This window comes from Cupriavidus sp. WS, from assembly GCF_000395345.1.
In the GTDB taxonomy this organism is placed as follows: Bacteria; Pseudomonadota; Gammaproteobacteria; order Burkholderiales; family Burkholderiaceae; genus Cupriavidus; species Cupriavidus basilensis_B.
This window is the reverse complement of record NZ_AQPL01000011.1, coordinates 1-50,501: the sequence shown is the minus strand read 5'-3', so window position 1 is coordinate 50,501 and position 50,501 is coordinate 1. Positions and strand designations below refer to the sequence as shown.

Below are 50,501 nucleotides of genomic sequence, written 5' to 3'. Positions count from 1 at the left end.
GGGCGCCCGCCGCCGCCGCGCCCGCCTGAATTCCCTTGTCCCCAGTAGGCCTTTACCGCGGAGTAGGTTTTGCGGCGCGCAGGCGTCGCAAATTCGGTACAGTTTTCGCGCGGTTTTCTGGCGTACTCCCCATTTTCTTAGTGGTTAACCCGCTCTTTAGGGGCCTCGCTCTATGAAAGCGTTGCACGTTTGAAACAGGCGGCACACCCCAGACGGGATAATGCACCCCTCAACTCGAGGAAGAGAGAAACGACAAGGAGCAGGCATGACCCATAAAAAGATCCTGGTGGCCAGCGTTGCCATGCTGATCGCAGGCGCCGCGCAGGCGCAGAGCGCCGGCAGCAACGTCGTCAGCCTGGGCTGGTTCCGGCTGATGCCGAACAGCTCGGCGGACCCGCTCACCGTGGACAGCATCAACGGCTTCCCGGTCGGCGTGCCCAAGGCCGGCACGGGTGCCGAGGTCAAGACGGCGGACACGGTGGGCATCTCGCTGGAGCACTATTTCACCGACAACATCGGCGTCGAGTTCGTGGTCGGCCTCCCGCCCAAGCATGACGTCGCGGGCGAGGGCGCCTTCGCCAAGTACGGCATGCTGGGCAACGTGAAGCAGTGGAGCCCGGCGATGCTGGTGAAGTACCACTTCCTGGAAGCCAAGTCCCGGTTCCGCCCCTATGTCGGCATCGGCGTGAACTACACGTGGTTTACCGACGAAACCATCAGCAACCAGACCTTCGTGAAATCCGAGTTCGGCCCGGGCGCGACCATGACGGCCAGCGCCAAGAGCTCGTGGAACCCGGTGTTCAACGTCGGCGCCAACTACGCCGTGACCGACAACTGGTTCGTCGGCCTCTCGGTGTCCTACCTGCCGCTGTCGACCACCGCCAGCTTCACGGCGCGCAACGCCGGCGCGGGCGCCAACCAGACCGTGCAGTCGCATACCAAGATCAAGATCGACCCGGTGGTGACGTTCCTGAGCGTGGGCTACCGCTTCTGAGCGCACGCCGAGCCACGCAAAAGGGCTTCCGTTTCCGGAAGCCCTTTTTTCTTCGCGGGGCGGGCGCAGGCGCGCGGTGCGCGCTTCAGCCCTTGACCGGATAACCGGCTTCCTCGATGGCCGCGCGCAGCGCCTCGGCGCTGGCCGTGGCTTCCACGGTCACGGCCTGCGCGGGGATGTCGGCCGAGACCTTGGCGGCCGGGTCGACGGCCTGCACGGCGCGGGTGATGGCGCCCACGCAGTGGCCGCACGACATGCCTTCAACCTGGAACTGGATCATCTGGGTTCTCCTGTTGGAACGGAAACGGGCGTAAACAAAAGCGCAATCGCCGGAGCGTACCAACCGCTGCGCGCGGCGGCCGGCCCTGCGATACGGTGTGAAGTGTGCACCTTCCCACTATGGGAAGCGCAAGCGCTTTTCCGGCGAAACGCCGGGTGCGGCAAAGTGACCTGGGCATGGCTTGATTCCGGCCTTGACCTTCCCAACATGGTAAGGTCCATGATGCGCTTGTCGTCACCGTGGAATCCTCTCCCTTCAAGCCATGTCCGCTTCATCCCAGACTCTTCCCCTGTCCGGCGCGCCGGATGCCGAATGGCGCCTGCCCATCGGCGGCATGACCTGCGCCTCGTGCGTGCGGCGCGTCGAGAACGCGCTGGCCAAGGTGCCCGGCGTGCGCCAGGTCGCCGTGAATCTCGCCACCGAGGAAGCCACGCTGCAGGCCGACAGCGCCGCCGTGCTGCCGGCCGCGGCGGCGGCGGTGAAGGCCGCCGGCTACGAAGTGCCGTACCAGGCCGTCGAGCTGTCGATCAGCGACATGACCTGCGCGTCCTGCGTGGCGCGCGTGGAGCGCGCGCTCAAGGCCGTGCCGGGCGTGGTCGACGCCCAGGTCAACCTGGCGACCGAGCGCGCGGCCGTGACCGTGCCGCGCGGCGCGGTGGACGCCGCCGCGCTGGTCGCCGCGGTGGCGCGCGCCGGTTATGGCGCGGTGCCGGTGAGCGAGGAGCAGCCGGCGGGCGCCGCGCCGCGCGAGAGCTTCTGGTCCGGGCCGTGGCCGGTGGCGCTCGCGGCCGCGCTGTCGCTGCCGCTGGTGGCGCCGATGGTGGCCGGGTGGTTCGGCGTGCACTGGATGCTGCCGGCGTGGGTGCAGTGGCTGCTGGCCACGCCGGTGCAGTTCGTGTTCGGCTGGCGCTTCTACAAGGCGGGCTGGAAGGCCGCGCGCGCCGGCGCCGGCAACATGGACCTGCTGGTCGCGCTCGGCACCTCGGCGGCCTACGGCCTGTCGCTGTGGCTGATGTGGCGCGGCGCGGACGGCATGCCGCACCTGTATTTCGAGAGCGCGGCGGTGGTCATCACGCTGGTGCGCCTGGGCAAGTGGATGGAGACGCGCGCCAAGCGCCAGACCGCGGAGGCGATCCGCGCGCTGGCGGCGCTGCGCCCGGACAGCGCCATCGTGCGCCGCGCCGGCGTGGAGGCCACGGTGCCGCTGGCGTCGGTGCGGGTGGGCGACGAGATCGTGGTGCTGCCGGGCGCGCGCGTGCCGGTGGACGCCGAAGTGACCGAGGGCACCAGCCATGCCGACGAATCGATGCTCACCGGCGAGAGCCTGCCGGTGCCCAAGGCGCCCGGCGACCGCCTCACCGGCGGCGCCATCAACTACGAAGGCCGGCTGGTGGCGCGCACCGTGGCGGTGGGCGCGGAAACGGTGCTGGCGCGCATCATCCGCATGGTGGAGCACGCGCAGGCGGCCAAGGCGCCGATCCAGCGCATGGTCGACAGCGTCAGCGCGGTGTTCGTGCCGGTGGTGCTGGGCATCGCGCTGCTCACGCTGCTGGGCTGGGGCGTGCTCGGCGGCAACTGGGAAGCGGCGCTGCTCAACGCGGTGGCGGTGCTGGTGATCGCCTGTCCGTGCGCACTGGGGCTGGCCACGCCGACCGCCATCATGGCCGGCACCGGCGCCGGCGCGCGCGCCGGCATCCTGATCAAGGACGCCGAGGCGCTCGAAGTGGCGCACCGCGTCAAGGTGGTGGCCTTCGACAAGACCGGCACGCTCACGGTCGGCAAGCCGGAAGTGGTGGCGCTGGCGGTGCCGGAGGGCGCGGGCGACGGCGAGGCACTGCGCGTGCTGGCGCTGCTGGCCGCGCTGCAGGCCGGCAGCGAGCATCCGCTCGCGCACGCGGTGCTGGCCGCGGCACGCGCGCGCGGCGTGACGGCGCCGGCCGCCGCCGAGGTGCGCGCGCTGCCGGGCGTGGGCCTGGCCGGCACGGTCGGGGGCATGGCGCTGCAGCTCGGCAGCGAGCGGCTGCGCGCCTCGCTGGGCGCGGCGGCGGGTACGCTGCAGGCGCGCGCGCAGGCGCTGCAGGACGAAGGGCGCACGGTGTCGTGGCTGATCGATGCCGGCGTGGCCGGCGCGCCGCGCGTGCTGGGGCTGGTGGCCTTCGGCGACGCCATCAAGCCCGGCGCGCGCCGCGCCATCGAGCGGCTGCGCGCGGCCGGCGTGCGCACCGTGATGCTGTCGGGCGACAACCGCGGCGCCGCCGCGCGCGTGGCCGAGGCGCTCGGCATCGACGAAGTGCAGGCCGAGGTGCTGCCCGCCGACAAGGCCGAGCGCGTGCTGGCGCTCAAGGCCGGCGGCGCGGTGGTGGCGATGGTCGGCGACGGCATCAACGACGCGCCGGCGCTGGCCGCGGCCGACGTGGGCATCGCCATGTCGACCGGCACCGACGTGGCCATGCATGCCGCCGGCATCACGCTGATGCGCGGCGACCCGGCGCTGGTGGCCGACGCGCTGGGCATCTCGCACCGCACCGTGCGCAAGATCCGCGAGAACCTGTTCTGGGCCTTCTTCTACAATGTGATCGGCATCCCGCTGGCGGCGGCCGGCCTGCTCAACCCGGTGGTGGCGGGCGCGGCGATGGCGTTCTCCAGCGTGAGCGTGGTCGGCAACGCGCTGCTGCTGCGGCGCTGGAAACCGGCGGGAGAACAAGCATGAATATCGGCGATGCGGCACAGGCCTCGGGCGTGTCCGCCAAGATGATCCGGCACTACGAAGCGATCGGCCTGGTGGCGCCGCCGCCGCGCAGCGAGGGCGGCTACCGCCGCTACGACGAGCGCGCGGTGCACACCTTGCGCTTCGTGCGGCGGGCCCGTAATCTCGGGTTCTCGCTGGACGAGATCCGCGGCCTGCTGTCGCTGTGGCACGACCGCGCGCGCGCCAGCGCCGACGTCAAGGCGCTGACCCTGCGCCACGTGGCGGACCTGGAGCAGCGCATCGCCGAGCTGGCCGCCATGCGCGACACGCTGCGCCAACTGGCCGAGGCGTGCAGCGGCGACCACCGGCCGGATTGCCCGATCCTGGCCGACATGGCGCGGCTCGGCGACGGCGAAGTCGACGGAAAAGCGGGCAGAGAAGCGGACAGAGACGCGGATGGCGATGGCGGCGGCGATGGCGACATGGCGCTGCCATCCTGCCACCGCCACGGCGCGGCGGCCTAGCCGCGCCCCGGCACAGGCGCGCCGGCGGGCGCAACGCGAGCGGAACGGACATGGAGACCAAACGGATGGACCAACCGAGTACCGCTGTCCCTGCTGTTCCCGCCGAGCCCGGCGGCGCGCCGCGGCCCGCGCCGGGCGCGGGTGGGTACGCCGGCCCGGATGAGGACCAGGGCGCGCCCGCGCGGCCGCTGGTGCCCGCCGAGAGCCGCCAGCGCATGCGCGACGGCACCGAGCTGCTGCTGCGCACCTGGCAGCCCGATCCCGCCCTGTTCCCCGAAGCCACCGGCTCGCTGCTGCTGGTGCACGGCCTGGCCGAGCACTGCGGGCGCTACCAGCATGTGGCCGAATTGCTGTGCGGCCTGGGCCTGCGCGTGCGCGCCTACGACCAGCGCGGCCACGGCGCCAGCGGCGGCGCGCGCATGGTGGCGCCGCATCCCGACATCTACGTCGAAGACCTTGCCGAGATCCATGACGCCGCCGTGGGCCAATGGCAGGAACTGCCGTTCCTGCTGGGCCACAGCATGGGCGGGCTGGTGGCGGCGCGCTTCGCCACCGCGCGCGTGCGGCCGGTGCGCGCGCTGGTGCTGTCGTCGCCGGCGCTGGCGCTGCGCCTGTCCGGCGCGATGCTGATGCTGCACCGCGCGCTGCTGACGCTGGCGCCGAACCTGCGCGTGCCCAATCCGATCGAGGCGCGCTACCTGTCGCACGACGCGGCGGTGGTGGCGCAGTACCGCGCCGACCCGCTGGTGCAGGGCACCATCAGCGCCGGCGTGCTGGAGACCTTCGTGCGCGGCATGGCGCAGGCGCAGGCCGACGCGCCGCTGCTCGAAGCCCCCGCGCTGCTGCTGGTGGCCGGCGCCGACCGCATCGTCGACGCGGCCGGCAGCCGCCGCTTCTTCGACGCCGCGCCGCCGGACCTGCGCGAGATGCGCTGGTTCGACGGCGGCTACCATGAGATCTTCAACGAAGCGCAGCCGCTGCGCGGCGAGGTGTTCGCCGCGCTGGCCGGCTGGCTGCGCCAGCACCTGCAACCGCAGGCATGACCGCGGGCGCGTGAACCATCGCGCGCCACGACGGCCCAAGACCGGCAGGCCGCGCCCCGGCGCAGGCCCATCTTCAACCATTGCAACCGCGGCGCAAGGCCAGACAAAGACAAAAGCATGGAGACTTACGACTACATCATCGTCGGCGCGGGATCGGCCGGCTGCGTGCTGGCCAACCGCCTGACCCAGGACCCCGACGTGAGCGTGCTGCTGCTCGAGGCGGGCGGGCGCGACGACTATCACTGGATTCACATCCCGGTGGGCTACCTGTACTGCATCGGCAACCCGCGCACCGACTGGATGTACCGCACCACCGCGCAGGCCGGGCTCAACGGCCGCGCGCTCGGTTATCCGCGCGGGCGCGTGCTGGGCGGCTCGTCGTCGATCAACGGCATGATCTACATGCGCGGCCAGCGCGAGGACTACGACGACTGGGCGCGCCTGACCGGCGACGACGGCTGGCGCTGGGACAATGTGCTGCCGCTGTTCAAGCGCAGCGAGGACCATCACCGCGGCGCCAGCGCGTTCCACGGCGCCGGCGGCGAGTGGCGCGTGGAGGGCCAGCGGCTGCGCTGGGACATCCTGGAGCGCTTCATCGACGCGGCCGGGCAGGCCGGCATCCCGCGCACCGACGACTTCAACCGCGGCGACAACTTCGGCGTGGGCTACTTCGAGGTCAACCAGCGCCGCGGCATCCGCTGGAACACCGCCAAGGCCTTCCTGCGGCGCGCGGCCGAGCGGCCCAACCTGACCATCATCACCGGCGCGCAGGTCAGCGCGCTGAACTTCGATGCCCGCCGCTGCAGCGGCGTGGCCTATCTGGGCGGCGGCGCCGCGCATGCGGCCGCGGCGCGCGAGGAAGTCATCCTCGCGGCCGGCGCGGTCAATTCGCCGCAGCTGCTGGAGCTGTCCGGCATCGGCCAGCCCGAGCGCCTGGGCGCGCTCGGCATCGCGGTGCGCCATGCGCTGCCGGGCGTGGGCGAGAACCTGCAGGACCACCTGCAGCTGCGCACCGTGGTCAAGGTGGAGGGCGTGCGCACGCTCAACACGCGCGCGGCAAGCTGGTGGGGCAAGCTCGGCATCGGCCTGCAGTACGCGATCAACCAGAGCGGGCCGATGAGCATGGCGCCGTCGCAGCTGGGCGCGTTCGCGCGCTCGGACGCCACGCAGGCGCGCGCCAACCTGGAGTACCACGTGCAGCCGCTGTCGCTCGACAAGTTCGGCGATCCGCTGCACCGCTTCAACGCGTTCACCGCGAGCGTGTGCAACCTGCGCCCGACCTCGCGCGGCAGCGTGCACATCGGCGACGCCGATTTCCGCAAGGCGCCGCTGATCGAGCCCAACTACCTCGCCACCGAAGAAGACCGCAAGGTGGCCGCGGACTCGCTGCGGCTGACGCGGCGCATCGTGGCCGCGCCGGCGCTGGCGCCGTACAAGCCGCAGGAATGGCTGCCGGGCCCGGCCTTCGAGACCGACGCGCAGCTGGCGCAGGCCGCCGGCGAGATCGGCACCACCATCTTCCACCCGGTCGGCACCTGCCGCATGGGGCGCGCGGACGATCCGGACGCGGTGGTGGATCAGCGCCTGCGCGTGATCGGCGTCGACGGGCTGCGCGTGGTGGATGCGTCGGTGATGCCGCTGATCACGTCGGGCAACACCAACTCGCCGACCATCATGATCGCCGAGCGCGCCAGCGACATGATCCGCGAGGACCGCCGCCGGCGCATCGGCGGCACGGCGGCGACGGCTGCTGCTGCCGGCACCGCCGCCGCGGCCAGCGTGCCCGACGCGCTCCATGCGAAGGGCGGCGCGGCGGCACGGACCTGAGCCCCGGACCTGACTGCCGGACCTGACATCTGGTTCATGTTTCATGATCAGTGCAAACCCGGATGTTTTGCGACGCAGCAGACGCACACAATAGACGCCCAGATGCCGTGCAGCAGCGCTCACATTGGCGCGCCCTACCCAGGGCGCGTCGCGCGTTGAAGGCCCGGCGCACGGCGCGGGTGCATGACCGCATCGGCGGCAACAAAAAAAGACAAGCGGCGCATAAGCGGCAGACAAGCCGCAGCAAGCCGCGACAGCCACGGGGAGCGCGACTGGATTGGCGTGACTCGTGCGGTGGTGGCGCAAACAGCGCCACGGTTCTGACCATTTGGCGGTGCCGACCAGAAGCCGGCGCCGCGACAAGAGGGCGGGCAGGAGACCATGAGCGAGCAAGACACGATCCTCGAGACGCGGAACCTCACGAAGGAATTCAAGGGGTTCACCGCGGTAAGCGACGTCAACCTGAAGGTGCGGCGCGGCTCCATCCATGCCTTGATCGGCCCCAACGGCGCCGGCAAGACGACATGCTTCAACCTGCTGACGAAGTTCCTCGAGCCGACCACGGGGACCATTCTCTTCAACGGCATCGACATCACGCGCGAAGCGCCCGCGCAGATCGCGCGGCGCGGCGTGATCCGCTCGTTCCAGATCTCGGCGGTGTTCCCGCACCTGACGGTGCTGGAGAACGTGCGCATCGGCCTGCAGCGCCAGCTCGGCACGTCCTACCATTTCTGGCGCAGCGAGCGCACGCTCGACGTGCTCAACGAGCGCAGCATGGACCTGCTCGAGCAGGTCGGCCTGGCCGACGCCGCGCAGATCGTCACCGTCAACCTGCCGTACGGCCGCAAGCGCGCGCTCGAGATCGCCACTACGCTGGCGATGGAGCCGGAGCTGATGCTGCTGGACGAGCCCACGCAGGGCATGGGCCACGAGGACGTGGCGCGCGTCACCGAGCTGATCCGCCAGGTGGCGGCCGGGCGCACCATCCTGATGGTCGAGCACAACATGAACGTGGTGTCGTCGATCGCCGACAAGATCACCGTATTGCAGCGCGGCGCGATTCTCGCCGAGGGGCCCTACGCGGAGGTGTCGAAGGACCCGCGCGTGATGGAAGCCTACATGGGCACCGTCGAGGCCGAGCTGCAGGGCGCGCACTGAGGAATCCGCATGAGCACAACATCGGCGACGCCCGCACTCGAAATCAAGGACCTGCACGCCTGGTACGGCGAATCGCACATTCTGCACGGCGTGGACCTGACCGTGAACCGCGGCGAGGTGGTCACGCTGCTGGGCCGCAACGGCGCCGGGCGCACCACCACGCTGCGCGCCATCATGGGCCTGACCGGCCAGCGCAAGGGCTCGATCCGCGTCAACGGCACCGAGACCATCGGCATGCCCACGCACAAGATCGCGCATTGCGGCATCGGCTACTGCCCGGAGGAGCGCGGCATCTTCGCCAGCCTGTCGTGCGAGGAGAACCTGATGCTGCCGCCGCTGCTCAAGGGCAAGGGCGGCGGCAATGGCGGCGCCGGCATGAGCGAGGCCGAGATCTACGAGATGTTCCCCAACCTCAAGGAGCGCCGCCAGAGCCAGGGCACGCGCCTGTCGGGCGGCGAGCAGCAGATGCTGGCGGTGGGGCGCATCCTGCGCACCGGCGCCAACCTGCTGCTGCTCGACGAGATCTCCGAGGGCCTCGCGCCGGTGATCGTGCAGGCGCTGGCGCGCATGATCCTGATGCTCAAGAAGAAGGGCTACACGGTGGTGATGGTGGAGCAGAACTTCCGCTTCGCCGCGCCGCTGGCCGACCGCTTTTACGTGATGGAGCACGGCACCATCGTCGAGCGTTTCGCAGCGGCGGAACTGCAGGCCAAGATGCCGGTGCTCAACGAGCTGCTCGGGGTCTGATGCGGCGCGCGCCGCGCGCGGGCATCGCGGGCATTTGTTTCAGGGCAGGAACGGGTGGCGACAAGTGCCGCCGAAACTAAGGAGACAGGTAATGAAAATGACTCGGCTGGCGGCTGCTCTGGCGGCCATCGTAACGGGCGTGGCAACGGGCTCGGCCTCGGCACAGGTTTCGGGCGATACGGTCAAGATCGGCTACATCACCGACATGTCGGGCCTGTATGCCGACATCGACGGCCCGGCCGGCCTCGAAGCCATCAAGATGGCGATCGAGGACGCGGGCGGCAAGGCGCTGGGCAAGCCGATCGAGCTGGTCTCGGCCGATCACCAGAACAAGGCCGACATCGCCGCCTCGAAGGCGCGCGAATGGATGGACCAGCAGGGCCTGGACATGCTGCTCGGCGGCACCAACTCCGCCACCGGCCTGGCGATGGCCAAGGTGGCGGCGGAGAAGAAGAAGGTCTACTTCAACATCGGCGCCGGCTCGGCGCGCCTGACCAACGAGGAGTGCTCGCCGTACACGGTGCACTACGCATACGACACGGTGGCGCTGGCCAAGGGCACCGGCAGCGCGGTGGTCAAGCAGGGCGGCAAGTCGTGGTTCTTCCTGACCGCCGACTACGCGTTCGGCCACTCGCTCGAGCAGGACACCGCGGCGGTGGTGAAGGCCAACGGCGGCACCGTGGTGGGCCAGGTGCGCCATCCGCTCAACGCATCCGACTTCTCCTCGTTCCTGCTGCAGGCGCAGTCGTCCAAGGCGCAGATCCTGGGCCTGGCCAATGCCGGCGGCGACACCATCAACGCGATCAAGGCGGCCAAGGAATTCGGCATCACCAAGTCGATGAAGATCGCCGGGCTGCTGATGTTCATCAACGACGTGCACAGCCTGGGGCTGAAGAACACCGAAGGCCTGCTGATGACCGACAGCTGGTACTGGGACATGAACGACGAGACGCGCAAGTTCGCCACGCGTTTCTTCGGCAAGACCAAGAAGATGCCGAGCAGCCTGCAGGCCGCCGACTACTCCGCCATCCGCACCTACCTGAGGGCGGTGGAGACGGCCAAGACGGACGATCCGGACAAGGTCATGGCCGAGCTGAAGAAGGCCAAGATCGACGACTTCTACACCAAGGGCTACATCCGCCAGGACGGCCGCGCCATCCACGACATGTACCTGATGCAGGTGAAGTCGCCGGCGGAGTCGAAGAAGCCGTGGGACTACCTGAAGGTGGCCGCCACCATCCCGGGCGACCAGGCCTTCACCACGGTGGCGGAATCGAAGTGCGCGCTGCTGAAGAAGTGAGCGCCTGAGCTGCGAGTGCTGTCCCCGCCGCGGCGGCCCGGGTTGCGGGCGCCGCGGCTTCGCTTCATCTGACTGCGCCCGCGCGGGAGGCCATCGCGCCTCCCGGCCGGCGCGCGAACGGTAACGCCCGCGATGGACATCTTCGGTATTCCCTTGCCCGCCATGCTGTCCCAGTTGCTGCTGGGGCTGGTCAACGGTGCTTTCTACGCGATGCTGAGCCTTGGCCTGGCGGTGATCTTCGGCCTGCTCAACGTCATCAATTTCGCCCACGGGGCGCTGTTCATGCTGGGCGCGGTGCTGGCCTGGATGGGCATGAACTACTTCGAGCTCAACTACTGGGTGATGCTGGTGCTGTCGCCGCTGGTGGTGGCGCTGCTCGGGGTGGTGATCGAGCGCACCATGCTGCGCTGGATCTACAAGCTCGACCATATCTACGGCCTGCTGCTCACGCTGGGCATCACGCTGGTGATCGAAGGCATCTTCCGCTCGATCTACGGCGTGTCCGGCCTGCCGTACTCGACGCCGGAGCTGCTCTCCGGCGCGACCGACCTCGGCTTCATGATCCTGCCCAACTACCGCGCCTGGGTGGTGGTGGCGTCGCTGGCGGTGTGCTTCGCCACGTGGTTCCTGATCGAGAAGACCAAGCTCGGCGCCTACCTGCGCGCCGGCACCGAGAACCCCAAGCTGGTGGAGGCGTTCGGCGTCAACGTGCCGCTGATGGTGACGCTGACCTACGGCTTCGGCGTGGCGCTGGCGGCGTTCGCCGGCGTGCTGGCCGCGCCGGTGATCCAGATCTCGCCGCTGATGGGGCAGAACCTGATCATCATCGTGTTCGCCGTGGTGGTGATCGGCGGCATGGGCTCGATCATGGGCTCGATCCTCACCGGCCTGGGGCTGGGCGTGATCGAGGGGCTGACCAAGGTGTTCTACCCCGAAGCGTCGTCCACGGTGGTGTTCTTCATCATGGTGATCGTGCTGATGCTGCGCCCGGCCGGGCTGTTCGGGAGGGAGAAGTGATGAGCCAGACATCGGGCGCGGCCACGGCCGCCGGGCAGACAAGACAGGGGCGGGGCGTGCAGAAGAAACTGTGGCTGGGGTATGGATTGCTGCTGGTGGCGCTGCTGGTGGCGCCGATGGCCGGGGCGTATCCGGTGTTCGTGCTCAAGGTGCTGTGCTTCGCGCTGTTCGCGTGCGCGTTCAACCTGCTGATCGGCTACACCGGGCTGCTGTCGTTCGGGCACGCGGCCTTCTTCGGCGGCGCCGCCTACATGGCCGGCCATGCCATGAAGGTGTGGGGCGTGACGCCGGAGGTGGGGCTGGTGCTGGGCACGCTGACCGGCGCGGTGATCGGCTACGTGGTGGGCTGGATCGCGATCCGCCGCCAGGGCATCTATTTCTCCATGATCACGCTGGCGCTGGCGCAGATGCTGTTCTTCTTCTGCCTGCAGGTGCCCTACACCGGCGGCGAGGACGGCCTGCAGGGCATTCCGCGCGGCAAGCTGTTCGGCGTGCTGCCGCTGGACAGCGACCTGACGCTGTACTACGTGGCGCTGCTGATCATCGTGCTGGCCTTCGCGCTGATCGTGCGCACCGTGCATTCGCCGTTCGGGCAGATCCTCAAGGCGATCAAGGAAAACGAGCCGCGCACCATCTCGCTGGGCTACGGCACCGACCGCTTCAAGCTGATGGTGTTCGTGCTGTCGGCGGCGCTGTCCGGGCTGGCCGGCTCGATCAAGGCGCTGGTGCTGGGCTTCGCCACGCTGACCGACGTGCACTGGTCGATGTCGGGCTCGGTGATCCTGATGACGCTGGTGGGCGGCCTGGGCACGCTGTCGGGCCCGCTGGTGGGCGCCTTCGTGGTGGTGGCGCTGGAGAACAAGCTCGGCGACATCGGCAATTTCCTGGCCTCGGCCACCGGCATCGAGTGGTTCGGCTCGCTGGGCGAGTCGGTGACGATGGTCACCGGCGTGATCTTCGTGATCTGCGTGCTGACCTTCCGGCGCGGCATCATGGGCGAGTTGCTGGCCCGCTTGGGCAGGGCCCGCGAGTGATCACGGGGAGACATGCCCGATTTTGGGGCTAGGGTTTCTTCTAGCTTGTCCAAAACGCACCGCTTCGTTACATTGCATATACGGTTTTCGCAGGTTAGATGGAGGCGGAAGCGAGGAGACGACAGGCGCGCGGTCACTAGGCTGCAGTGTCAATATAAGACGAGGGCGTTGCCGGGTGATCCCTGGCAACGCCTTTTTTCATGTCCGCGCGCACCGCTTTCGTGCCCGACTTTGGTGCGCCGGAGCGCGCCATGCGGAATCTGCATAAGGACGGCCAGGGCCACATGAGACAATCCGTCTCCACCTTCCGTGCCCGCCATGTCTTCCGATTCTTCCCCTTTGCTGCCTCATGCGTCTCATGCATCTCATGAGCGGCAGGATGCGCCTGTTCCGTCGATGCCCGCCGTATCGCCCCGCGTGCGCCTCGCGGTTACGGCCGATGCCGGGCGGCTGGACGCCTGGCTCCAGGCCGCGCAGCCGCTGCCGGTGGCCGCCGCGCGCGCGCGGCAGGCGCTGGTGGAGAGCCTGCTGGCGCGGCCCGAGCGCGGCGCCTGCGTGGTGGCCGAGGCTGCGGCCGAAGGTGCTGCCGACACGGTGGCTTCCGATGTGGCCGCGGCGGGCGAGGGCGGGGCGGCGCTGCTGGGCTGCCTGCCGGCCACGCTGGTGCCGCATCTCGGCCTTGGCGGCCTGGCGGCGTTCGCCGCGGAATGGTGGATGCCGCCAGTCGCCGGAGACGATGCACAATCCGCCGCGCGGGATGCGGCGCTGCTGCTGGCCTGCTGCGGCCTGCTGGCCGACTGGTGCCGGGCGCACGGCGTGCGCCACCTGCTGCTCGCGCCCGCGCTGCTGACGGCGCCGCAGGCGGCGGCCGCGGGTTTCGGGCCACATGCCGGCGGCTTGTGGCATCGCGGCCTGGCGCCCGCGCACAAGCATCTTGGCTGAGGCGGCGCCATCGGCGCGCCGTTTTCCGCGGCCGTCGCCATTGTCGCCATCGTCGCCATCACCGCTTCCGCTTTCGCCTTCCTCCTTCATCCCTTCTCCGTTTCCCGAGCGTTCATGGAATTCGCGTTTCTCGCTGTCGCCGCCTTTCTTGCCGGCCTGATCGATGCTGTCGCCGGCGGCGGCGGGCTGGTGCAGATCCCGGCCCTGTTCTCGGCCTATCCCGGCATGCCGCCGGCCACGCTGATCGGCACCAACAAGATCGCCTCGCTCTCGGGCACCGCCAACGCGGCGGTGCGCTACGGGCGCAGCGTGCGCATCTACTGGGGCGCGACCCTGCCGGCGATGCTGTCGGCGTTCGCCTTCTCGATGGCGGGCGCCTATGCGCTGACGCTGATTCCGGCCGGGCCGCTGCGCAAGTCGCTGCCGTTCGTGCTGGTGATCCTGCTGGTCTACACGGTGGCCAAGAAAAACCTGGGCACCGAGCACGCGCCCACGCTCTCGGGCGGCCGGGAGCGCGCGGCGGCGCTGCTGGCCGGCGCGGCGATCGGCTTCTACGACGGCGTGTTCGGTCCCGGCACCGGCAGCTTCCTGATGATCGTGTTCGTGCGCGTGTTCGGCTACGACTTCCTGCACGCCTCGGCCTCGACCAAGGTGGTCAACCTCGCCACCAACCTCGCGGCCCTGCTGCTGCTGGCGGCCAAGGGGCACGTGTGGTGGCAGCTCGGCCTGGTGATGGCGGTGGCCAACGTGGCGGGCAGCCAGGTGGGCAGCCGGCTGGCGCTCAAGCACGGCAGCGGCTTCGTGCGGCGCGTGTTCATCGTGGTGGTGGCGGCGCTGATCGTGAAGACCGCGTGGGATGCGTTCGGGCATTGAGCGCGACATCTGCGCGGCGGCGCGCGGTGTGTCGCGCGGGCGGCGCTCCGGGTTAATCCTGCTTTGCGCGTCATATCGCTGTTGCTAGACTCGCTACGCATTCCCGACCGTGCGGTCGGCGAATCAGCGACATCAGCCGCATCAGCCGCATCGGCGACATCAGTGGCAACGTGCCGCCGGGGTGGACGCGCAGGACGGGAGATAGGCGGTGCGCGGCGGACGGGTTCGGCGCGCGCCGGGCAGCAGGCAGGCGCCGGCGTTGCGCCTGGACACGGGTCCGCGAGGACACCGGAACAAGACCAAGACAGGCAGGCACAAGGGCAGGCACGAGATCGGGCCCAAGAAGACCAGACCGGGGCATCCGACCGGCCGCAAGCCGGCGCGGATGCCCTTTTCGTTTGCCGCAACGGAGGAGACACGATGACATTCAAGCGCGCCAGCCTGCTGGCTTTCGCCGCCGCCGCCCTGTGCGCGGGCACCGCCAGCGCACAGGTCAAGGTAGGGGTGACGGTTTCGGCCACGGGCCCCGCGGCTTCGCTGGGCATCCCCGAGAAGAACACCATCTCGCTGCTGCCGAAGGAGATCGCCGGCAAGAAGATCGAGTACATCGTGCTCGACGACGCCTCCGACACCACCACCGCGGTCAAGAACACGCGCAAGCTGATCAGCGAGGACAAGGTCGACGTGGTGATCGGCTCCACCGTCACGCCGAACTCGCTGGCGATGGTCGACGTGGCGGCCGAGAACGAGACGCCGATGATCACGCTGGCTGCCTCGGCGCGCATCATCGAACCGATGGACGCCAAGCGCGCATGGGTCTTCAAGACGCCGCAGAACGACTCGCACATGGCGACCGCCATCGCCGAGCACATGACCGACCACAACGTGAAGACGGTGGCGTTCATCGGCTTCGCGGACGCCTACGGCGACAGTTGGGCGCAGGAGTTCGCCAAGGTCGGCGAGATGCGCAAGATCAAGGTGGTGGCCAACGAGCGCTTCGCGCGCACCGACACCTCGGTCACGGGCCAGGTGCTGAAGATGATGGCCGCCAACCCGGACGCGGTGCTGATCGCCGGCTCGGGCACGCCCGCCGCGCTGCCGGCCAAGGCGCTCAAGGAGCGCGGCTGGAAGGGCAGGATCTACCAGACGCACGGCGTGGCCAACGCGGACTTCCTGCGCGTCTGCGCCAAGGATTGCGAAGGCACCTTCCTGCCGGCCGGCCCGCTGCTGGTGGCCGAGCAACTGCCCGACGGCAACCCGGTGAAGAAGCCCGCGCTGGCCTACAAGACGGCCTACGAGAAAGCCTTCGGCGGACAGGTCTCCACGTTCGGCGGCCATGCCTGGGACGCGGGCCTGCTGCTGCAGCGCGCGATCCCGGAAGCGCTGAAGAAGGGCCAGCCCGGCACCAGGGAATTCCGCAAGGGACTGCGCGACGCGATGGAGCAGACCAGGGAGCTGCCGATCTCGCACGGCATCATGAACATGACGGCGAACGACCATCTCGGCCTCGACCAGCGCGCGCGCGTGATGGTGCTGATCGCCGACGGCAAGTGGAAGCTGCAGACCAAGTAGGCCGGCTTCGGGGCTGAAGCCAGGGCAGGGCGCATGGTCAGCCATGCGCCCTTTTTGTTTGTCTCGCCGTGCTGTCGCGGCGGCTCGTGCCGCGCAAGCTAGGGTTGGTCGGGATTTTCGCTATGCGTAACTTGTTTACTATTTCGTAATCCGTGATGCCAGCCCGCCGGCGCCCCCCGCCGGCCGGGCATATCAAACAAATACGGGGAGACAATGGACCTCTCGATTGCCGCCATCCTGGCGCAGGACGGGATCACCTCGGGTGCCATCTACGCGCTGCTGGCGCTGGCCCTGGTGCTGGTGTTCTCGGTGACGCGCGTCATCTTCATTCCGCAAGGGGAGTTCGTCGCCTACGGCGCGCTCACGCTGGCGGCGATCCAGGCCGGCCACGCGCCGCAGAGCAGCTGGCTGCTGCTGGGCATGGGCGCGCTGACCTTCGTCTACGACACCGCGACGGTGCTGCGCAACGCCGAACTGCGCCGCACCGCGGGCACGCGGCTGGCGGTGCTGGCGGGCAAGTACCTCGCGTTTCCGCTCGCGGTGCACCTGCTGGCGCAGCAATACGGCGCGCAGCCGATGCCGATGGCCGCGCAGATCGCGCTCACGCTGCTGATCGTGATTCCGCTGGGTCCGATGCTGTACCGCCTGGCCTACCAGCCGCTGGCCGAGGCCAGCACGCTGGTGCTGCTGATCGTCTCGGTCGGCGTGCACTTCGCGCTGGTGGGGCTGGGGCTGGTGATGTTCGGCGCGGAGGGCTCGCGCACCACGGCGTTCTCCGAGGCGCGCTTCGAGGTGGGCAGCCTGACGGTGTCGGGGCAGAGCCTGTGGGTGGTGGGCGTGTCGGGCCTGCTGATCGCCGCGCTGTACTTCTACTTCGAGCGCACGCTCACCGGCAAGGCGCTGCGCGCCACCGCCGTCAACCGGCTCGGCGCGCGCCTGGTGGGCATCGGCACCACGCAGGCCGGGCGCCTGTCGTTCACGCTGGCCGCGGCAATGGGCGCGCTGTGCGGCATCCTGATCGCGCCACTGACCACGGTCTATTACGAGTCCGGTTTCCTGATTGGCCTCAAGGGCTTCGTCGGCGCCATCGTTGGCGGGCTGGTGAGCTATCCGGTGGCGGCCGCGGGCGCCGTCCTCGTCGGGCTGCTCGAATCGTATTCGTCCTTCTGGGCCAGCGCGTTCAAGGAGGTCATCGTGTTCACCCTGATCCTGCCCGTGCTGCTGTGGCGCTCGCTCAACGGCAAGCACGTGGAAGACGAGGAATAAGGAGCAGGCCATGAGCAATGCAAACGTCAAGAACGCGGACGGCAAGGGCGCCGTGGCCGGCGGCGCGGACAAGGTGGACAGGGCGCACAAGGCGCACAAGGCGCACAAGCCGGGCAGCGCGGCGGGCCGCAACCGCCTCTGCCTGCTGGCCTTCGCCGTGGTGCTGGCGCTGCTGCCGGTGCTGCCCACGCCGGAGTTCTGGATCACGCTGGGCAACTACATCGGCCTGTACGGCATCGTCGCCATCGGGCTGGTGCTGCTCACCGGCGTGGGCGGCATGACCTCGTTCGGCCAGGCCGCGTTCGTCGGGCTGGGCGCCTACAGCACGGCGTACCTCACCACGCGGTTCGGGCTGTCGCCGTGGTTCGGCCTGCTGGTGGGGCTGGTCATCACGATGGCCTCGGCCTACGTGATCGGGCTCATCACCATGCGCATGTCCGGGCACTACCTGCCGCTGGCCACCATCGCGTGGGGCCTGTCGCTGTTCTTCCTGTTCGGCAACCTGGAGTTCCTCGGCAAGTACGACGGCCTCAACGGCATTCCGGTGCTGCGCGTGCTCGGCATCGAGCTGGCTTCCGGGCGCGCGATGTTCTACCTGATCTGGGCCGTGGTGCTGCTGGCGGCCATCGCCATGGACAACCTGCTCGACTCGCGCCCGGGCCGCGCCATCCGCGCGCTCAAGGGCGGCGGCACGATGGCCGAGGCGATGGGCGTGAACACGGCGTGGATGAAGGTGGTGGTGTTCGTGGTGGCGGCGGTGCTGGCCTGCATCTCGGGCTTTCTCTACGCGCACCTGCAGCGCGCGGTGAACCCGACGCCGTTCGGCCTGAACTACGGCATCGAGTACCTGTTCATGGCGGTGGTGGGCGGCGTCGGGCATGTGTGGGGCGCGGTGCTCGGCGCCGGCATCCTCACCATCCTCAAGGACGTGCTGCAGGGCGTGCTGCCGAAGCTGCTCGGCGCCAACGGCAACTTCGAGACCATCGTGTTCGGCGTGCTGATGGTGCTGCTGCTGCAGCATGCGCGCGACGGCATCTGGCCGTTCGTCCGCAAGCTGTTCCCGGGCGGCCCGCCGGCGCTCGCGCCACGGCACGCCGAGCCGCTGCCGCAGCGCGAGAAGCCGCGGGCCGGCGAGCTGATCCTCGACGTGCGCGCCGCGCGCAAGGAGTTCGGCGGGCTGGTGGCGGTCAACGATGTCAGCTTCCAGGTGCATGCCGGCGAGATCGTCGGGCTGATCGGCCCCAACGGCGCGGGCAAGTCCACTACCTTCAATCTCGTCACCGGCGTGCTGCCGGTCACGCGCGGCGAGGTGCGCTACCGCGGCGAGCCGGTCTCGGGGCTGCCGTCGCGCGAGATCGTCAAGCGCGGCATCGGCCGCACCTTCCAGCACGTGCATCTGCTGCCGGCCATGACGGTGCTCGAGAACGTGGCGATCGGCGCGCACCTGCGCGGCGACTTCGCGGCGCAGGGCGGCGTGGCCGCGGCGATCCTGCGCATGAACCGGGCCGAGGAAGGCAAGCTGCTGTTCGAGGCCGCGCGCCAGCTCGAGCGCGTGGGCCTGGCCGACTGCATGTACATGGAAGCGGGCAGCCTCGCGCTGGGCCAGCAGCGCATCCTGGAGATCGCGCGCGCGTTGTGCTGCGACCCCGCGCTGCTGCTGCTCGACGAACCCGCGGCGGGCCTGCGCTACAAGGAAAAGCAGGCGCTGGCCGAACTGCTCGGGAAGCTCAAGGGCGAAGGCATGAGCGTGCTGCTGGTCGAGCACGACATGGACTTCGTCATGAACCTCACCGACCGCCTGGTGGTGATGGAGTTCGGCACGCGCATCGCGGAAGGCGTGCCGGAGGACGTGCAGAAGAACCCGGCGGTGCTGGAAGCCTATCTTGGCGGCGTGGAGTAAGGAGACAGCCATGAGCCTCGTCCTCGAAGTGAAGGACCTCCACGTGCGCTACGGCAAGGTCGAAGCCGTGCATGGCGCCAGCCTCAAGGTGGAGGCCGGCCGGATCGTCACCGTGATCGGTCCCAACGGCGCCGGCAAGTCCACCATGCTCAACGCCATCATGGGCGCGCTGCCGGCCGGCGGCTCGGCGTCGGGCACGGTCAGCTACCTCGGCCACGACATGGCCGGCCTGCCGGTGGAGGGGAGAGTCGCGCGCGGCATGTGCCTGGTGCCCGAGAAGCGCGAACTGTTCGCCTCGATGAGCGTGGCCGACAACCTCGTGCTCGGCGCCTACCGCCGCAAGCGCGCCGGCGAGAAGCACTTCCTCGACCAGATGGAGGTGGTCTACGGCCTGTTCCCTCGCCTCAAGGAGCGCGCCCGCCAGGACGCCGGCACGCTCTCCGGCGGCGAGCGCCAGATGCTGGCGGTCGGCCGCGCGCTGATGGCCAAGCCGCAACTGCTGATGCTGGACGAACCCAGCCTCGGCCTCGCGCCGCTGATCGTGAAGGAGATCTTCCACATCATCAGCGACCTGCGCCGGACTGGCGTGGCCACGCTGCTGATCGAGCAGAACGCGCGCGCCGCACTGCAGGTGGCCGACTACGGCTACGTGATCGAGACCGGCGACATGGCGATGGAAGGGCCGGCGGCGGAACTGGCGGCGAATCCCAAGGTGATCGAGACGTATTTGGGGTTGGTGAGGAAGGCGGCTTGAGGGTGGAGAGCACTTCGATATGCCGGACGAATAAGTGCGGTCGCCATCGTTCTCGCCGCATACATCCGCTGAATGATGGCCTCATCGCCGTTCAGCAGACCGCCCCGCCCATGCTCTTGCCCGAGGTCAGATCGAAGCCGAAGTGGCAGAAGTACTGGCCCTCGCGGTTTCGCAGGCAGGCGAACCTGCCATCGTCCAGATAGCGGCTTCTCGTGGCGGCGTCGGTGATGCAGGCGTCGCGCCGGTCGGGACCGATGGCATCGAAGATGTCCCGCGCGGCCTTGCCCGATACCTCGAAGGCGATTTTCCTGTCGCCACGGGCAGGGGCGATGGTGTCGCCGAGATGACCGCCATAGATGGAGTACAGGACCCTGGCCGCGCGATATTCATTGAGCCATTCCGCGCCTGCCGCCGCGCCGCAGATGAGGAGGCCAGCTAGCAACAAGGCTCTCTTTTTCGCATCTCTTTTCCGTGCTGCCTCATTCCCGGAGTCCGGATTCAACATTGCCTGCCTCGGATCGCTGTGGTGAAAACCACGATGATGTGATCGCGGGCGGATCATGCGCAAACATGGCGCTGGCCGCTGTTTATGCATGAGTTGGATGTGGAGGTGATTGCCGGGCCGGCGTCTTGGCGGGTTGGTGGCTGGTTTTATTTTTACGATGAATATAACTCTGTTTGGTGTGACGATAATATCTATCTCTGGAATGATTGGCGTCATGGTGATTTGCATGTATCCACAGCATGGATAAATTGGATAATTCTTAGGATGGTTCTATTTATCCAGCCGATTTTTCCACGCCAACCACATCCAGATCCTGCGCCGCCGTTTCCAGCAGCTATGCCCGACGCAGGACGCAGCGCAAATGCCGGATGGGTGCGCCGCTCACGCGGTATGTACGGGAGATCGCCGCGCGGGGTGGATCGGCAGGTCGAGCGGCACCACCAAGCGGTCGGCGGTGATCTCGTTGCGTACCCGGCAGCGCCGTGGCACGGCTACGTCCATGTCGGACTCGAAGCGCCTGCATCAAGATCGAGATCTGGCCGAAGCCGGTGGTGATTGCGGGCGCAGCACTGGGTACGCCTGCCGTCCACAGCCAGTGCTGCCCGTTGGTGGACGCGGAGGTGTAGAACCGCAGTGGTTCGGCCGTTGGTTCTCGCGGTGCGGTTCGTGGCGGCGTTCGGCGGGTGCAAGGCGTGGCAGCCGATCGTGATGAATAACAAGGGAGACGCGGGCGGCTCGGCGGGCATGGAGTCCGTTGCGCGAGCAGTGCCGGACAGTCACACCATCGGCATGGATCGACCTGCTGCGTGGGTCGTACAAGAGTGCCGGGTTGGCACTCAATCAACGATGCGGCGGCAGGGCAGGGGACAACCTTTCGTCTGCGCTGCCTTGCGTGAAATCCGTTCGCCTGCTCGCGCTGGCGGTGCTGGGTACGAGTTGCCCGAGTTGCTTGAGGCATAGGCAACGATTTCGAGACATCCCGGCATCGCCGGCGTTCCCCCTTTCCGGGCTGTGGTAGCGGCGTTGCCGCTGGTATGCGAATCGCCGCATGGCGGCACGCGATATCCGGTCGACCTCCGCGCTGCGCTGTCCGGGCCGAGGCTGCGCGGCGGCGAGGATAACCAGGCGAGATGCTGTGGGATGCTGTGCCTCCGGCCGGCGGCACGCTGGGCGCCGGGTCTATATCGACTCGGACCGCTTGCCCGACGACCTCGATGCGGCCACGCCGCTCCATGATCGCAAGCCCTCGCTGCAAGAGGTACGCAACCGGATCGACAGCGACTACCGCCCGGTCGGCCACGGTGAAGGTAACGCATGCCCACGCCTGGGGGCGATTTGGCGCGGGAGCCCCTACATTCGATGCCGAACGATGCCTACGAGCGCCTCCAGATTCGAGCGGCAGGCCACTGGCTGACGTCCTGCTCGGCAACAGTGAAGACATCACCTGCGAGTCGACCGTCGTGGCGCTAGTGGCGGGCGAACTGCGGGCGATGGGCTACACGGTGGCCCGCAATGATCCATGCAAGGGCGTGCGACTGATCGCGCGAATCGGGCAGCCGGTCGTGCATCGCCACAGTCTGCGGATCGAGATCCGACGTCCGCTGTACATGGAAGCGGCGACGTGCGAACGCAATGCCGGGTTCGGCCGGCGGCAAGCCAACTTTGGCAAGCGGGTCGAGCGGGATTGCCGCGTATCTGCGGGAGCAGGGGGGCGGTGACATTAACCGGCAAAGCTGGAAAACGGAAAGCCGCGTCATGCACCCAACGCCGCACCCAACGCTTTTGTTTCACGTGGAACACAGCCAAGTTGTCGAAACAGCATGTTTCACGTGAAACATGCCGCTGCGCAAAAAAGCAGCAGCGATTGCCGCTATAATTCGGCATCCCGAATGATTCCCGCCAGCCTCCCGGAGGAGGTTCGTCCATGCTTTACCCAAAAGAATTCGATGTCATTGTCGTCGGTGGTGGCCACGCCGGCACTGAAGCTGCACTCGCCGCTGCGCGCATGGGCTGTCAGACGCTGCTGCTGAGCCACAACATCGAGACGCTTGGCCAGATGAGCTGCAATCCGTCCATCGGCGGCATCGGCAAGGGCCATCTCGTCAAAGAGGTGGATGCGATGGGTGGTGCGATGGCGGCGGCCACGGACGAATCTGGTATCCAGTTCCGCATCCTCAATTCGAGCAAGGGGCCGGCCGTGCGCGCCACGCGCGCGCAGGCGGACCGCGTGCTGTACCGCAAGGCCATCCGTACGCGGCTCGAGAACCAGCCGAACCTGATGCTGTTCCAGCAGGCGGTGGACGACCTGATGGTGGAGGGCGACCGCGTGGTCGGTGCCGTTACCCAGGTCGGCATCGCGTTCCGCGCGCGCGCGGTGGTGCTGACCGCCGGTACGTTCCTGGATGGCAAGATCCACGTAGGGCTGGACAACTACACCGGTGGCCGCGCCGGCGATCCGGCTTCGGTCTCGCTGTCGGCGCGCCTGAAGGAACTGAAGCTGCCGCAGGGCCGCCTCAAGACCGGTACGCCGCCGCGCATCGACGGCCGCACCATCGACTTCTCGGTGATGGAGGAACAGCCGGGCGACCTGGACCCGGTGCCGGTGTTCTCGTTCCTCGGCCGCGCCGAGCAGCACCCGCAGCAACTGCCGTGCTGGATCACCCATACCAATACGCGCACGCATGACATCATCCGCGGCGGGCTCGACCGCTCGCCGATGTACACCGGCGTGATCGAGGGAGTGGGGCCGCGCTACTGCCCGAGCATCGAGGACAAGATCCATCGCTTTGCCAGCAAGGACAGCCACCAGATCTTCCTCGAACCCGAAGGGCTGACCACCAACGAGTTCTATCCCAACGGCATCTCGACCAGCCTGCCGTTCGACGTGCAGCTCGCGCTCGTGCATTCGATCCGCGGCATGGAGAACGCGCACATCCTGCGCCCCGGCTACGCCATCGAGTACGACTACTTCGATCCGCGCGCGCTGAAGGCCTCGCTGGAGTCCAAGGCGATCCAGGGTCTGTTCTTCGCGGGCCAGATCAACGGCACCACGGGCTACGAGGAGGCGGCGGCCCAGGGCCTGCTGGCCGGCATCAACGCCGGCTGCTTCGTGCGCGAGCGCGATGCCTGGACACCGCGCCGGGACCAGGCCTATCTTGGGGTTCTGGTCGATGACCTGATCACCCGCGGGGTGTCGGAACCGTACCGGATGTTCACCAGCCGCGCGGAATTCCGTTTGAGCCTGCGCGAAGATAATGCCGATATGCGCTTGACCGAGGTCGGCCGCGAGCTTGGCGTGGTGGACGATGTGCGCTGGGATGCATTCAATCGCAAGCGCGACGCGGTTTCACGTGAAACAGAGCGTCTGAAGAGCACCTGGGTCAATCCGGCGCTGCTGCCGGAGGCCGACGCCGTGCCGCTGCTGGGCAAGGCCATCGAGCGCGAGTACAACCTCGCCGACCTGCTGCGCCGCCCGGCGGTCGCCTACGACGCGCTGATGGCGCTCCAGGGCGGCAAGTACGCGCCCGCGCAGCCGCTCGACGCGGATCCGCTGCTGGCCGCGCAGATCCGCGAGCAGATCGAGATCGGCATCAAGTACCACGGTTATATCGCGCGCCAGGCCGCCGAGGTCGACAAGCTGGAAGCGAACGAGACCACGCGCCTGCCCGAGGGTTTCGACTACACCGAAGTGCGCGGCCTCGGTTTCGAGGTCAGCCAGAAGCTGAACCAGCATCGCCCGGAAACGCTCGGACAGGCCTCGCGCATTTCGGGCGTGACGCCGGCCGCGATCTCGCTGCTGCTGGTGCACCTGAAGAAGAAGGGCATGGGCCGCGCCAAGCCCGGCACCACGCAAGAGGCGGCCTGAGTGCGGGGCCAACGCTACCCCGCGGTGGACGACGCCGACCAGCGCCGCCGGCTGGAAGCCGGTCTGTCCGCCATCGGCCTCGCGCTGACGGCGGCGCAGATCGACCAGCTTTTCGCCTACCTGGCGCTGCTGCGCAAGTGGAACGCCATCTACAACCTGACCGCCATCCGTCATCCCGACGAGATGCTGACGCACCATCTGCTCGATTCGCTGGCCGCCGTCCCGGCGCTGGCCGAGGCGGCGCGCAGCGCGGCGGTGGAAGAGGGCGCGCGCGGCCGGGTGCTCGACGTGGGCTCGGGCGGCGGCATGCCCGGCCTGCCGCTGGCGATCGCGTGCCCGGACCTGTCGGTGCTGATGGTCGACATCGTGCAGAAGAAGACCGCGTTCCTGACGCAGTGCCGCGCGCAACTCGGCTTGTCCAATGCCGCCGCCCACTGGGGTCCGGTGGAGAAGCTCGAAGACGACAAGGGCTACGCGGTCATCACCTCGCGCGCGTTCGCCGAGCTGAGCGATTTCGTCTCGCTCGCCGGCCACCTGCTCGCGCCGCGCGGCAAGCTGATCGCGATGAAGGGCGTGTATCCGCAGCCCGAGCTCGACCGCATGGAAGCGGCCGGCCTGATGGCCGCATGGCAGGTCGAGGCGGTGCCGCGCCTGACCGTGCCCGAACTGGACGCAGAACGTCACCTGGTGGTGCTGTCGCGCCGCTGACCCGGCCGGTGGTTGTCGCCGGTGTCCACCCCGGCAGGTTGAAATCAAGCAGGAGCAGCTAAGAGCTTATGGCCAAGGTATTCGTGATCGCCAACCAGAAGGGCGGCGTCGGCAAGACCACCACCACGGTGAACCTCGCCGCCGGACTGGCGGCGCAGGCGCAGCGCGTGCTGCTGATCGACCTCGATCCGCAGGGCAATGCCTCGATGGGCTCCGGCATCGACAAGCAGTCGCTCGAGCACAGCGTCTACCAGGTGCTGGTCGGCCTGTCGACGATCGCGCAGGCGCGCCAGCATTCCGAGTCGGGCAAGTACGATGTGCTGCCCGCTAACCGCGAACTGGCCGGCGCCGAGGTGGAGCTGGTCGAGCTCGACCAGCGCGAGCGCCGCCTGAAGAACGCCATCGCCGAGGTCGACGGCGAATACGATTTCGTGCTGATCGACTGCCCGCCGTCGCTGTCGCTGCTGACGCTCAACGGCCTGTGCGCCGCCAACGGCGTGATCGTGCCGATGCAGTGCGAGTACTTCGCGCTGGAAGGGTTGTCCGACCTCGTCAACACGATCAAGCAGGTGCACGCCAACCTCAACCGCGACCTGAAGGTGATCGGCCTGCTGCGTGTGATGTTTGATCCACGTGTGACCTTGCAGCAGCAGGTCTCGGCGCAGCTCGAATCGCACTTCGGCGAGAAGGTCTTCAAGACCGTGATCCCGCGCAATGTGCGGCTGGCGGAAGCGCCTTCCTATGGCGTGCCGGGCGTGGCCTTCGATCCGTCCTCCAAGGGGGCGCGCGCCTACCTGGACTTCGGCGCGGAAATGATCGCGCGGGTCAAGCTGCTCGACTGAGCGCCGCCCGCCACGCTACGCCGCGCCGCGTGCGTGGGAAGGATGCCGGGAGCCGGCAGGCAGCAACCGGCGGCGACGAGCCGCCACCAAGTCAGGATAACGAGATGAGCACCGCAAAGAAGAAAGGCCTGGGCCGCGGACTGGAAGCCTTGCTGGGCAGTCCGGCGGAGATCGTCGATGCCGTGAAGCAGGAGGGCGCGCCGTCGGTGCTGCGCCTGGACCAGTTGCAGCCCGGCAAGTACCAGCCGCGCACGCGCATGGACGAGGGCGCGCTGCAGGAGCTGGCCGCGAGCATCCGCGCGCAGGGCCTGATGCAGCCGATCCTGGTGCGCCGCGTGGCGGAACCGGGCCGCTACGAGATCATCGCCGGCGAGCGGCGCTTCCGCGCCTCGCGCATCGCCGGGCTCGAAGAAGTGCCGGTGCTGGTCAAGGACGTGGCGGACGACGCCGCGGCCGCGATGGCGCTGATCGAGAACATCCAGCGCGAGGACCTCAATCCGCTCGAGGAGGCGCAGGGCATCATGCGCCTGGTGCGCGAGTTCGATTTCACGCACGAGCAGGCGGCCGAGTCGGTGGGGCGCTCGCGCAGCGCGGTGTCCAACCTGCTGCGCCTGCTCAACCTGGCCCAGCCGGTGCAGACCATGCTGATGGCCGGCGATCTCGACATGGGGCACGCGCGCGCGCTGCTCGCCGTGGACGGCGCCAACCAGATCACGCTGGCCAACCAGATCGTCAACAAGCGCCTGTCGGTGCGCGAAACCGAGAAACTGGTCGCATCCACGCTCAAGCCCCACGATCTGCGCTCGGTGCGCCAGAACGGCGCCGCGCCGGCGCGCGACGTGGCCCGGCTCGAAGAGGAACTGTCGGACGCGCTCGGCCTGCCGGTGCAGATCAAGCTCGGCGTGCGCGGCAAGGGCCAGCTCACCATCCACTTCACCAGCAACGACGCGCTCGACGGCGTGCTCACGCGGCTGCGCGAGCAGGGCGAGAGCCAGCCGACGACCTGAGCCGGCCTGAGTTGGCCTGAGCGGCCATCGCCGCGTTTTCCCGAAAATAGTGCGCGATTAGCGCACGCGACCACGGCCGCGGCGCGGCGCGCGCGGCCGCGCGGCGATGCTGCGTAAGGTTTGCGCAAGCGCGATAAACGATGATGATGCGCCGCCCGCGCCGATCGCCTCAATTACCTGCCGCGTCATTGGCTGGCGCTGGCCGCGCGGCCAGTATCGGCATGTGGGCGCGAGGTTGCGCACCGTTGCAAGGAGTCTGTAAGCAGATTGACTCGGATGGTGCATTCCTCGTAAAATCGTGCGGTTTGAAATCTGGCCGGTTCGGAAAAGTTCCGGATGGAGTCAACAACCAGCAGAGGCAATAAGCAGGTGGTTTCAGATCGTCGAGATGCCCGTCAGGAAAAGGACGGGCAGCCGCGCAATGCCTGGGATGACGAGGCGCAGCGCGAAGAAGAGGCGGTCGAACCGCTGTCACGCGCGGACGCGGAAACGCTGTTCGGCGCGCGCGCGCTGCGCCCTTCGCGCATGACGCCGGGCAGGGTCGTGCTGGCGCAGGTGGCGGTGACGATTTTGTCGGCCCTTGCCTGGCGACTGTTTGCCGGCGGCAATGCCGCGGCGGCAGGCTGGTCCGCGCTGTTTGGCGGCGTCGTGTGTTTCGTGCCGAGCGGCTTCTTCGCGCTGCGCCTGTGGATGTCGCGCGAGCGCACCTCGGTCGGCGGGCTGGTCGTCGGCGAGGCCATCAAGGTGTTTGCCACCGTCGCCCTGTTCGTGCTGGTGGTGGTGCTGTATCGCGAGTTGCGCTGGGTGCCGATGCTGGTCACGTTTCTGCTGACGCTCAAGGCCTACTGGGTGGCGCTGGCGATTCGCTGAGGCGCGCAGGCGCCGCGGGCCAGTCCGCGGGAGCGGCGAGGCGGCGTGGCGCGGAGGTTCGCAGGTAGTGCATTCCATCGAGGTGGGGCACGAAAACGGAATATCAAGAGTGTTTTGGCGTGGCGCGTCACAGCGGTGAAGCGCGGCGCAGATAAGGTTAAGGCGTCCTTGCCCGCGGTGACCAGCGACTCACGCTGAAGGCGGTGCAAGAAGCGTACCGGCAGCATGCCGGCAACTGGTTTCGCAATATTACGGTTCGTTTCGACATGTCAGCTGCTCAAGGCGCCGAACAGGCGCTCACTCCCTCCGGCTATATCGCCGAACACTTGCAGAACTTGAATTCCGTCGGCGGCAAGCAAGCCTCGGTGGTCGACTTCAGCGTGCTCAACTACGACACCGTGTTCTGGGCGGTGCTGTGCGGCCTGATCGCCGTGGTGTTCCTGTACGCCGCCGCGCGCCGCGTCACCGCCGGCGTGCCGGGCCGCTTCCAGGCCTTCGTCGAGATGATCGTCGAGATGGTCGACGACCAGGCCAAGGGCATCATCCACGGCGACCGCTCCTTCATCGCGCCGCTGGCGCTGATGGTGTTCTGCTGGATCACCGTGATGAACGCGGTCGACCTGATCCCGGTCGACTGGGTCACCGGCCTGAACCAGTTCCTGGGCATCTTCCACATCCACCTGCCGCACCACCGCGCCGTCGCCACGGCCGACCTGAACGGCACGCTGGGCATGTCGTGCTCGGTGCTGGTGCTGATGATCTACTACAGCTTCAAGATCAAGGGCGTCGGCGGCTTCGCGCACGAACTGCTCTCGGCCCCGTTCGGCGCCAAGTGGTACTTGGCCCCGTTCAACCTGATCCTGAACGTCATCGAATTCCTGGCCAAGGCCGTTTCGCTCGGCATGCGGCTGTTCGGCAACATGTACGCCGGCGAGCTCGTGTTCCTGCTGATCGCGCTGCTGGGCTCCATCTGGACGTTCGGCGCGGACCTGTCCGCGCTGGGCTTCGTCGGTCACGTGCTGGCCGGTGCCGTCTGGGCGATCTTCCACATCCTGATCGTCCTGCTGCAGGCCTTCATTTTCATGATGCTGACGCTGGTGTACATCGGCCAGGCACACGACCACCACTGATTTTCCGGTTTTTTGGTTTTTGGTTTTTTGGTTCTAAGTCTCTTCTCAATTTAAGGAGTCGTCATGCAAGCATATCTCGCCAACATCCAGGGTCTGACCGCCATCGGTATCGGCATCATCATCGGTCTGGGCGCAATCGGCGCCTGCCTGGGTATCGCCCTGATGGGCGGCAAGTACATCGAGGCATGCGCACGTCAGCCCGAGCTGATGAACCCGCTGCAAACCAAGATGTTCCTGCTGGCTGGCCTGATCGACGCGGCATTCCTGATCGGCGTGGGCGTTGCAATGCTGTTCGCATTCGCCAACCCGCTGCTGGCTGTCATCAAGTAATTTCTTTTCGGTCTGCATGATGCTGACGGGCGGCGCGGGCCACTTAGCCTGGCCGCCCTTGCGCATTTATCTGTAGTTTGATTACCGAAAGGAACACACCATGAATCTGAACGCAACGTTTCTTGCGCAGATGGTCGTGTTCTTCATCCTGTGGTGGGTTGTTGCCAAATTCATTTGGCCGCCGCTGGTGAAGGCGCTCGACGAACGCGCAAAGAAGATCGCCGATGGCCTCGCCGCTGCCGAAAAGGGCAAGGCTGAGCTCGAACTGGCCAACAAGCGCGTGGACCAGGCCCTGGCCGAAGCCCGCACCGAAGGCGCGCAGCGCGTCGCCGACGCCGAAAAGCGCGCCCAGCTGACGGCCGACGAGATCAAGCACAACGCCCAGGCGGAAGCCGCACGCATCATCGCCCAGGCCAAGGCCGAAGCCGAACAGCAGGTCACCCGCGCGCGCGAGCAGCTGCGCGACCAGGTTGCCGTGCTGGCCGTCAAGGGTGCCGAGCAGATCCTCAAGCGCGAAGTGAACGCGCAGGTCCACGCCGACCTGCTCAATCAACTCAAGGCTGAGCTCTAATCATGGCTGAAACCGCAACCATTGCCCGTCCCTACGCCGAGGCGCTGTTCCGCGTCGCGACCGAGTCGAGCGGCAATCTGGATGCATGGTCCGAGCTGGTGTCGGAGATGGGGCAGGTTGCCGCCAATCCCGACATGAAGGCGGTGGCTGGCGATCCGAACGTGCCCGGCGACAAGCTGGCCGCACTGTTCCTGTCGGCCCTGAAGTCTCCGGTCAACGACGAGGCCAAGCGCTTCGTCGGCCTGCTGGTGGAAAACCACCGCCTGGCAGTCCTGCCGGAGATCGCCGAGCAGTTCCATGCGCTCAAGAACGCCCGCGAAGGGTCGGCCGATGTCGAGATCACGAGTGCCTTCCCGATCGAAGGCGCGACCCTGACCGACCTCGTCGGCGCGCTCGAACGCAAGTTCGGCCGCAAGCTGCAGCCCACGGTTGCGGTAGACCCGTCGCTGATCGGCGGCGTGCGCGTCAAGGTTGGCGACGAAGTCCTCGACACCTCCGTGCGTGCCCGCCTGGCTGCGATGCAAGTCGCGCTGACCGCCTGAGGCGCGCAAGCGCCCAGCGGCCGACGGATTGAAGAATTAGGAGCATTGTGATGCAACTGAACCCCTCAGAAATCAGCGAGCTGATCAAGTCCCGCATCTCGGGTCTTGGCGCCGACGCTGAAGTGCGCAACACCGGCACGGTGATTTCCGTGACCGATGGTATCTGCCGCGTGCACGGCCTGTCCGGCGTGATGCAGGGCGAGATGCTGGAATTCCCCGGCAACACCTTCGGCCTCGCGCTGAACCTCGAGCGCGACTCCGTCGGCGCCGTGGTGCTGGGCGACTACGAACACATTTCGGAAGGCGACCCGGTCAAGTGCACCGGCCGCATTCTGGAAGTGCCGGTCGGCCGCGAACTGCTCGGCCGCGTGGTCAACACGCTCGGCCAGCCGATCGACGGCAAGGGCCCGATCAACGCCAAGGAAACGGACGTGATCGAGAAGGTCGCCCCTGGCGTGATCGCGCGCCAGTCGGTGAGCCAGCCGGTGCAGACCGGCCTGAAGTCGATCGACGCGATGGTGCCGATCGGCCGCGGCCAGCGCGAGCTGATCATCGGCGACCGCCAGACCGGCAAGACCGCCGTGGCCGTCGACGCCATCATCAACCAGAAGGGCAAGGGCGTCTTCTGCGTGTACGTGGCGATCGGCCAGAAGGCTTCGACGATCAACAACGTGGTGCGCAAGCTCGAGGAACTGGGCGCGATGGAATACACCATCGTGGTCGCCGCCTCGGCTTCGGATTCGGCCGCCATGCAGTACCTGGCCGCCTACGCCGGCTGCACGATGGGCGAATACTTCCGCGACCGCGGCGAAGACGCGCTGATCGTCTATGACGACCTGACCAAGCAGGCCTGGGCCTACCGCCAGGTGTCGCTGCTGCTGCGCCGCCCGCCGGGCCGCGAAGCCTACCCCGGCGACGTGTTCTACCTGCACTCGCGCCTGCTCGAGCGCGCCGCCCGCGTGAACGCCGACTACGTCGAGAAGTTCACCAAGGGCGCAGTGACCGGCAAGACCGGCTCGCTGACCGCGCTGCCCGTGATCGAAACGCAGGCCGGCGACGTGTCCGCGTTCGTGCCGACCAACGTGATCTCGATCACCGACGGCCAGATCTTCCTGGAAACCGACCTGTTCAACGCCGGTATCCGTCCCGCCATCAACGCCGGTATCTCGGTGTCGCGCGTCGGCGGTGCCGCCCAGACCAAGGTCGTCAAGAAGCTGTCCGGCGGTATCCGTACCGACCTGGCCCAGTACCGTGAGCTGGCCGCGTTCGCGCAGTTCGCCTCCGACCTGGACGACGCCACCCGCAAGCAGCTCGAGCGCGGCCGCCGCGTGACCGAACTGCTCAAGCAGCCGCAGTACCTGCCGCTGCAGGTGTGGCAGCTGGCCGCGTCGCTGTACGCAGCCAACAACGGCTTCCTCGACAACGTGGACGTGAAGGACATTCTCCCCTTCGAGAAGGGCCTGCACGACCATCTGAAGACCAAGTACGCCGACCTCGTCAACCGCATCGAAGAGACCAAGGATCTGTCGAAGGAAGACGAAGCCGCGCTGCGTGCCGCGATCGAGGATTTCAAGAAGTCCGCCGCGTTCTAACCGCGTAATTCCACGAATCTGCGCCGGGCCGCCGTTGCCATGACGGCCCCGGCGCAGCACGAATGGAGAGGAAGATATGGCCGGAACGAAAGAAATTCGAACCAAGATCAAGAGCGTGCAGAACACGCGCAAGATCACCAAGGCGATGGAGATGGTCGCCGCGTCCAAGATGCGCAAGGCGCAGGAACGGATGCGCAATGCCCGTCCCTACGCCGAGAAGGTGCGCAACATCGCGGCGCACCTGGCTGCGGCCAATCCCGAGTTCAAGCACCCCTTCATGGTGGCGCGCGAAGTCAAGCGCGCCGGCCTGATCGTGGTGACGACCGACAAGGGCCTGTGCGGCGGCCTGAACACGAACGTGCTGCGCGCGGTGACCAACGAACTGCGCGAGCTGCAGGCGCGCGGCGTGACGGTGCAGAGCACCGCCATCGGTTCCAAGGGCATGCAGTTCCTGGGCCGCATCGGCGGCAAGGTGGTTTCGCACGTGGTGCACCTCGGTGACACCCCGCATCTGGAAAAACTGATCGGCGCGATCAAGGTCCAGCTCGACGCCTTCACCAATGGTGAAGTCGATGCCGTGTACCTGGCTTACACCAAGTTCATCAACACGATGAAACAGGAGCCGATGGTGGAGCAGCTGCTGCCGCTCCCCGCCGACAAGTTTGCCCAGACCGAAGATGAAAAGCGCGCCTACTCGTGGGATTACATCTACGAGCCCGACGCCCAGACCGTGGTGGAAGAATTGCTGGTCCGCTACGTCGAGGCGCTGGTGTACCAGGCCGTGGCCGAGAACATGGCGTCCGAGCAGTCGGCGCGCATGGTGGCCATGAAGGCGGCATCCGACAACGCCAAGAACGTGATCGGCGAACTGCAACTGGTCTACAACAAGACCCGTCAGGCAGCGATCACCAAGGAACTGTCGGAAATCGTCAGCGGTGCCGCTGCCGTCTAAGGCGTCAAGTATTCAAGCTATCGGAGATACGAAATGAGTATCGGAAATATTGTGCAGTGCATTGGCGCCGTGGTGGACATCGAGTTCCCCCGCGACGCGCTGCCGAAGGTGTACGAGGCGCTCGTGCTGGAAGACAGCAACGAAGCCTCGTTCGCCGAGAAGGGCCTGACCTTCGAAGTGCAGCAACAGCTCGGTGACGGCGTGGTCCGTACCATCGCCCTGGGTTCGTCGGACGGCCTGCGCCGCGGCATGTCGGTCAAGAGCACCGGCGCCCCGATCTCGGTGCCGGTCGGCCACGGCACGCTGGGCCGCATCATGGACGTGCTCGGCCGCCCCATCGACGAAGCCGGCCCGATCGCTTCGGACGAGAAGCGCTCGATCCACCAGAAGGCGCCGAAGTTCGACGAGCTGTCGCCTTCCGTGGACCTGCTCGAAACCGGCATCAAGGTGATCGACCTGGTGTGCCCGTTCGCCAAGGGCGGCAAGGTGGGCCTGTTCGGTGGCGCCGGCGTCGGCAAGACCGTGAACATGATGGAGCTCATCAACAACATCGCCAAGCAGCACAGCGGTCTGTCGGTGTTCGCCGGCGTGGGCGAGCGTACCCGTGAAGGGAACGACTTCTACCACGAAATGAAGGACTCGAACGTGCTCGACAAGGTGGCCATGGTGTTCGGCCAGATGAACGAGCCGCCGGGCAACCGTCTGCGCGTGGCGCTCTCCGGCCTGACCATGGCCGAGAAGTTCCGCGACGAAGGCCGCGACATCCTGTTCTTCGTCGACAACATCTACCGCTACACGCTGGCCGGTACCGAAGTGTCGGCACTGCTGGGCCGCATGCCTTCCGCCGTGGGCTACCAGCCGACGCTGGCCGAGGAAATGGGCAAGCTGCAGGAGCGCATCACCTCGACCAAGACCGGCTCGATCACCTCGATCCAGGCCGTGTACGTCCCTGCGGACGACTTGACCGACCCGTCGCCTGCCACCACCTTCCTGCACCTGGACTCGACCGTCGTGCTGTCGCGTGACATCGCCGCGCTGGGTATCTACCCCGCCGTCGACCCGCTCGACTCGACCTCGCGCCAGCTCGACCCGCAGGTCGTCGGCCAGGAACACTACGACGTGGCCCGCCGCGTGCAGCAGACGCTGCAGCGCTACAAGGAACTGCGCGACATCATCGCGATTCTGGGCATGGACGAACTGTCGCCGGAAGACAAGCAATCGGTGTCGCGCGCGCGGAAGATCCAGCGTTTCCTGTCGCAGCCCTTCCACGTCGCGGAAGTGTTCACGGGTTCGCCGGGCAAGTACGTGCCGCTCAAGGAAACCATCCGTGGTTTCAAGATGCTGGTGGACGGCGAATGCGATCACCTGCCCGAGCAGGCGTTCTACATGGTCGGTTCGATCGACGAAGCCTTCGAGAAGGCCAAGAAGCTCCAGTAAGCGGGGTCTTTCGCCTTCGCGCGGGCCCGCGCGCATGCCGTGGACGGGGATTGTCCGCGGCGCGCGCCGGCCGGAAGGTGGGAAACCTGCTTCCTGGCAACGGGAAGCCAACGCTTTCTGGAACAAAGGAATTCACATGGCAACCATTCTTGTAGACGTCGTCAGCGCCGAAGCGTCGATCTTCTCCGGCCAGGCGAAGTTCGTGGCGCTGCCGGGCGAGTCGGGCGAGCTGGGTATCCTGCCGGGCCATACGCCGCTGATCACGCGTATCCAGCCGGGCGCGGTGCGCATCGAGAAGGAAGACGGTAGCGAAGAGTTCGTGTTCGTGGCCGGCGGCATTCTCGAAGTGCAGCCCAAGCACGTGACCGTGCTGGCGGATACCGCCATTCGCGGCAGCGATCTCGACGAAGCCAAGGCGCAGGAAGCCAAGCGCGCGGCCGAGGAGCTGATGCAGAACCAGAGCAGCGACCTCGACCTGGCACGTGCCCAGAGCGAGCTGGCTGTTGCGGCTGCGCAACTGGCGGCCATCGCGCGCCTGCGCCGCAAGCGCTGAGCAACGCGGCACCGGGCGCAGTCCGCGACGGCTGTTGTTTTTTGGCTGTGGCGACAAAAAAAGGCAGCCGCGAGGCTGCCTTTTTTACGATGCTGCGACTATTCTGACGGCTCAGCACAAAAAAAAGCGCGCGGGCCGGGGAGGCACCGCGCGGACGGGAAAATCCCTTCGAGGGGTCAATTCGAAGGAACGGGTAAGGTCCAGGTCATTCAACAGGCGCCGGCCACTTTCCAGTCGGATCATCGCATCCGGCAAGGTGGTTCAGCATCCGGTCAGGCGGCACCGATCGCAATCAGACGATCCAGCCAGCCGGAACCGAAACGCGCCAACAATCTTCACAACCTGGTACACCGACCGCGGGCATGGCTCGCGATCCGGTCAAACTGGGTGGGAATTGCTTCCAAAGGCTTTCTTCACGACGCCCTCCCTTTCTGTTTGGGGGAGGGAACGCCTTTCACAAAAACTGATTGTGTTAAAGCATTGTGGGGGAAACTTTTGGCAATGGCAGTAACAAAATGTATCGGTTTGCAATAAGTTGAAAGCGCCGTAACCGAAACGTCGTTCAAATAGGCTTCATCGTCCGCATATTTCCGCCTTTGCCGCAAGGCGGCGGGAACACCACCGGGCGCCGCCGGTCCCATAGCTTTCGCTTGCCAGCCATCCGCGCCGCGGTCTGGCCGCCGACCGCCATGCCGCTTCCTTCCGCCATTCCCCCGCTTCGCCGTGAATGCGTACAAGTCCGAAATGGCCTTGTCCAGCTTGGCCTCGCCGCCGTTCTCGGCGCCTCGCCGCCGGCCTGCGCGCTGGCGCTTGCGGACGGGCCGCCGGCCATCGCCGGCACCTTCTGGCAGGGCGAGCCCGGCGAGTCCGGGCAGGTTTCGCTGACGCTATTTCCGCGTCCCGGCACCGAGATGGTCGAAGGAACCCTTCGTTACGATTCAAGGCTCGCGGCCACCCCGCGTCAACTGGATGGCCAATTGACAGCCGACGGCCGCCTGAGCCTGCGCGAGCGCGACGCGCCGCCGGCCGCTGCCAGCGATGCGCAGGCATCCGGCAACGTTCGCTTCGAGGGGGCCGTCGCCGCCGACGGGCGCACCGCCACCGGCGTGTGGACCGGCGCGGACGGCAGCGCCAGGCAGTTGATGCTCACGCGCACGGCGGTCTATCGCGAGCGCGTGGCGGAGGTGGGCGGCGCGCGCTTCGCCGAGCGCTACCCGGAAACCGGCAGCGCGGCCGTCGACGCGCTGATCGCCTCGCTGCGCGCCGGCGGCTGCGGCGAGGGCGGGCTCGAATGCCGCAGCGCCGTCGAGCTGGCGACGCTGGACGCCGGCGTGGTCAGCCTGCTGCGCACCACCTGGCGCTACAGCGGCGGCGCCCACGGCAGCCTGGACTACGCCGGCGGCACGTGGCGCCGCGATGACGCCGCAGCGGCCTCCGCCGCCGGCGCCGAGGCCGCCTACGTGCCGGTGCGGCTCGCCGACCTGCTGGCGCCCGGCAAGGCCTGCCTGCAGAAGCTCAACGCGGAACTGGAGGCGTCGCTGCGGCAGCAGGGCGCCGCCGACCCGGAGCGCGGCCTGCTCGACGAGGCGGCCCTGCACGACGCGCGCGCGCCCTTCACCCTGTACCGCGGCGGCGTGGTGCTGCACTATGCGCCCTATGCCGTGGGCCCGTTCGCCAAGGGCGCCTACCGGGCCGCGGTGCCGTTCGCGCGGCTGGGCGCCTGCGCTCGCCCGTCCGGCGAGAGCCGCGGCAGAATCCCCGAACCCGAACAGAAGGAAGCACGCACGTGAGCGAGATGCAGACCGCCATCCAGGGCATGCTGGCGATGAAGACCGTCGCCGTGGCAGGCCTGTCCGACAATCCCGGCCGCGCCAGCCACGAGGTGGCGGCTTTCATGCAGGCGCGCGGCTACCGCATCGTGCCGGTCAATCCGCGCCACGCCGGCACGCTGATCCTGGGCCAGCCCTGCCACGCCAGCCTGGCCGACGCGGCGCGCGCGCTGGCCGCCGAAGGGCAGCGCATCGACTGGGTCGACATCTTCCGCCGCGCCGAGGACGTGCCGCCGGTGGTCGCGGACGCCATCGCCATCGGCGCGCGCGGCGTCTGGCTGCAGCTCGGCATCGTCAACGACGAAGCGTTCGACCGCGCCCGCGCCGCCGGCCTGCTGGCGGTGCAGGACCGCTGCGTCAAGATCGAGCTGATGCGATCGAGCTGACGCGCGCGCCCGCCTGAACACCCCGGACACCCCGAGCGCCCCGGACACCCGAACCCGCGAACGCCGCTACACTGCGGGATTGCGCAGCGCCGCCGCGGCATGCGCAGTTCCGACCCGACCGAACCCGTCTCATCCCGACATGGCCATCGACCCCCAGATCCTCGACTACTACCGCCGCCTCGCCGAACGCTATGCCGGGCAGCCCGCGCCGGCCGACGCCGCCGCGCGCCGCGCGCGCTTCGCCGAGATCGCGGCGCTCTCGCTCGCGCCGGAGCCCGAGGGCATCGTCGCCACCGACCTCGCCATCCCGCTGGACGGGCGCACGCTGGCGGCCCGCCTGTTCCGGCCCGAGGGCGTGGCCGAGCCGCGCCTGATCGTCTACTTCCACGGCGGCGGCTGGGTGGTCGGCTCGCACGACACCCATCACAGCGTGGCCGCGCTGCTGGCCGCCGACACCGGCTGCGCCGTGGCCAGCGTCGACTACCGCCTGGCGCCCGAGCATCCGTTCCCCGCGCCGTGCGACGACGCGCTGCATTCCGTGCTGTGGTTCGCCGAGCAGCGCGCCCGCCTGCGCCTCGACACCCGCTTCCTGGCCGTGGCCGGCGACAGCGCCGGCGGCCACCTCGCGGCGCAGGCCGCGCGCTGGGCCAACGCGCACGGCCATCCCGGGCTGGTCAATGCGCAACTGCTGATCTACCCCGTCACCGCGCCCGCGCTCACCACCGAAAGCTATCGCGCGTTCGCCGACGGCCCGGGCCTCACGCGCGACGAGATGGCGTGGTTCTGGACCCAGTTCATCGGCGAGCAGCAGCTCGCCGCGGGCGCGGCCATCGAGGACACGCGCATCCACCTGATGGGCGCCGCGCCGCGCCACCTGCCGCCGGCCAGCGTGGTCCTGGTGGCCGCCCACGACGTGCTGCGCGACGACGGCCTGGCCTACGCCGACTACCTGGTGCGCTACGGCGCGCCGGTCATCACGCTCGAAGCCAGCGGCATGACGCACGGCTTCGCGCGGCTGCAGCCCGAGGCGCCGCGCGCGCGCGAATGGATGCGCCGCGCCGCGCAGGCGTTCAGGGAACTGGCCGACGACATTTGACGGCAGCGCGCCGACGGCACCGTGTTGACGCCGCCGCCTTGACGGCAGCGCGCCGGCGCCACCCGGCCATCCCTTAGAATGGCGGTCTTACGAGGATGACCATGACCGCACTGCAGAACGACACCTTCCTGCGCGCACTGCGCCGGCAGCCTACCGAGTACACCCCGCTGTGGCTGATGCGCCAGGCTGGCCGCTACCTGCCCGAGTACAACGCCACGCGCGCGCGCGCCGGCAGCTTCCTGGGCCTGGCCAAGAACCCGGCCTACGCCACCGAGGTCACTCTGCAGCCGCTCGAGCGCTACCCGCTCGACGCGGCCATCCTCTTTTCCGACATCCTCACCGTGCCCGACGCGATGGGCCTGGGCCTGTCGTTCGCGCAGGGCGAAGGCCCGCGCTTCGCCCATCCGCTGCGCACCGAGGGCGACGTGATGAAGCTGGCGGTGCCCGACATGGCCTCGCTGCGCTACGTGTTCGACGCGGTCGGCGAGATCCGCCGCGCGCTGGTGCAGGACGGCCGCCAGCGCGTGCCGCTGATCGGCTTCTCGGGCAGCCCCTGGACGCTGGCCTGCTACATGGTCGAAGGCGCCGGCTCGGCGGATTTCCGCACCGTCAAGAGCATGATGTACGGCCGCCCGGACCTGATGCACCGCATCCTCGGCATCAACGCGCAGGCGGTGTCCGCCTATCTGAACGCGCAGATCGAGGCCGGCGCGCAGGCCGTGATGCTGTTCGACACCTGGGGCGGCACGCTCGCCGACGGCATGTACCAGGCCTTCTCGCTGGCCTACATGCGCCAGGTGGTGGCCGGCCTGAAGCGCGAGCACGACGGGCAACAGGTGCCGGTGATCGTGTTCACCAAGGGCGGCGGCCTGTGGCTGGAAGAACTGGCCGGCATCGGCGCCGACGCGCTCGGCCTGGACTGGACCGTCAACCTGCAGCAGGCGCGCCGCCGCACCGGCGGGCAGGTCGCCCTGCAGGGCAATATCGATCCCAATGTGCTGTTCGCGCCGGAAGCGGCCATCCGCGCGCAGGTGCGCGGCGTGCTCGACAGCTACGCCGCCGGCGGCGGCAGCGACGGCCACGTGTTCAACCTGGGCCACGGCATTTCGCAGTTCACGCCGCCGGAGAACGTGACGGTGCTGGTGGACGAGGTGCATCGCTACAGCCGCCACCTGCGCAGCGCCGCCAGGTGACAGGCCAGGTGGCACGCGGCGCATGCGCTCGCGCTGGCCGGCGCGGGCGGGCTGTGCGGCGCAGCGAGCGTGGCGGCTGCGCCGCGCTGGTGAATCCGGGTGGCGCGGGAGGCTGGCACGAAGCGCTGTCAAGTAAACTATTTTGCAATATTTCGCCCTTTCGGTGCCGCTTCGCGCTTGTCAAGGCTTGACTTATGCACATCAATGGGTTTTCCGCAGTGCAAGAGGGGGTTAGTCCCTAACTCATCTGAGGGAGGTCCGCAAGTCCTTGATTTACAAGGCTTTGCATCTGGTCAAGTGCGCGGCCGAATGCCCGTGGGAGCCTTGATTTACGGGGCTTGGCGGGAACGCCGGACGAGTTTTCAACAAAGTTATCCACAGGCACTGTGCGCAAGCGGGAAAAGCGGCCATCTATCATCGACTTAGGGGCACATTTGAAGCGTTACTTTAAGTTGATGTTGCGCCGCACACTTAATTTGTCCGGCATGCGGCCCGGCCCTGTCCTGCACTTGCATTGGGCCGGCCCGTCCGCGCCGCTGCCCCATTCTGGGCCGTACCCAGTGCTGCGCGCCGGAGCGGCATCGTGAACGCGCCCGCGCATCCCGGCGCCGCCGCGCCGACGCCGATGCCGGAGGACGCGGACGCCGCGCCGCTGGCCGTCGTGCGGGTGGCGCTAGATACACCCGCCGACGACGTCTTCGACTATCTCGCCCCGCCCGAGGTGCAGCCGGGCGACCTCGTCACCGTGCCGTTCGGCCGCCGCCTGCTGGTCGGCGTGGCCGTCATGCGCGCCACCCGGTCGGACGTGCCGCCGGAGCGCCTGCGCCCGGTCGCGCAGCGGCTGGACTGGCTGCCGCCGCTGGGCGCGCACTGGATCGCGCTGGCCCGCTTCGCCGCGCTCTACTACCACCGCTGCCTCGGCGAAGTCATGCTGCCGGCGCTGCCGCCGGGCCTGCGCGAGGCCGAGAGCTGGCCGCGCCTGGCGCAGCGCGCGCGCAGCGAGCATTACCGCGTGGTGCCGGGCCAGGCGGCGGCGCTGCTGGCCGCGGTGCCGGCGCGCGCGCGCACGGTGCTGGCGCTGGCCCAGGCGCTGGTGGCGGCCGGTGAGCAGGGCGGGGCGGTTTCCGCCGCCGCGGCGCGTACCCTTTGCAGCGCCGCGCCGGCCCGCCTGGCCGAGTGGCTGGCGGCCGGCTGGGTCGGCGCGGAGGCTGCCGACCAGCCGCTGCTGGCGGTCGCGCCGGACGCCGCGCCCTCGGCCGCGCCGCCGCTGCACGAGGAGCAGCGCGCCGCCGTGGAGGCGATCGGCCAGGCGCGGGGTTTTGCCCCGTTCCTGCTGCACGGCGTGACCGGCAGCGGCAAGACCGAGGTCTACCTGCACGCGATGGCCGAGGTGCTGGCGCGCGACCCGCGCGTCCAGGTGCTGATGCTGGTGCCCGAAATCAACCTGACGCCGCAGCTGCAGGGCCGCATCGCCGCGCGCTTCCCGCACCTGCCGCTGGCGGTGCTGCACAGCGGCCTGGCCGACCAGGAGCGCACGCTGCAATGGCTGGCCGCCCACCGCGGCGAGGCGCGCATCGTGCTCGGCACGCGCATGGCGGTGATGGCCTCGCTGCCGCACCTCGCGCTGGTGGTGGTCGACGAGGAGCACGACACCTCCTACAAGCAGCAGGAAGGCCTGCGCTACTCCGCGCGCGACCTGTCGGTGTGGCGCGCCAAGCAGCTCGGCATCCCGGTGGTGCTGGGCTCGGCCACGCCGTCGATGGAATCGTGGTGGCGCGCCGAGCAGGGCGCCTACCGCAAGCTGGTGCTGCGCGAGCGCGCCCAGGCCGACGCGGCGCTGCCCACCGTGCGCCTGGTCGACCTGAACCAGGAGCGCCAGCGCCAGCGCGCGCTCTACGAAGGGCTCTCGGTGCCGCTGCTGAGCGCCATCGAGGCGCGCCTGGCGCGCGGCGAGCAGAGCCTGCTGTTCCTCAACCGGCGCGGCTACGCCCCGGTGCTGGCGTGCGGCAGCTGCGGCTGGCTGTCGGGCTGCCCGCGCTGCTCGGCCTACCTGGTGCTGCACCGGCCCGAGCGCCGGCTGCGCTGCCACCATTGCGGGCTGGAGGCGCCGGTACCCCATCACTGCCCGGACTGCGGCGACGTGGACATCGCGCCGCTCGGACGCGGCACGCAGCGCATCGAGGAAGCGCTGGCGGCGCGTTTCCCGCAGGCCCGCATCGCCCGCATCGACGCCGACTCCACGCGCCGCAAGGGCAGCGCGCAGGCCATGTTCGACGAGGTCCACGCCGGCGAGGTCGACATCCTGGTCGGCACGCAGATGGTGGCCAAGGGCCACGACTTCCAGCGCGTCACGCTGGTCGGCATCGTCCACCCGGACGCCGCCATGTTCAGCCACGACTTCCGCGCCGCCGAGCACCTGTTCGCCTCGCTGATGCAGGTCGCCGGGCGCGCCGGGCGCGCCGGGCTGGCCGGCGAGGTGCTGATCCAGACCCGCTACCCGGACGCTTCGGCATTGCAGGCGCTGGTGCGCCATGACTATGATGGATTCGCGGCCGCGCAGCTGCGCGAGCGGCGCCAGGCCGGGTTGCCCCCGTTCGCCTACCAGGTGCTGGTCACAGCGGAACACGCCCAGCTGGAGCGCGCGCTGGCCTTCCTGCAGAGCGCGCGCGACCGCGCCGACGCCGGCCGCATGGCGCCCGAGGTGCAACTCCACGACCCGGTGCCGATGTCGATGGTGCGCGTGGCCAACCGCGAGCGCGCGCAGATGCTGGTGGAAAGCACCTCGCGCGCCGCGCTGCAACGATTTGTCAGCGAGTGGGTACGGACTTTCGGCGACGCGCTGGCCGACGCCAAGGGCGTGAGGTGGCAACTGGAGATCGACCCGCTGCGGATCTGAACGGCATCGCGGCGGCGCTTGCGGCACGGGGTTGGTGCAACCCATGACCCGGTTTATGGCTGGTGGTTGTACCTAGTTGCACCTTTGCTTTCCCCGGGAGTATGATCGCGCCAACCCGCGGGCGTTCCGGGAGTTTCGGCGCCTTGCATCCGCATCCTTCGGAGAATCAAGCGCATGGCCACCACCACCCTCGGCGTCAAGCTCGACGACGCCGCCCGCGAGCGCCTCAAGCGCGTCGCCCAGTCGATCGACCGCACGCCGCACTGGCTCATCAAGCAAGCCATCTTCACCTACCTGGAGCAGGTCGAGCGTGGCCAGCAGCCCGCCGAAGCCGGCGCCGCCGGCAGCCCCGCCGAGGGCGCGGCCGACGGCGCGGACGGCTTCGACGCCGCCGCCACCGAAGGCGCGCCGCAGCCCTTCCTCGAGTTCGCCCAGAGCGTGCAGCCGCAGTCCGTGCTGCGCGCGGCCATCACCGCCGCCTACCGCCGCCCCGAGACCGAGTGCGTGCCGGTGCTGCTGGAGCAGGCCCGGCTGCCGCAGGCGCAGGCCGGGGCCGCGCTGGACATGGCCCGCACGCTGGCCACCCGGCTGCGCGAGCGCAAGGTCGGCACCGGCCGCGAAGGGCTGGTGCAGGGCCTGATCCAGGAGTTCTCGCTGTCGTCGCAGGAAGGCGTGGCGCTGATGTGCCTGGCCGAGGCGCTGCTGCGCATCCCCGACAAGGCCACGCGCGACGCGCTGATCCGCGACAAGATCAGCGGCGCCAACTGGCAGTCGCACCTGGGCCAGAGCCCGTCGCTGTTCGTCAACGCCGCCACCTGGGGCCTGCTGCTGACCGGCCGGCTGGTCGCCACCCACACCGAGGCCGGCCTCTCCAAGGCCCTGACCCGCATCATCGGCAAGGGCGGCGAGCCGCTCATCCGCAAGGGCGTGGACATGGCCATGCGCCTGATGGGCGAGCAGTTCGTCACCGGCGAGACCATTTCCGAGGCGCTCGCCAACGCGCGCAAGTACGAGGCCGAAGGCTTCCGCTACTCCTACGACATGCTCGGCGAAGCCGCCATGACCGAGGAAGACGCCGTGCGTTACCTGGCCTCCTACGAGCAGGCCATCCACGCCATCGGCCAGGCCTCGCGCGGGCGCGGCATCTACGAAGGCCCCGGCATCTCGATCAAGCTCTCGGCGCTGCACCCGCGCTACAGCCGCGCCCAGCACGAGCGCGTGGTCGGCGAGCTGTACGGCCGCCTCAAGTCGCTCACGCTGCTGGCGCGCCGCTACGACATCGGCATCAACATCGACGCCGAGGAAGCCGACCGCCTCGAGATCTCGCTGGACCTGCTCGAGCGCCTGTGCTTCGAGCCCGAGCTGGCCGGCTGGAACGGCGTCGGCTTCGTGGTGCAGGGCTACCAGAAGCGCTGCCCGTTCGTGATCGACTACCTGATCGACCTGGCCCGCCGCAGCCGCCACCGCCTGATGATCCGCCTGGTCAAGGGCGCCTACTGGGACAGCGAGATCAAGCGCGCCCAGGTCGATGGCCTGGAGGGCTACCCGGTCTACACGCGCAAGGTCTACACCGACGTGTCCTACGTGGCCTGCGCGCGCAAGCTGCTGTCGGTGCCGGACGCGATCTACCCGCAGTTCGCCACCCACAACGCGCACACGCTGGCGGCCATCTACCAGATCGCCGGCCACAACTACTATCCCGGCCAGTACGAGTTCCAGTGCCTGCACGGCATGGGCGAGCCGCTCTACGACCAGGTGGTCGGGCCGCTGGCCGACGGCAAGTACAACCGCCCGTGCCGCATCTACGCGCCGGTCGGCACGCACGAGACGCTGCTGGCCTACCTGGTGCGCCGCCTGCTGGAAAACGGCGCCAACACCTCGTTCGTCAACCGCATCGCCGACGACACCATCTCGCTCGACGAACTGGTGGCCGACCCGGTCGCCGTGGTCGAGCGCATGAACGCCGAGGAAGGCGCGCTCGGCCTGCCGCACCCGCGCATCCCGCAGCCGCGCACGCTGTACGGCGAGTCGCGCGCCAATTCCGCCGGCATCGACCTGTCCAACGAGCATCGCCTGGCCTCGCTGTCGTCGGCGCTGCTGGCCGGCACCAGCGAGAGCGTCGCCGCCGTGCCGCTGCTCGGCGCCGAGGTGGCGCCGGGCGCGCCGGCCAACCCGCCCGCGCCGGTGCGCAACCCGGCCGACCTGCGCGACATCGTCGGCTATGTCACCGAGGCCGGCATGGCCGAGGTGGAAGCCGCGCTGCAGGCCGCCGTCAACGCCGCGCCGATCTGGCAGGCCACGCCGGCCGACGTGCGCGCCGCCGCGCTCGAGCGCGCCGCCGAGCTGATGGAAGCGCAGATGCAGTCGCTGATGGGCATCATCGTGCGCGAAGCCGGCAAGACCTTCGCCAACGCCATCGCCGAGGTGCGCGAGGCGGTGGACTTCCTGCGCTACTACGCCGCCCAGGTGCGCGCGACCTTCTCCGGCGACACCCACCGCCCGCTCGGGCCGGTGGTCTGCATCAGCCCGTGGAATTTCCCGCTGGCCATCTTCACCGGCCAGGTCGCGGCCGCGCTGGCCGCCGGCAACACCGTGCTGGCCAAGCCCGCCGAGCAGACCCCGCTGATCGCCGCGCAGGCCGTGCGCCTGCTGCGCGAGGCCGGCGTGCCGGCCGGCGCGCTGCAACTGCTGCCGGGCCGCGGCGAGACCGTGGGCGCGGCGCTGGTCGGCGACGCCCGCGTCAAGGGCGTGATGTTCACCGGCTCCACCGAGGTGGCGCGCCTGCTGCAACGCAGCGTGGCCGGGCGCCTCGACGCCGCCGGCCGGCTGGTGCCGCTGATCGCCGAGACCGGCGGCCAGAACGCCATGATTGTCGACTCCTCGGCGCTGGCCGAGCAGGTGGTCGGCGACGTGGTCGGCTCGGCCTTCGACTCGGCCGGCCAGCGCTGCTCCGCGCTGCGCGTGCTGTGCCTGCAGGAAGACGTGGCCGACCGCGTGCTGGCCATGCTCAAGGGCGCCATGAACGAGCTCGGCATGGGCAACCCGGACCGCCTGTCCACCGATGTCGGCCCGGTCATCGACGAGGAAGCGCGCGGCAACATCGTGCGCCACATCGAAGCCATGCGCGCCAAGGGCCGCCGCATCCACCAGGCCGCGCGCGGCGAGGCCGGGGACGCCGCCACGCGCCACGGCACCTTCGTGCCGCCCACGCTGATCGAGCTCGACAGCATCGAGGAGCTGCAGCGCGAGGTGTTCGGCCCGGTGCTGCACGTGGTGCGCTACCAGCGCACCGCCCTGGGCGCGCTGCTGGACCAGATCAACGCCACCGGCTACGGCCTCACGATGGGCATCCACACGCGCATCGACGAGACCATCGCCGCCATCGTCGAGCGCGCCCACGTGGGCAACCTGTACGTCAACCGCAACATCGTCGGCGCGGTGGTCGGCGTGCAGCCGTTCGGCGGCGAGGGCCTGTCCGGCACCGGCCCCAAGGCCGGCGGCCCGCTCTACCTGCACCGCCTGCTGTCGGTCTGCCCGCAGGACGCGGTCACGCGCGTGGTGCGCGCCGCCGACGTGGCGGGCGGCACGGGCGAGGCCGGCCCGACGCGCGCCGCGGTGAGCGACGCGCTGGCGGCGCTGGGCGAATGGGCCGGGCGCGAAAGCGCCGCGCTGCCCGGCCTGGCCGCCGTGTGCGAGCGCTTCGCCGCGGCGTCGCCGGCGGGCCTGTCGGTGACGCTGCCGGGCCCCACCGGCGAGCGCAACACCTACACGCTGCTGCCGCGCGCCGCGGTGCTGTGCCTGGCCCGGCACGAGGCCGACCTGGCGGTGCAGCTGGCGGCCGTGCTGGCCGCCGGCAGCCAGGCGGTGTGGCCGGACGAGCCGCACGCGCGCGCGCTGTCGGCGCGGCTGCCGAAGGCAGTACAATCGCGCGTCCGCCTGGTGCCCGACTGGGCCGCCGGCGACGCCGCGTTCGATGCCGTGCTGCACCACGGCGATTCCGACCAGCTGCGCGCGGTCAGCGAGCAGCTGGCCTCGCGCCCCGGCCCGATCGTCTCGGTCCAGGGCCTGGCGCACGGTGAGCCGAATGTGGCCATCGAGCGTTTGCTGATCGAGCGTTCGCTGTCCGTCAATACGGCGGCGGCGGGCGGCAATGCCAGTTTGATGACGATCGGCTGACCGGCCGGACGTCGTTCGAAGGGACGCGAGGCAGCGGTGATCCCGCAGGTCTCGCGTATGACAATAGGGGAGCGTTTCGCGCCGCACCCGGACGCATCCAGAAACGCTGCAAAAGGCTGAAGCCACCAAGGAGAACTGATGAACTCGACTTTCCACAAGACGGCCCTGACCGTTGCCCTGTCCATCGCCGGCGTCTGCGCCAGCTCGGCCGCCTTCGCCCAGGCCCAGGAAATCAAGCTCGGCTTCGCCGCGCCGATGACCGGCGGGCAGGCGCAATACGGCAAGGACATGCAGAACGGCGTGGTCCTCGCGATCGAGGAAATGAACGCCACCAAGCCGAAGATCGGCGGCAAGGAGGTCAAGTTCGTACTGCTTTCCGAGGACGACCAGGCCGATCCCAAGACCGGCTCGGTGGTGGCGCAGAAGCTGGTCGACGGCGGCATCCAGGGCATGCTCGGCCACTTCAACTCCGGCACCAGCATCCCGGCGTCGACGGTCTACAACCGCGCCGGCATCCCGCAGATCGCGATGGCGACGGCGCCCGAATACACCCGCCAGGGCTTCAAGACCACCTTCCGCATGATGACCTCCGACACCCAGCAGGGTTCGGTGATCGGCGCCTTCGTGGTGAAGAAGCTCGGCGCCAAGAACATCGCCATCGTCGACGACCGCACCGCCTACGGCCAGGGCCTGGCCGACGAGTTCGAGAAGGCCGCGCGCGCCGCCGGCGGCAAGATCGTGCGCCGCGAGTACACCAACGACAAGGCGGTGGACTTCAAGGCCGTGCTGACCAACATCAAGCGCAGCAGCCCGGACGTGATCTTCTACGGCGGCGCCGAGACCCAGTCCGCGCCGATGGCCAAGCAGGTCAAGGAACTCGGCATGAAGTCGCCGCTGGTGTCGGGCGAAATGTCGAAGACCGACAACTTCCTCAAGCTGGCCGGCCCGGCTGCCGAAGGCACCGTGGTGTCGCTGGCCGGCCTGCCGCTGGAGCAGATGCCCGGCGGCACCGCCTACGAGCAGAAGTACGAGAAGCGCTTCGGCGGCAAGGTGCAGACCTACTCGCCCTACGCCTACGACGGCGCCACCGCGATGATGACCGCCATGATCAAGGCCGGCTCGGCCGACCCGGCGCGCTACCTGCCGGTGCTGGCCGCCACCAGCATGCAGGGCGTCACCACCAAGACCCTGGCCTACGACGCGCGCGGCGACCTCAAGGACGGCGGCATCACCGTCTACAAGGTGGTCGGCGGCAAGTGGACCGTGCTGGAGACGGTCGGCGGCAAGTAAGCCAGCCTGCCCCGCCCGGCACGCAAGGCGCCACCTTCGGGTGGCGCTTTTTCTTGCGCGCCCGGCTCTTGCGCGCCCGCCACAATGTCTCGCAGGCACAACATGGCGTGCCGCCACCATTTCCATCCTGCCGGATTGCCGCTTAATGTTGCGTTTGCTGCGCACAGGAGCGCCGCCACCAGCAAGACCGGAACATGGAACCCAAGCACACCATCATCGGCATCGACCTCGGCACCACCAACAGCCTGGCCGCGGTCTGGCGCGACGGACACGCGCAGATCATTCCCAATTCGCTCGGCAAGCGCCTCACGCCGTCCTGCGTGAGCGTGCTCGAGGACGGCGCCATCGTGGTCGGCGAGCCCGCGCGCGACCGCCTGCTGACCCATCCCGCGCACAGCGCCGCGCTGTTCAAGCGCCACATGGGTACCGCGCGCGCCACCGCGCTGGGCGAGCGGCGCTACCGGCCGGAGGAACTGTCGTCGTTCCTGCTGCGCGCGCTCAAGGCCGACGCCGAGGCCTGGCTCGGCACGCCGGTGGACGAGGCGGTGATCACCGTGCCGGCCTATTTCAGCGACGCCCAGCGCCGCGCCACGCGCGTGGCCGGCGAGCTGGCCGGCCTGCGCGTGGAGCGCCTGCTCAACGAGCCGACCGCCGCGGCGCTGGCCTACGGCCTGCAGCAGAAGCAGGAAAGCCGCTTCCTGGTGTTCGACCTGGGCGGCGGCACCTTCGATGTCTCGGTGCTGGAACTGTTCGACAACGTGATGGAGGTGCGCGCCTCGGCCGGCGACAACTTCCTCGGCGGCGAGGACTTCGTCGGCGCGCTGATGCGCGCGTTCAGCCGCGACAGCGGCCTCGACGCCCACCTCGCGGCGCGCGGCGCCTTCGCCGGCGACGAGCAGCCCGAGCGCTGGCCCGCGGCACTGCGCGAGCGCGTGCGCAACGCCGCCGAAAGCGCCAAGCGGGCGCTCGGCGAGGCCGCCAGCGTGGCCATGTCGGTGGAATGGGACGAGCGCGCGTTCGCCGCCGCCGTGACCCAGGAAGGCTTCGCCGAGCTCAGCGCGCCGCTGCTCGAGCGCCTGCGCAAGCCCATCGAGCAGGCCATGCGCGACGCGCGCATCCGCCCGGCCGAGCTCGACAGCGTGGTGCTGGCCGGCGGCGCCACCCGCATGCCGCTGGTGCGCCGGCTGGTGAGCCGCATGTTCGGCCGCTTTCCCGTCACCGAGCTGCATCCCGACGAAGTGGTGGCGCTCGGCGCGGCCGTGCAGGCCGGCCTGAAGGCGCGCGACGCGGCGCTCGACGAAGTCGTCATGACCGACGTCGCGCCGTACTCGCTGGGCATCGAGACCAGCCGGCGGGTCGGCCCGGAGGGGTTCACGCACGGCCATTACCAGCCCGTGATCGACCGCAACTCGGTGGTGCCGGTGAGCCGCGTCGAGCGCATCCACCCGCTCGCCGACAAGCAGGAAGTGCTGGCCCTGCGCGTGTTCCAGGGCGAGGGGCGGATGGTGGCCGAGAACGTCTTCCTCGGCGAGATCGCCGTGCCGCTGCCGCGCCTGAGCGCGGCCGAGTCCGGCGTGGACGTGCGCTTCACCTACGACGTCAACGGCATCCTCGAAGTGCAGGCCACCGTGGTGGCCACCAACACCGCGCACCGCATCGTGATCCAGGAAAACCCCGGCGTGCTGAGCGACGAGGAAGTGGCCGGGCGCCTGGCCGCGCTCGCCGAGATCAAGATCCACCCGCGCGACCAGGCCGAGAACGCGCAGCTGGTGGCGCGCGCCGACCGCCTCTACCAGCAGTGCCTGGGCCACGAACGCGAGCAGATCAGCGGCGCGCTGGCGCAGTTCCAGGCCGCGCTGGAAGCGCAGGACGGCGAGCGCATCCGCGCGCTGCGCGCGCCCATCCGGCGCCTGCTCGACTCGCTCGACACCCAGCTCTGGGACTGACCGGCCCGCACATTCGCCCGCACATTCGCTTACCCGCGTACCTTCTCCGCTCTCCGCTCCATGCACTGGCAAGTCCTGCAACTGGCGCCGACCACCGATGCGCGCCGCATCCGCTCCGCCTACGCCGCCCGCCTCAAGGTCACGCGCCCCGACGACGACGCCGAGGCCTTCCAGGCGCTGCGCGCCGCCTACGAGTTCGCGCTGGAATGGGCGCGCCATCACGCGCAGGACGAAGCAGCCGCGGACGCCGCCGGCACGCCCGATACCGCCGGTCCGGCGCTGGACGGCACGCCGGAGTCGCGCCCGCCGCAGGCCGGGGCCGCGCCGCCGTCGCCATCATCGCCACCGTCACCGCTGGTCAAGGCCGCCTCGCCGGTGCGCGGCAGCCTGCCGGCCATCGCTTTGCCGCCGCTGCCGGCGCCGCCGTCCGCGCTGCCCGATCCCGCCGAACTCGCGCAGGCGATGTGGGCGCGCCTGGCCGCCAGCTTCCCGCCGCCGCCGGACGCGCCCGCCGGCAGCCACGCCGGCCCCGACCGCGGCGAGCTGGCCGCGCAGTCGCTGCCGGTGGCCGAGGCGCTGCAACGCTGCCTGCGGGACGACGCCTTCGTCAGCATCGAGGCGCGCGACCGCTTCGAGTGGCTGGCGCTGCGCTACTGCGCGCGCGACGACGCCAGCCCGGCGGCGCGCGCGGCGCTGTTCGAGGGTTTCGGTTGGGAAGCGGAGTCGGCCCATCTGGCGCGGCGCGACGGCGCGCTGACCCGGCACGTCATCGCCCGCGCGCTGGCCGACCGGCAGTTCAGCTTCTTCCGCACCTACGCCAGGGGCTCGGCGGCGGCGCGGGCGCTGCTGGCGCCGCCGCCGGCCC

The 50,501-nt window shown here is 68.9% G+C and carries 42 protein-coding genes; 40 read left to right on the top strand and 2 right to left on the bottom strand.

The features are described from left to right. The first annotated feature begins 265 nt into the window (after positions 1 to 265). The gene (locus K206_RS0100685) at positions 266 to 994 is read left to right on the top strand and encodes an OmpW family protein (RefSeq protein WP_020200482.1); all 729 of its coding nucleotides are present in this window, start codon (positions 266 to 268) and stop codon (positions 992 to 994) included. Positions 995 to 1,079: 85 nt separating this feature from the next. On the opposite strand, the gene K206_RS0100680 is transcribed toward K206_RS0100685, so the two are convergent. Further along, positions 1,080 to 1,274 carry a heavy-metal-associated domain-containing protein gene (locus K206_RS0100680; RefSeq protein ID WP_020200481.1) on the bottom strand — a complete coding sequence of 65 codons (195 nt, stop codon included), beginning with the start codon at positions 1,272 to 1,274 and terminating at the stop codon, positions 1,080 to 1,082. A 262-nt stretch (positions 1,275 to 1,536) separates the two neighbouring features. Between K206_RS0100680 and K206_RS0100675 the strand changes: the two genes are divergently transcribed. The 15 genes from K206_RS0100675 (at position 1,537) to K206_RS0100605 (ending at position 19,920) form a co-directional block, all read left to right on the top strand. Continuing rightward, positions 1,537 to 3,984 (top strand): heavy metal translocating P-type ATPase, encoded by a 2,448-nt coding sequence (locus K206_RS0100675; RefSeq protein ID WP_020200480.1) that lies wholly within the window; start codon positions 1,537 to 1,539, stop codon positions 3,982 to 3,984. Beyond that, positions 3,981 to 4,487, top strand: coding sequence for a Cu(I)-responsive transcriptional regulator (gene cueR / locus K206_RS37245; protein ID WP_020200479.1), 507 nt, complete (start codon positions 3,981 to 3,983; stop codon positions 4,485 to 4,487). The genes K206_RS0100675 and cueR overlap by 4 nt, the downstream gene beginning before the upstream one ends. A 65-nt stretch (positions 4,488 to 4,552) precedes the next feature. Further along, positions 4,553 to 5,530 (top strand): alpha/beta hydrolase, encoded by a 978-nt coding sequence (locus K206_RS0100665; protein ID WP_081651268.1) that lies wholly within the window; start codon positions 4,553 to 4,555, stop codon positions 5,528 to 5,530. 117 nt (positions 5,531 to 5,647) lie between these two features. Continuing rightward, positions 5,648 to 7,357: a GMC family oxidoreductase gene (locus K206_RS0100660; RefSeq protein ID WP_020200477.1), complete on the top strand. Its 1,710-nt coding sequence runs from the start codon at positions 5,648 to 5,650 to the stop codon at positions 7,355 to 7,357. A 381-nt stretch (positions 7,358 to 7,738) separates the two neighbouring features. Further along, a complete protein-coding gene (locus tag K206_RS0100655; RefSeq protein ID WP_020200476.1) occupies positions 7,739 to 8,515 on the top strand; it encodes an ABC transporter ATP-binding protein in 777 nt (258 codons plus the stop codon). Between the two features lie 9 nt (positions 8,516 to 8,524). After that, positions 8,525 to 9,262 carry an ABC transporter ATP-binding protein gene (locus K206_RS0100650; protein WP_020200475.1) on the top strand — a complete coding sequence of 246 codons (738 nt, stop codon included), beginning with the start codon at positions 8,525 to 8,527 and terminating at the stop codon, positions 9,260 to 9,262. Positions 9,263 to 9,353: 91 nt separating this feature from the next. Next, positions 9,354 to 10,562, top strand: a complete 1,209-nt coding sequence (locus K206_RS0100645; protein WP_020200474.1) for an ABC transporter substrate-binding protein — start codon at positions 9,354 to 9,356, stop codon at positions 10,560 to 10,562. Positions 10,563 to 10,694: 132 nt separating this feature from the next. Beyond that, positions 10,695 to 11,579 (top strand): branched-chain amino acid ABC transporter permease, encoded by an 885-nt coding sequence (locus K206_RS0100640; RefSeq protein ID WP_020200473.1) that lies wholly within the window; start codon positions 10,695 to 10,697, stop codon positions 11,577 to 11,579. After that, a complete protein-coding gene (locus K206_RS0100635) occupies positions 11,579 to 12,613 on the top strand; it encodes a branched-chain amino acid ABC transporter permease (protein WP_029043064.1) in 1,035 nt (344 codons plus the stop codon). The genes K206_RS0100640 and K206_RS0100635 overlap by 1 nt, the downstream gene beginning before the upstream one ends. Before the next feature lie 396 nt (positions 12,614 to 13,009). Beyond that, positions 13,010 to 13,555, top strand: a complete 546-nt coding sequence (locus tag K206_RS0100630) for a hypothetical protein (RefSeq protein WP_020200471.1) — start codon at positions 13,010 to 13,012, stop codon at positions 13,553 to 13,555. A gap of 114 nt (positions 13,556 to 13,669) precedes the next feature. Beyond that, complete coding sequence (locus tag K206_RS0100625; protein WP_020200470.1) at positions 13,670 to 14,428, top strand: TSUP family transporter; 759 nt, start codon at positions 13,670 to 13,672, stop codon at positions 14,426 to 14,428. Between the two features lie 420 nt (positions 14,429 to 14,848). Then, positions 14,849 to 16,000, top strand: a complete 1,152-nt coding sequence (locus K206_RS0100620; protein WP_020200469.1) for an ABC transporter substrate-binding protein — start codon at positions 14,849 to 14,851, stop codon at positions 15,998 to 16,000. Between the two features lie 213 nt (positions 16,001 to 16,213). After that, a complete protein-coding gene (locus K206_RS0100615) occupies positions 16,214 to 17,266 on the top strand; it encodes a branched-chain amino acid ABC transporter permease (RefSeq protein ID WP_020200468.1) in 1,053 nt (350 codons plus the stop codon). A 10-nt stretch (positions 17,267 to 17,276) separates the two neighbouring features. Continuing rightward, the gene (locus K206_RS37240) at positions 17,277 to 19,166 is read left to right on the top strand and encodes an ATP-binding cassette domain-containing protein (RefSeq protein ID WP_020200467.1); all 1,890 of its coding nucleotides are present in this window, start codon (positions 17,277 to 17,279) and stop codon (positions 19,164 to 19,166) included. A gap of 10 nt (positions 19,167 to 19,176) precedes the next feature. Continuing rightward, positions 19,177 to 19,920, top strand: a complete 744-nt coding sequence (locus K206_RS0100605) for an ABC transporter ATP-binding protein (RefSeq protein WP_020200466.1) — start codon at positions 19,177 to 19,179, stop codon at positions 19,918 to 19,920. Between the two features lie 91 nt (positions 19,921 to 20,011). Here the strand turns inward: K206_RS0100605 and K206_RS42505 are convergent, their stop codons facing one another. Continuing rightward, complete coding sequence (locus K206_RS42505; protein WP_155887894.1) at positions 20,012 to 20,653, bottom strand: hypothetical protein; 642 nt, start codon at positions 20,651 to 20,653, stop codon at positions 20,012 to 20,014. Between the two features lie 480 nt (positions 20,654 to 21,133). On the opposite strand from K206_RS42505, the gene K206_RS42500 reads away from it, so the two are divergent. The 24 genes from K206_RS42500 to K206_RS0100490 all read left to right on the top strand — a co-directional run. After that, entirely contained in the window at positions 21,134 to 21,385 is a 252-nt protein-coding gene (locus K206_RS42500; protein WP_155887895.1) for a hypothetical protein, read from the top strand. Positions 21,386 to 21,555: 170 nt separating this feature from the next. Beyond that, entirely contained in the window at positions 21,556 to 22,143 is a 588-nt protein-coding gene (locus K206_RS44195) for an N-formylglutamate amidohydrolase (RefSeq protein WP_369796853.1), read from the top strand. A 206-nt stretch (positions 22,144 to 22,349) separates the two neighbouring features. Beyond that, positions 22,350 to 24,290 (top strand): tRNA uridine-5-carboxymethylaminomethyl(34) synthesis enzyme MnmG, encoded by a 1,941-nt coding sequence (gene mnmG / locus K206_RS0100595; RefSeq protein WP_029043062.1) that lies wholly within the window; start codon positions 22,350 to 22,352, stop codon positions 24,288 to 24,290. After that, positions 24,291 to 24,998 (top strand): 16S rRNA (guanine(527)-N(7))-methyltransferase RsmG, encoded by a 708-nt coding sequence (rsmG, locus tag K206_RS0100590; RefSeq protein ID WP_020200463.1) that lies wholly within the window; start codon positions 24,291 to 24,293, stop codon positions 24,996 to 24,998. A gap of 68 nt (positions 24,999 to 25,066) precedes the next feature. Continuing rightward, on the top strand, positions 25,067 to 25,840 hold the full coding sequence (locus tag K206_RS0100585; RefSeq protein ID WP_020200462.1) for a ParA family protein: 774 nt from the start codon (positions 25,067 to 25,069) through the stop codon (positions 25,838 to 25,840). Positions 25,841 to 25,944: 104 nt separating this feature from the next. Continuing rightward, complete coding sequence (locus K206_RS0100580; RefSeq protein WP_020200461.1) at positions 25,945 to 26,847, top strand: ParB/RepB/Spo0J family partition protein; 903 nt, start codon at positions 25,945 to 25,947, stop codon at positions 26,845 to 26,847. Positions 26,848 to 27,183: 336 nt separating this feature from the next. Beyond that, entirely contained in the window at positions 27,184 to 27,717 is a 534-nt protein-coding gene (locus K206_RS0100575) for an ATP synthase subunit I (protein ID WP_043364951.1), read from the top strand. A gap of 266 nt (positions 27,718 to 27,983) precedes the next feature. Then, a complete protein-coding gene (atpB, locus tag K206_RS0100570; protein ID WP_029043061.1) occupies positions 27,984 to 28,847 on the top strand; it encodes a F0F1 ATP synthase subunit A in 864 nt (287 codons plus the stop codon). 63 nt (positions 28,848 to 28,910) lie between these two features. Beyond that, positions 28,911 to 29,177 (top strand): F0F1 ATP synthase subunit C, encoded by a 267-nt coding sequence (gene atpE, locus K206_RS0100565; RefSeq protein ID WP_006157246.1) that lies wholly within the window; start codon positions 28,911 to 28,913, stop codon positions 29,175 to 29,177. A 100-nt stretch (positions 29,178 to 29,277) separates the two neighbouring features. After that, the gene (locus tag K206_RS0100560) at positions 29,278 to 29,748 is read left to right on the top strand and encodes a F0F1 ATP synthase subunit B (protein WP_020200458.1); all 471 of its coding nucleotides are present in this window, start codon (positions 29,278 to 29,280) and stop codon (positions 29,746 to 29,748) included. A 2-nt stretch (positions 29,749 to 29,750) separates the two neighbouring features. Next, the gene (locus K206_RS0100555; protein ID WP_020200457.1) at positions 29,751 to 30,290 is read left to right on the top strand and encodes a F0F1 ATP synthase subunit delta; all 540 of its coding nucleotides are present in this window, start codon (positions 29,751 to 29,753) and stop codon (positions 30,288 to 30,290) included. Positions 30,291 to 30,340: 50 nt separating this feature from the next. After that, complete coding sequence (atpA, locus tag K206_RS0100550; protein ID WP_020200456.1) at positions 30,341 to 31,882, top strand: F0F1 ATP synthase subunit alpha; 1,542 nt, start codon at positions 30,341 to 30,343, stop codon at positions 31,880 to 31,882. A 76-nt stretch (positions 31,883 to 31,958) separates the two neighbouring features. Continuing rightward, the gene (atpG, locus tag K206_RS0100545) at positions 31,959 to 32,834 is read left to right on the top strand and encodes a F0F1 ATP synthase subunit gamma (protein WP_020200455.1); all 876 of its coding nucleotides are present in this window, start codon (positions 31,959 to 31,961) and stop codon (positions 32,832 to 32,834) included. A 33-nt stretch (positions 32,835 to 32,867) separates the two neighbouring features. Continuing rightward, positions 32,868 to 34,271 (top strand): F0F1 ATP synthase subunit beta, encoded by a 1,404-nt coding sequence (gene atpD, locus K206_RS0100540; protein WP_029043060.1) that lies wholly within the window; start codon positions 32,868 to 32,870, stop codon positions 34,269 to 34,271. Between the two features lie 136 nt (positions 34,272 to 34,407). Then, complete coding sequence (locus K206_RS0100535; RefSeq protein ID WP_020200453.1) at positions 34,408 to 34,824, top strand: F0F1 ATP synthase subunit epsilon; 417 nt, start codon at positions 34,408 to 34,410, stop codon at positions 34,822 to 34,824. Between the two features lie 689 nt (positions 34,825 to 35,513). Next, positions 35,514 to 36,614, top strand: coding sequence for an RsiV family protein (locus K206_RS0100530; RefSeq protein ID WP_063826798.1), 1,101 nt, complete (start codon positions 35,514 to 35,516; stop codon positions 36,612 to 36,614). A 5-nt stretch (positions 36,615 to 36,619) separates the two neighbouring features. Continuing rightward, positions 36,620 to 37,039 carry a CoA-binding protein gene (locus tag K206_RS0100525; RefSeq protein WP_043364957.1) on the top strand — a complete coding sequence of 140 codons (420 nt, stop codon included), beginning with the start codon at positions 36,620 to 36,622 and terminating at the stop codon, positions 37,037 to 37,039. A gap of 139 nt (positions 37,040 to 37,178) precedes the next feature. After that, on the top strand, positions 37,179 to 38,135 hold the full coding sequence (locus tag K206_RS0100520) for an alpha/beta hydrolase (RefSeq protein ID WP_020200450.1): 957 nt from the start codon (positions 37,179 to 37,181) through the stop codon (positions 38,133 to 38,135). Positions 38,136 to 38,230: 95 nt separating this feature from the next. Then, positions 38,231 to 39,328 carry a uroporphyrinogen decarboxylase gene (gene hemE, locus K206_RS0100515; RefSeq protein WP_020200449.1) on the top strand — a complete coding sequence of 366 codons (1,098 nt, stop codon included), beginning with the start codon at positions 38,231 to 38,233 and terminating at the stop codon, positions 39,326 to 39,328. 625 nt (positions 39,329 to 39,953) lie between these two features. Beyond that, complete coding sequence (locus K206_RS0100510; RefSeq protein WP_029043059.1) at positions 39,954 to 42,224, top strand: primosomal protein N'; 2,271 nt, start codon at positions 39,954 to 39,956, stop codon at positions 42,222 to 42,224. 174 nt (positions 42,225 to 42,398) lie between these two features. Continuing rightward, positions 42,399 to 46,400, top strand: coding sequence for a trifunctional transcriptional regulator/proline dehydrogenase/L-glutamate gamma-semialdehyde dehydrogenase (putA, locus tag K206_RS0100505; protein WP_020200447.1), 4,002 nt, complete (start codon positions 42,399 to 42,401; stop codon positions 46,398 to 46,400). A 138-nt stretch (positions 46,401 to 46,538) separates the two neighbouring features. Beyond that, positions 46,539 to 47,690, top strand: coding sequence for a branched-chain amino acid ABC transporter substrate-binding protein (locus K206_RS0100500; protein ID WP_020200446.1), 1,152 nt, complete (start codon positions 46,539 to 46,541; stop codon positions 47,688 to 47,690). A 194-nt stretch (positions 47,691 to 47,884) separates the two neighbouring features. Continuing rightward, positions 47,885 to 49,636: an Hsp70 family protein gene (locus tag K206_RS0100495; RefSeq protein ID WP_020200445.1), complete on the top strand. Its 1,752-nt coding sequence runs from the start codon at positions 47,885 to 47,887 to the stop codon at positions 49,634 to 49,636. A gap of 60 nt (positions 49,637 to 49,696) precedes the next feature. Then, on the top strand, positions 49,697 to 50,501 hold an 805-nt coding region (locus tag K206_RS0100490; RefSeq protein ID WP_020200444.1), incomplete at its 3' end, for a J domain-containing protein.

Coding starts and splice junctions, on each gene's coding strand:
- K206_RS0100535 (WP_020200453.1), top strand. CDS start 34,408: ATGGCAACCATTCTTGTAGACGTCGTCAGCGCCGAAGCGTCGATCTTC.
- K206_RS0100580 (WP_020200461.1), top strand. CDS start 25,945: ATGAGCACCGCAAAGAAGAAAGGCCTGGGCCGCGGACTGGAAGCCTTG.
- K206_RS0100530 (WP_063826798.1), top strand. CDS start 35,514: ATGCCGCTTCCTTCCGCCATTCCCCCGCTTCGCCGTGAATGCGTACAA.
- K206_RS44195 (WP_369796853.1), top strand. CDS start 21,556: ATGCTGTGGGATGCTGTGCCTCCGGCCGGCGGCACGCTGGGCGCCGGG.
- K206_RS0100510 (WP_029043059.1), top strand. CDS start 39,954: ATGCCGGAGGACGCGGACGCCGCGCCGCTGGCCGTCGTGCGGGTGGCG.
- K206_RS0100660 (WP_020200477.1), top strand. CDS start 5,648: ATGGAGACTTACGACTACATCATCGTCGGCGCGGGATCGGCCGGCTGC.
- atpE (WP_006157246.1), top strand. CDS start 28,911: ATGCAAGCATATCTCGCCAACATCCAGGGTCTGACCGCCATCGGTATC.
- K206_RS0100650 (WP_020200475.1), top strand. CDS start 8,525: ATGAGCACAACATCGGCGACGCCCGCACTCGAAATCAAGGACCTGCAC.
- K206_RS0100685 (WP_020200482.1), top strand. CDS start 266: ATGACCCATAAAAAGATCCTGGTGGCCAGCGTTGCCATGCTGATCGCA.
- K206_RS0100635 (WP_029043064.1), top strand. CDS start 11,579: ATGAGCCAGACATCGGGCGCGGCCACGGCCGCCGGGCAGACAAGACAG.
- K206_RS0100575 (WP_043364951.1), top strand. CDS start 27,184: ATGGAGTCAACAACCAGCAGAGGCAATAAGCAGGTGGTTTCAGATCGT.
- K206_RS0100525 (WP_043364957.1), top strand. CDS start 36,620: ATGCAGACCGCCATCCAGGGCATGCTGGCGATGAAGACCGTCGCCGTG.
- cueR (WP_020200479.1), top strand. CDS start 3,981: ATGAATATCGGCGATGCGGCACAGGCCTCGGGCGTGTCCGCCAAGATG.
- putA (WP_020200447.1), top strand. CDS start 42,399: ATGGCCACCACCACCCTCGGCGTCAAGCTCGACGACGCCGCCCGCGAG.
- atpD (WP_029043060.1), top strand. CDS start 32,868: ATGAGTATCGGAAATATTGTGCAGTGCATTGGCGCCGTGGTGGACATC.
- K206_RS0100495 (WP_020200445.1), top strand. CDS start 47,885: ATGGAACCCAAGCACACCATCATCGGCATCGACCTCGGCACCACCAAC.
- atpG (WP_020200455.1), top strand. CDS start 31,959: ATGGCCGGAACGAAAGAAATTCGAACCAAGATCAAGAGCGTGCAGAAC.
- K206_RS0100655 (WP_020200476.1), top strand. CDS start 7,739: ATGAGCGAGCAAGACACGATCCTCGAGACGCGGAACCTCACGAAGGAA.
- K206_RS0100640 (WP_020200473.1), top strand. CDS start 10,695: ATGGACATCTTCGGTATTCCCTTGCCCGCCATGCTGTCCCAGTTGCTG.
- K206_RS0100500 (WP_020200446.1), top strand. CDS start 46,539: ATGAACTCGACTTTCCACAAGACGGCCCTGACCGTTGCCCTGTCCATC.
- K206_RS0100605 (WP_020200466.1), top strand. CDS start 19,177: ATGAGCCTCGTCCTCGAAGTGAAGGACCTCCACGTGCGCTACGGCAAG.
- K206_RS0100520 (WP_020200450.1), top strand. CDS start 37,179: ATGGCCATCGACCCCCAGATCCTCGACTACTACCGCCGCCTCGCCGAA.
- hemE (WP_020200449.1), top strand. CDS start 38,231: ATGACCATGACCGCACTGCAGAACGACACCTTCCTGCGCGCACTGCGC.
- mnmG (WP_029043062.1), top strand. CDS start 22,350: ATGCTTTACCCAAAAGAATTCGATGTCATTGTCGTCGGTGGTGGCCAC.
- K206_RS37240 (WP_020200467.1), top strand. CDS start 17,277: ATGAGCAATGCAAACGTCAAGAACGCGGACGGCAAGGGCGCCGTGGCC.
- K206_RS0100675 (WP_020200480.1), top strand. CDS start 1,537: ATGTCCGCTTCATCCCAGACTCTTCCCCTGTCCGGCGCGCCGGATGCC.
- K206_RS0100645 (WP_020200474.1), top strand. CDS start 9,354: ATGAAAATGACTCGGCTGGCGGCTGCTCTGGCGGCCATCGTAACGGGC.
- K206_RS0100585 (WP_020200462.1), top strand. CDS start 25,067: ATGGCCAAGGTATTCGTGATCGCCAACCAGAAGGGCGGCGTCGGCAAG.
- K206_RS42500 (WP_155887895.1), top strand. CDS start 21,134: ATGAATAACAAGGGAGACGCGGGCGGCTCGGCGGGCATGGAGTCCGTT.
- K206_RS0100625 (WP_020200470.1), top strand. CDS start 13,670: ATGGAATTCGCGTTTCTCGCTGTCGCCGCCTTTCTTGCCGGCCTGATC.
- K206_RS0100680 (WP_020200481.1), bottom strand. CDS start 1,274: ATGATCCAGTTCCAGGTTGAAGGCATGTCGTGCGGCCACTGCGTGGGC.
- K206_RS0100620 (WP_020200469.1), top strand. CDS start 14,849: ATGACATTCAAGCGCGCCAGCCTGCTGGCTTTCGCCGCCGCCGCCCTG.
- atpA (WP_020200456.1), top strand. CDS start 30,341: ATGCAACTGAACCCCTCAGAAATCAGCGAGCTGATCAAGTCCCGCATC.
- K206_RS0100665 (WP_081651268.1), top strand. CDS start 4,553: ATGGACCAACCGAGTACCGCTGTCCCTGCTGTTCCCGCCGAGCCCGGC.
- K206_RS0100630 (WP_020200471.1), top strand. CDS start 13,010: ATGCCCGCCGTATCGCCCCGCGTGCGCCTCGCGGTTACGGCCGATGCC.
- K206_RS42505 (WP_155887894.1), bottom strand. CDS start 20,653: ATGCAAATCACCATGACGCCAATCATTCCAGAGATAGATATTATCGTC.
- K206_RS0100560 (WP_020200458.1), top strand. CDS start 29,278: ATGAATCTGAACGCAACGTTTCTTGCGCAGATGGTCGTGTTCTTCATC.
- K206_RS0100615 (WP_020200468.1), top strand. CDS start 16,214: ATGGACCTCTCGATTGCCGCCATCCTGGCGCAGGACGGGATCACCTCG.
- atpB (WP_029043061.1), top strand. CDS start 27,984: ATGTCAGCTGCTCAAGGCGCCGAACAGGCGCTCACTCCCTCCGGCTAT.
- K206_RS0100555 (WP_020200457.1), top strand. CDS start 29,751: ATGGCTGAAACCGCAACCATTGCCCGTCCCTACGCCGAGGCGCTGTTC.